Source organism: Paenibacillus sp. ALJ109b, from assembly GCF_010747435.1.
Taxonomy (GTDB): domain Bacteria; phylum Bacillota; class Bacilli; order Paenibacillales; family Paenibacillaceae; genus Paenibacillus; species Paenibacillus taichungensis.
In genome coordinates, this window is sequence record NZ_JAAIFP010000003.1 from 1 (window position 1) to 57671 (window position 57671).

General features: G+C 48.2%; 50 protein-coding genes, 17 tRNA genes and 1 rRNA gene. 48 read left to right on the forward strand and 20 right to left on the reverse strand.

Annotation, left to right across the window (positions count from 1 at the left end):
* Positions 1–89: 89 nt before the first annotated feature.
* The 20 genes from rrf (at position 90) to G3352_RS02765 (ending at position 3296) form a co-directional block, all read left to right on the forward strand.
* A 5S ribosomal RNA gene (rrf, locus tag G3352_RS02670) occupies positions 90–206 on the forward strand.
* Between the two features lie 57 nt (positions 207–263).
* Positions 264–340, forward strand: a tRNA-Ile gene (locus G3352_RS02675).
* A 24-nt stretch (positions 341–364) separates the two neighbouring features.
* A tRNA-Ala gene (locus tag G3352_RS02680) sits at positions 365–440 on the forward strand.
* A gap of 1 nt (position 441) precedes the next feature.
* Positions 442–517, forward strand: a tRNA-Asn gene (locus tag G3352_RS02685).
* 4 nt (positions 518–521) lie between these two features.
* Positions 522–613: transfer RNA gene (locus G3352_RS02690), tRNA-Ser, on the forward strand.
* Positions 614–632: 19 nt separating this feature from the next.
* Positions 633–704: transfer RNA gene (locus G3352_RS02695), tRNA-Glu, on the forward strand.
* 7 nt (positions 705–711) lie between these two features.
* Positions 712–787: transfer RNA gene (locus G3352_RS02700), tRNA-Val, on the forward strand.
* A 19-nt stretch (positions 788–806) separates the two neighbouring features.
* A tRNA-Met gene (locus tag G3352_RS02705) sits at positions 807–880 on the forward strand.
* Between the two features lie 27 nt (positions 881–907).
* A tRNA-Asp gene (locus G3352_RS02710) sits at positions 908–985 on the forward strand.
* Positions 986–1013: 28 nt separating this feature from the next.
* Positions 1014–1089 (forward strand) — tRNA-Thr (locus G3352_RS02715).
* Between the two features lie 97 nt (positions 1090–1186).
* Positions 1187–1262: transfer RNA gene (locus G3352_RS02720), tRNA-His, on the forward strand.
* 11 nt (positions 1263–1273) lie between these two features.
* Positions 1274–1348: transfer RNA gene (locus tag G3352_RS02725), tRNA-Gln, on the forward strand.
* Positions 1349–1364: 16 nt separating this feature from the next.
* Positions 1365–1440 (forward strand) — tRNA-Lys (locus tag G3352_RS02730).
* A 9-nt stretch (positions 1441–1449) separates the two neighbouring features.
* Positions 1450–1536: transfer RNA gene (locus G3352_RS02735), tRNA-Leu, on the forward strand.
* A gap of 8 nt (positions 1537–1544) precedes the next feature.
* Positions 1545–1619: transfer RNA gene (locus G3352_RS02740), tRNA-Gly, on the forward strand.
* Positions 1620–1625: 6 nt separating this feature from the next.
* A tRNA-Arg gene (locus tag G3352_RS02745) sits at positions 1626–1702 on the forward strand.
* 16 nt (positions 1703–1718) lie between these two features.
* A tRNA-Pro gene (locus tag G3352_RS02750) sits at positions 1719–1792 on the forward strand.
* A gap of 9 nt (positions 1793–1801) precedes the next feature.
* Positions 1802–1872, forward strand: a tRNA-Gly gene (locus G3352_RS02755).
* A gap of 92 nt (positions 1873–1964) precedes the next feature.
* Positions 1965–2603: a pentapeptide repeat-containing protein gene (locus G3352_RS02760; RefSeq protein WP_163753571.1), complete on the forward strand. Its 639-nt coding sequence runs from the start codon at positions 1965–1967 to the stop codon at positions 2601–2603.
* 87 nt (positions 2604–2690) lie between these two features.
* Complete coding sequence (locus G3352_RS02765) at positions 2691–3296, forward strand: short chain dehydrogenase (RefSeq protein WP_076290732.1); 606 nt, start codon at positions 2691–2693, stop codon at positions 3294–3296.
* Positions 3297–3554: 258 nt separating this feature from the next.
* Here G3352_RS02765 and G3352_RS02770 read toward each other — a convergent pair whose 3' ends face one another.
* Positions 3555–4415, reverse strand: a complete 861-nt coding sequence (locus tag G3352_RS02770) for a CYTH domain-containing protein (RefSeq protein ID WP_163753572.1) — start codon at positions 4413–4415, stop codon at positions 3555–3557.
* 144 nt (positions 4416–4559) lie between these two features.
* Positions 4560–5468 (reverse strand): LysR family transcriptional regulator, encoded by a 909-nt coding sequence (locus G3352_RS02775; protein ID WP_163753575.1) that lies wholly within the window; start codon positions 5466–5468, stop codon positions 4560–4562.
* A 170-nt stretch (positions 5469–5638) separates the two neighbouring features.
* Between G3352_RS02775 and G3352_RS02780 the strand changes: the two genes are divergently transcribed.
* The 4 genes from G3352_RS02780 to G3352_RS02795 all read left to right on the forward strand — a co-directional run bounded on the left by G3352_RS02780 (position 5639) and on the right by G3352_RS02795 (position 11145).
* On the forward strand, positions 5639–6655 hold the full coding sequence (locus G3352_RS02780; RefSeq protein WP_163753577.1) for an ABC transporter ATP-binding protein: 1017 nt from the start codon (positions 5639–5641) through the stop codon (positions 6653–6655).
* Positions 6656–6732: 77 nt separating this feature from the next.
* Positions 6733–7809 (forward strand): ABC transporter substrate-binding protein, encoded by a 1077-nt coding sequence (locus tag G3352_RS02785; protein ID WP_163753579.1) that lies wholly within the window; start codon positions 6733–6735, stop codon positions 7807–7809.
* Between the two features lie 91 nt (positions 7810–7900).
* Positions 7901–9586 carry an ABC transporter permease gene (locus G3352_RS02790; RefSeq protein ID WP_111620086.1) on the forward strand — a complete coding sequence of 562 codons (1686 nt, stop codon included), beginning with the start codon at positions 7901–7903 and terminating at the stop codon, positions 9584–9586.
* On the forward strand, positions 9583–11145 hold the full coding sequence (locus G3352_RS02795) for an MBL fold metallo-hydrolase (protein ID WP_163753581.1): 1563 nt from the start codon (positions 9583–9585) through the stop codon (positions 11143–11145). The genes G3352_RS02790 and G3352_RS02795 overlap by 4 nt, the downstream gene beginning before the upstream one ends.
* 169 nt (positions 11146–11314) lie before the next feature.
* Here the strand turns inward: G3352_RS02795 and G3352_RS02800 are convergent, their stop codons facing one another.
* From G3352_RS02800 to G3352_RS02810, 3 genes are read right to left on the reverse strand one after another with little or no spacing between them, the layout of a single operon-like run.
* Positions 11315–11869, reverse strand: a complete 555-nt coding sequence (locus tag G3352_RS02800; RefSeq protein WP_163753583.1) for a GerMN domain-containing protein — start codon at positions 11867–11869, stop codon at positions 11315–11317.
* A 41-nt stretch (positions 11870–11910) separates the two neighbouring features.
* Positions 11911–13320 carry an N-acetylmuramoyl-L-alanine amidase family protein gene (locus G3352_RS02805; protein WP_163753584.1) on the reverse strand — a complete coding sequence of 470 codons (1410 nt, stop codon included), beginning with the start codon at positions 13318–13320 and terminating at the stop codon, positions 11911–11913.
* 12 nt (positions 13321–13332) lie between these two features.
* A complete protein-coding gene (locus tag G3352_RS02810; RefSeq protein ID WP_163753586.1) occupies positions 13333–14166 on the reverse strand; it encodes a hypothetical protein in 834 nt (277 codons plus the stop codon).
* A gap of 296 nt (positions 14167–14462) precedes the next feature.
* Here G3352_RS02810 and G3352_RS02815 point away from each other — a divergent pair, with 296 nt between their 5' ends.
* The gene (locus G3352_RS02815) at positions 14463–15692 is read left to right on the forward strand and encodes an anhydro-N-acetylmuramic acid kinase (protein WP_163753589.1); all 1230 of its coding nucleotides are present in this window, start codon (positions 14463–14465) and stop codon (positions 15690–15692) included.
* 124 nt (positions 15693–15816) lie between these two features.
* Positions 15817–16656 carry a MurR/RpiR family transcriptional regulator gene (locus G3352_RS02820; protein WP_064642976.1) on the forward strand — a complete coding sequence of 280 codons (840 nt, stop codon included), beginning with the start codon at positions 15817–15819 and terminating at the stop codon, positions 16654–16656.
* A 144-nt stretch (positions 16657–16800) separates the two neighbouring features.
* Here the strand turns inward: G3352_RS02820 and murQ are convergent, their stop codons facing one another.
* Positions 16801–17706 (reverse strand): N-acetylmuramic acid 6-phosphate etherase, encoded by a 906-nt coding sequence (murQ, locus tag G3352_RS02825; protein WP_163753591.1) that lies wholly within the window; start codon positions 17704–17706, stop codon positions 16801–16803.
* A gap of 22 nt (positions 17707–17728) precedes the next feature.
* Complete coding sequence (locus tag G3352_RS02830; RefSeq protein ID WP_163753592.1) at positions 17729–18691, reverse strand: N-acetylglucosamine kinase; 963 nt, start codon at positions 18689–18691, stop codon at positions 17729–17731.
* A 361-nt stretch (positions 18692–19052) separates the two neighbouring features.
* Here G3352_RS02830 and G3352_RS02835 point away from each other — a divergent pair, with 361 nt between their 5' ends.
* The 7 genes from G3352_RS02835 to nagZ all read left to right on the forward strand — a co-directional run bounded on the left by G3352_RS02835 (position 19053) and on the right by nagZ (position 27339).
* The gene (locus tag G3352_RS02835; protein WP_163753594.1) at positions 19053–20405 is read left to right on the forward strand and encodes an ABC transporter substrate-binding protein; all 1353 of its coding nucleotides are present in this window, start codon (positions 19053–19055) and stop codon (positions 20403–20405) included.
* 55 nt (positions 20406–20460) lie between these two features.
* A complete protein-coding gene (locus G3352_RS02840) occupies positions 20461–21384 on the forward strand; it encodes a carbohydrate ABC transporter permease (protein WP_163753596.1) in 924 nt (307 codons plus the stop codon).
* Between the two features lie 64 nt (positions 21385–21448).
* On the forward strand, positions 21449–22282 hold the full coding sequence (locus G3352_RS02845) for a carbohydrate ABC transporter permease (protein WP_163753599.1): 834 nt from the start codon (positions 21449–21451) through the stop codon (positions 22280–22282).
* Between the two features lie 271 nt (positions 22283–22553).
* The gene (locus tag G3352_RS02850; protein WP_163753601.1) at positions 22554–23663 is read left to right on the forward strand and encodes an ABC transporter ATP-binding protein; all 1110 of its coding nucleotides are present in this window, start codon (positions 22554–22556) and stop codon (positions 23661–23663) included.
* 46 nt (positions 23664–23709) lie between these two features.
* Complete coding sequence (locus tag G3352_RS02855; RefSeq protein ID WP_064642815.1) at positions 23710–24420, forward strand: hypothetical protein; 711 nt, start codon at positions 23710–23712, stop codon at positions 24418–24420.
* Positions 24420–25586, forward strand: coding sequence for an exo-beta-N-acetylmuramidase NamZ family protein (locus G3352_RS02860; RefSeq protein WP_163753603.1), 1167 nt, complete (start codon positions 24420–24422; stop codon positions 25584–25586). The genes G3352_RS02855 and G3352_RS02860 overlap by 1 nt, the downstream gene beginning before the upstream one ends.
* Positions 25587–25653: 67 nt before the next feature.
* On the forward strand, positions 25654–27339 hold the full coding sequence (gene nagZ / locus G3352_RS02865; protein WP_163753605.1) for a beta-N-acetylhexosaminidase: 1686 nt from the start codon (positions 25654–25656) through the stop codon (positions 27337–27339).
* 118 nt (positions 27340–27457) lie between these two features.
* Here the strand turns inward: nagZ and G3352_RS02870 are convergent, their stop codons facing one another.
* The gene (locus G3352_RS02870) at positions 27458–28813 is read right to left on the reverse strand and encodes a serine hydrolase domain-containing protein (protein ID WP_205524676.1); all 1356 of its coding nucleotides are present in this window, start codon (positions 28811–28813) and stop codon (positions 27458–27460) included.
* A 309-nt stretch (positions 28814–29122) separates the two neighbouring features.
* Here G3352_RS02870 and G3352_RS02875 point away from each other — a divergent pair, with 309 nt between their 5' ends.
* The 6 genes from G3352_RS02875 to G3352_RS02900 all read left to right on the forward strand — a co-directional run bounded on the left by G3352_RS02875 (position 29123) and on the right by G3352_RS02900 (position 34530).
* Positions 29123–31096, forward strand: a complete 1974-nt coding sequence (locus G3352_RS02875; protein WP_163753610.1) for a methyl-accepting chemotaxis protein — start codon at positions 29123–29125, stop codon at positions 31094–31096.
* A gap of 284 nt (positions 31097–31380) precedes the next feature.
* Complete coding sequence (locus G3352_RS02880) at positions 31381–32055, forward strand: AzlC family ABC transporter permease (protein ID WP_076290761.1); 675 nt, start codon at positions 31381–31383, stop codon at positions 32053–32055.
* Positions 32046–32375 carry an AzlD domain-containing protein gene (locus tag G3352_RS02885; RefSeq protein WP_064642806.1) on the forward strand — a complete coding sequence of 110 codons (330 nt, stop codon included), beginning with the start codon at positions 32046–32048 and terminating at the stop codon, positions 32373–32375. The genes G3352_RS02880 and G3352_RS02885 overlap by 10 nt, the downstream gene beginning before the upstream one ends.
* Positions 32376–32467: 92 nt before the next feature.
* Positions 32468–33271, forward strand: a complete 804-nt coding sequence (locus tag G3352_RS02890) for an NAD-dependent epimerase/dehydratase family protein (RefSeq protein WP_163753612.1) — start codon at positions 32468–32470, stop codon at positions 33269–33271.
* A 197-nt stretch (positions 33272–33468) separates the two neighbouring features.
* Positions 33469–34125 carry an SGNH/GDSL hydrolase family protein gene (locus G3352_RS02895; protein WP_163753614.1) on the forward strand — a complete coding sequence of 219 codons (657 nt, stop codon included), beginning with the start codon at positions 33469–33471 and terminating at the stop codon, positions 34123–34125.
* Positions 34126–34302: 177 nt separating this feature from the next.
* The gene (locus G3352_RS02900) at positions 34303–34530 is read left to right on the forward strand and encodes a KGG domain-containing protein (protein ID WP_163753616.1); all 228 of its coding nucleotides are present in this window, start codon (positions 34303–34305) and stop codon (positions 34528–34530) included.
* 109 nt (positions 34531–34639) lie between these two features.
* On the opposite strand, the gene G3352_RS02905 is transcribed toward G3352_RS02900, so the two are convergent.
* Positions 34640–35056, reverse strand: a complete 417-nt coding sequence (locus tag G3352_RS02905) for a hypothetical protein (RefSeq protein ID WP_240342903.1) — start codon at positions 35054–35056, stop codon at positions 34640–34642.
* Between the two features lie 238 nt (positions 35057–35294).
* Here G3352_RS02905 and G3352_RS02910 point away from each other — a divergent pair, with 238 nt between their 5' ends.
* The 3 genes from G3352_RS02910 to G3352_RS02920 all read left to right on the forward strand — a co-directional run bounded on the left by G3352_RS02910 (position 35295) and on the right by G3352_RS02920 (position 40456).
* Entirely contained in the window at positions 35295–37223 is a 1929-nt protein-coding gene (locus G3352_RS02910; protein WP_163753618.1) for a heparinase II/III domain-containing protein, read from the forward strand.
* Positions 37224–37337: 114 nt separating this feature from the next.
* Positions 37338–39230 (forward strand): glycosyl hydrolase, encoded by a 1893-nt coding sequence (locus tag G3352_RS02915; protein WP_163753620.1) that lies wholly within the window; start codon positions 37338–37340, stop codon positions 39228–39230.
* A gap of 83 nt (positions 39231–39313) precedes the next feature.
* Complete coding sequence (locus tag G3352_RS02920) at positions 39314–40456, forward strand: glycoside hydrolase family 88 protein (RefSeq protein WP_205524677.1); 1143 nt, start codon at positions 39314–39316, stop codon at positions 40454–40456.
* Between the two features lie 156 nt (positions 40457–40612).
* Here the strand turns inward: G3352_RS02920 and G3352_RS02925 are convergent, their stop codons facing one another.
* Entirely contained in the window at positions 40613–41233 is a 621-nt protein-coding gene (locus tag G3352_RS02925; protein WP_163753622.1) for a class I SAM-dependent methyltransferase, read from the reverse strand.
* Positions 41234–41476: 243 nt separating this feature from the next.
* Here G3352_RS02925 and G3352_RS02930 point away from each other — a divergent pair, with 243 nt between their 5' ends.
* Positions 41477–43816, forward strand: coding sequence for an Ig-like domain-containing protein (locus G3352_RS02930; protein ID WP_240342904.1), 2340 nt, complete (start codon positions 41477–41479; stop codon positions 43814–43816).
* Positions 43817–44019: 203 nt separating this feature from the next.
* On the opposite strand, the gene chrA is transcribed toward G3352_RS02930, so the two are convergent.
* From chrA to G3352_RS02970, 8 genes are all read right to left on the reverse strand, one after another.
* Positions 44020–44565, reverse strand: a complete 546-nt coding sequence (chrA, locus tag G3352_RS02935) for a chromate efflux transporter ChrA (RefSeq protein WP_163753626.1) — start codon at positions 44563–44565, stop codon at positions 44020–44022.
* A 3-nt stretch (positions 44566–44568) separates the two neighbouring features.
* Positions 44569–45156, reverse strand: coding sequence for a chromate efflux transporter ChrB (gene chrB, locus G3352_RS02940; RefSeq protein WP_063566299.1), 588 nt, complete (start codon positions 45154–45156; stop codon positions 44569–44571).
* A 12-nt stretch (positions 45157–45168) separates the two neighbouring features.
* A complete protein-coding gene (gene chrS / locus G3352_RS02945; protein WP_163753628.1) occupies positions 45169–45663 on the reverse strand; it encodes a chromate efflux transcriptional regulator ChrS in 495 nt (164 codons plus the stop codon).
* A 280-nt stretch (positions 45664–45943) separates the two neighbouring features.
* The gene (locus G3352_RS02950) at positions 45944–47056 is read right to left on the reverse strand and encodes a PAS domain-containing sensor histidine kinase (protein WP_163753630.1); all 1113 of its coding nucleotides are present in this window, start codon (positions 47054–47056) and stop codon (positions 45944–45946) included.
* Positions 47049–47699 carry a response regulator gene (locus tag G3352_RS02955; protein WP_163753632.1) on the reverse strand — a complete coding sequence of 217 codons (651 nt, stop codon included), beginning with the start codon at positions 47697–47699 and terminating at the stop codon, positions 47049–47051. Before G3352_RS02955 ends, G3352_RS02950 begins: the two co-directional genes overlap by 8 nt.
* 121 nt (positions 47700–47820) lie before the next feature.
* Positions 47821–48768: an ABC transporter substrate-binding protein gene (locus G3352_RS02960; RefSeq protein WP_163753640.1), complete on the reverse strand. Its 948-nt coding sequence runs from the start codon at positions 48766–48768 to the stop codon at positions 47821–47823.
* Between the two features lie 168 nt (positions 48769–48936).
* The gene (locus tag G3352_RS02965; protein ID WP_163753642.1) at positions 48937–50547 is read right to left on the reverse strand and encodes a helix-turn-helix domain-containing protein; all 1611 of its coding nucleotides are present in this window, start codon (positions 50545–50547) and stop codon (positions 48937–48939) included.
* A gap of 215 nt (positions 50548–50762) precedes the next feature.
* The gene (locus G3352_RS02970) at positions 50763–51194 is read right to left on the reverse strand and encodes a GAF domain-containing protein (protein WP_163753645.1); all 432 of its coding nucleotides are present in this window, start codon (positions 51192–51194) and stop codon (positions 50763–50765) included.
* 383 nt (positions 51195–51577) lie between these two features.
* Between G3352_RS02970 and G3352_RS02975 the strand changes: the two genes are divergently transcribed.
* On the forward strand, positions 51578–52354 hold the full coding sequence (locus tag G3352_RS02975; protein ID WP_240342906.1) for a Crp/Fnr family transcriptional regulator: 777 nt from the start codon (positions 51578–51580) through the stop codon (positions 52352–52354).
* A 283-nt stretch (positions 52355–52637) separates the two neighbouring features.
* Positions 52638–53708, forward strand: coding sequence for a serine hydrolase domain-containing protein (locus G3352_RS02980; protein WP_163753647.1), 1071 nt, complete (start codon positions 52638–52640; stop codon positions 53706–53708).
* A gap of 131 nt (positions 53709–53839) precedes the next feature.
* Here G3352_RS02980 and G3352_RS02985 read toward each other — a convergent pair whose 3' ends face one another.
* On the reverse strand, positions 53840–54370 hold the full coding sequence (locus tag G3352_RS02985; RefSeq protein ID WP_163753649.1) for a GNAT family N-acetyltransferase: 531 nt from the start codon (positions 54368–54370) through the stop codon (positions 53840–53842).
* Between the two features lie 87 nt (positions 54371–54457).
* Positions 54458–54613, reverse strand: a complete 156-nt coding sequence (locus tag G3352_RS30790) for a hypothetical protein (RefSeq protein ID WP_175382069.1) — start codon at positions 54611–54613, stop codon at positions 54458–54460.
* Positions 54614–54892: 279 nt separating this feature from the next.
* Here G3352_RS30790 and G3352_RS30795 point away from each other — a divergent pair, with 279 nt between their 5' ends.
* From G3352_RS30795 to cdaS, 3 genes are all read left to right on the forward strand, one after another.
* Positions 54893–55048: a hypothetical protein gene (locus tag G3352_RS30795; protein ID WP_205524678.1), complete on the forward strand. Its 156-nt coding sequence runs from the start codon at positions 54893–54895 to the stop codon at positions 55046–55048.
* A gap of 226 nt (positions 55049–55274) precedes the next feature.
* On the forward strand, positions 55275–56783 hold the full coding sequence (locus G3352_RS02995; protein WP_240342910.1) for a DUF6359 domain-containing protein: 1509 nt from the start codon (positions 55275–55277) through the stop codon (positions 56781–56783).
* A gap of 148 nt (positions 56784–56931) precedes the next feature.
* A complete protein-coding gene (gene cdaS / locus G3352_RS03000; protein WP_163753655.1) occupies positions 56932–57561 on the forward strand; it encodes a sporulation-specific diadenylate cyclase CdaS in 630 nt (209 codons plus the stop codon).
* The last annotated feature ends 110 nt before the right edge of the window (positions 57562–57671 follow it).

Below are 57671 nucleotides of genomic sequence, written 5' to 3' on the forward strand. Positions count from 1 at the left end.
CTTATCCAATATGCAGGTTATAAATCGCACATTTCGTTTCGGATCTAGTTTTCAGAGAATAAACTCTGAGATGTAAGCTAAGCTATGCGTTTGGTGGCGATGGCGGAGGGGTTCCACACGTACCCATCCCGAACACGACCGTTAAGCCCTCTAGCGCCGATGGTACTTGGACCGCAGGGTCCTGGGAGAGTAGGACGCCGCCAAGCGAATTCCCTTTGGGGTATTTTTTTTGCCCCCCTCGTAAGGAAAAGGGAAATATATTGGGGCCCTTAGCTCAGTTGGTTAGAGCGCACCTCTGATAAGGGTGAGGCCGGTGGTTCGAGTCCACCAGGGCCCACCATATAACCTTAAAACCATAGTGTATGGGGCCATAGCTCAGCTGGGAGAGCGCCTGCCTTGCAAGCAGGAGGTCAGCGGTTCGATCCCGCTTGGCTCCACCATTCCCTGATAGCTCAGTTGGTAGAGCACTCGACTGTTAATCGAGTTGTCACAGGTTCGAGCCCTGTTCGGGGAGCCATTCAGGAGAGGTGTCCGAGTTGGTCGAAGGAGCACGATTGGAAATCGTGTAGGCGCCAAAAGCGTCTCGAGGGTTCGAATCCCTCTCTCTCCGCCAGATAGAATTTTGTTACTGTGGCCCGTTGGTCAAGGGGTTAAGACACCTCCCTTTCACGGAGGTAACAGGGGTTCGAATCCCCTACGGGTCATATATATGGAGGCTTAGCTCAGCTGGGAGAGCATCTGCCTTACAAGCAGAGGGTCGGGGGTTCGATCCCCTCAGCCTCCACCATATAACTTTTAAATAACGACGCGGGGTGGAGCAGTCCGGTAGCTCGTCGGGCTCATAACCCGAAGGCCGCAGGTTCAAATCCTGCCCCCGCAATTATACTTTCTTTAAAGAAAGTGATCTGGAACCGTGGTGTAGTTGGCCTAACATGCCTGCCTGTCACGCAGGAGATCGCGGGTTCGAATCCCGTCGGTTCCGCCATTTTTACTCAAGTAATATTTTACACCGTGCCGGTGTAGCTCAACTGGTAGAGCAACTGACTTGTAATCAGTAGGTTGGGGGTTCAAGTCCTCTCGCCGGCACCATTTATTGCATTTACCTCTGAATTTATAATAGAATGTATATTGTAGTTTCAGATGGGAATACTGAGATACTCTCAGCGAATGTAAGGGATAGCTTATGGCGATCGTGGCGAAGTGGTTAACGCACCGGTTTGTGGATCCGGCATTCGGGGGTTCAATTCCCCTCGATCGCCCCATGTTTTCTTAATGGGGATTAGCCAAGCGGTAAGGCAACGGACTTTGACTCCGTCATGCATAGGTTCAAATCCTATATCCCCAGCCATTTTAGTTTTTAGTTTGAGTCATTAGCTCAGTTGGTAGAGCACCTGACTTTTAATCAGGGTGTCGAAGGTTCGAGCCCTTCATGACTCACCATTATATTTTGCGGTCGTGGCGGAATTGGCAGACGCGCACGGTTCAGGTCCGTGTGGGCTAACCCCCGTGGAGGTTCGAGTCCTCTCGACCGCACCATATATTCTGCGGAAGTGGCTCAGCGGTAGAGCATCGCCTTGCCAAGGCGAGGGTCGCGGGTTCGATTCCCGTCTTCCGCTCCAATATTTGCGCCCTTAGCTCAGCTGGATAGAGCGTTTGACTACGAATCAAAAGGCCGGGAGTTCGAATCTCTCAGGGCGCGCCATTATTTTCATAAGTATCGGGATGTAGCTCAGCTTGGTAGAGCACCTGGTTTGGGACCAGGGGGTCGCATGTTCAAATCGTGTCATCCCGATTTTTATATGCGGGTGTAGTTCAATGGTAGAACTTTAGCCTTCCAAGCTAATAGCGTGGGTTCGATTCCCATCACCCGCTTCATGGTAACAAGAAAGAGAGCTCTTGCTAATTGCAAGGGCTCTTTTTGATATAGTAAGCTAAGCTCATATAAGAAAATAGTGGGAGGACTTATGAAAAATAAAATAGAAACGCCAAAGATTCCCCTGGAACTCAAAGACTTATCGTTAACTTTAGAAGCATGGGAGAGTAAAGAAGAAATCAAACATGGACGATTTACCAATATCTCTATTGAGGATCAGAGCGCCAGCAGGGTTTCATTCGATAAAGTGGTCTTTGAGAACGTGATCTTCAGCCAGTCCTCTCTCCCCGAAGTCGAGCTTACTGATGTGATTTTTGATAAATGTGATTTGTCCAATATGGACTTTAACGGTTCTTTCCTCCACCGGACAGAATTTAGAAACTGTAAATTGCTTGGTACTAATTTTTCAAATAGCAGGCTCCAAAATGTAAGCTTTCAGGGCTGTGTAGCTGACCTTTCTTTATTTCGATTTTCCAAGTTTAAACAGGTGAAGTACACGGAATGTTCTCTGGTGAGTGGCGATTTCTTTCAAGCCACAGCTCAAAAACTGGAGTTTTCTGAATGCAATATAGATCAAGCTCTTTTGTCTGGGGTTAAGCTTAAGGGAGTGGACCTTAGTGACTGTAGCTTTGAAAGGTTACACGTGGATATTGAGGACCTGGACGGATGCATCATCTCTGATGCTCAGGCCGCCTCTTTTGTTGGATTATTAGGCTTAATTGTGAAGTAGGTTTGATTATGCGAGTGATCTTTGTTTAAATGAAGAGATCAATGAATGTACAATATCATGCTTTCACTGATAAAAAGGAGGCAGATTATGAAAAGGGCTCTGGTTATTGGAGGAAATGGAACATTAGGCAAGGCTGTTGTTGCGAAGCTTCAGGAATATTCCGTTGAGGTCATTACAGCCGGCAGGCAATCCGGGGATTACCATGTAGATATGACCTCGACTGAGAGTATTACATCCCTCTTTGAAACGGTAACTAATATTGATTATGTCATTGTTGCAGCAGGGCAGACCCATTATGCGAAGTTGGAGGAGCTGACTCCTGAGAACAACATGATTAGTGTGCAGGGGAAATTACTCGGTCAAGTGAACATCGTCTTGATTGGGCAGCACTACATCAACGATAAGGGAAGCTTTACGCTGGTCAGTGGCATTATACAGGACCATCCCATCCTGAAAGGCGCATCCAGTGCTATGGTCAACGGTGCAATTGATTCGTTTGCCAAAGCAGCAGCGTATGAGTTGCCCCGAGGTATACGTCTGAATTCAGTTAGTCCTAACCTGTTTGTTGAATCCGCAGAGAAATATAAGGGTGTGTTTATTGGCTTTAATCCGGTGCCTGTGGAGCGGGTCGCCAACACATTTATCCAGAGTGCACTTGGGATCGAAACAGCCCAAACCTTTAAAATATACTAACTGTAAGGAATGTTAAATAAAGGAGATCAACAGAATGTTCCTGTTGATCTCCTTTTGTTTTGGATGAAAAGGGATGTAGGCTTGAATGGGCAGATAAACCAAGCATATCATTGTATATTTAAGCGATACGGTATGGGAAGGGGAAAGACCGTGATCCGTTTCGTTTCATTAAGAACATAGACATGCCCATTTTCCCCGTTGCCTTTAAACCGCTAGATACCATACTTAGACTCATACGTTATGGACAGTAACAACCATTTAGTATCTTTCCAAGATGAGCTGAGTTTTCAGGCCATCGGCTGGAATGAGCCAGTTTTTGTTTTCTAGCACTTGCATCAGTTGGGTACGCAGTCCCGAAACAGCTGTAGAATCAGCTGTTTTGAACGAAATCTCAACGATATTCTCTACACCTGTGCCTGCTGCGTTACGAATCGGCCATACTTCAAGGGTGAGTTCCTGTCCATTCCATGTGCCTTCATAACGTTGGAATGTTACTGGGCCGTAGGCACGGGATGCCGTGAGTTGTTGTTTACCCCAGTTGGAGGAGGACCAGTTTTTTAATTTGCCAGGCAGCTTGTCCAATAACATGCTCAAGGCTTCCTGCTGTGATGGAAGTTGTACGCCTGTAGCTTTGGTATCCACCTTTTTAGTGTTAGAGAAGCTCAATGTTTGTTTGCCATATCCCCAGTCAATTTCAGCCTCGTAGTTATCATCTGACGCATCAAATCCCTCTTGGTTAGCCAGAGTCAACGCCGCATTAACATCACCATTGATGACAGGATAGCGCTTTTTATAAGTCAGTTCATAATTATTCTTGTCATCTTTCTTCCGAAAACGGACATCCCATCCTGCTTGATTCAGATTGAGTGCATTGGTGTCGAAGTACTCTGCGCTAATGTTTCTTGCTGTGGAGCTCAAGCCAAGCGTCTGAATGACTTCACTGCGTGGTGTCCCATCTGTGTTCAATACCAGCTCCGGCTTAGCCAGGAACTTCACTTCATAAGCAGGAACGGCGTTGGCTGCTGCAGAAGCCTGCGGTGCTTCCAGAAACGTCAGTCCACTTCCCAATGTCACGATGCTCAGCATGAATGAGGCGGTTACCTTTTTCCATTTTTTCAAAACCAATCACTCCCTAGGCTGGATTAACGTACAGACCCACTTTATCGTCCGAATATATGAAAGCGATTAAATAGAAGGACTCGTTGCGTTAACCCTGCATAGATTTGATGAATGCCAAGCGATAGTTTATATGGGATAGCAGGATCATGAATTAAAAAGAGAGAGGCTGTGGCTCATGTCCCGCAGTACTTCCTTGAAGCGGTTGACCTGGACGGAAGGATGACGATCTTTGTTGTGGACGGTATAAATATGCCGCGGAGCCTGCTCTCCTGGAATGGGGAGGACCTTGATCAGTCCATGCTGCTCTTCCCACTGTACAGCCATTCGTGACATGAACGAGATATGACCGCCGAGTAGAACCAACTGCTTGATCGCTTCCAGAGAGTCCATCTCAACGGTGCTTCGCAAACGAATATCATGTTGCTCCAGCCATTGGTTCGTTAAACGTCGAGTGCTGGATTCATCCCCATGCAGTGCAAAAGGAACCTGTGCTATATGCTCAGGTTTCAGCACATCCCTCTGAGCCAAGGCATGCTGTGGGGAGCAGATTAATACCAGATCGTCTTCACACAGCGTCTCTGCTTGCAGTACCGGACCTACAAACGGCTCTGAAGAGATTACACCTAGATCAATCTGGTGACGGATCAGCATTTCGCGGATAACGGGTGAAGGTTTGACTGATAACATAATTCGAATACCGGGGAATTCCTGAGAAAATGTATTCAAAATAGGCGGCAGCAGATACGTTGCAGGTACATAGCTCGCTCCAATGTGCAGGGTGCCCCGATAGAGGCTGTCATATTCCTGTACTACCCGGAGCGCCTCCTGGGTCAGGGCATTGATTTTGACGGAATAGTGTAAAAGGGCTTGTCCAGCCTCGGTTAGAAATGTCTTTCCACTACGCGATTCGAATAATCGCACCCCCATCTCTTCCTCCAAAGACTTCATATGAAAGGTAACGGTAGGCTGCTTGATGCCGAGAAGCTCGGCCACGCTGGTCATATGATGATGTTTATCAATGAGTTCAACAATTTGCAGTTTAATCAGGTTCAACGAACTCAACACTCCTCTCAGGTAACTTTTAATCACCTTATATAGATTTAATCTATGAAGATCAACAGAATTCATCTAAAAAGTTAATTCCAATTTTACATTTCTAACATACAACTCGCGAAAGCGGACGTTAGACTGAGAACAGTACAAGAAGACAGGCAGGGATGCTTATGAAAATGGAAATTAGGGGAATTCAAAAATCATTCAATCGCACTCCTGCGCTGCTGCCCACGGATTTAACACTTCAGCATGGACAGTTTACGACGCTGCTCGGCCCATCTGGCTGCGGCAAAACGACGTTGCTGCGCATGCTGGCGGGGCTGGAGCAACCGGATGCGGGAGAAATCGTCGCGGATGGCAAGAGTTTCTACTCGGCGACGAAGCGAATAGATGTACCGACACATAAGCGTAATCTGGGCATGGTGTTTCAGGATTTCGCATTATGGCCGCATATGACAGTATACGAAAATGTGGCGTTCGGCCTGAAAGCCGGAAAGCAGAAATCGGATCTGCGCCAGAAGGTGACCCAAGCACTTGGCATGGTTCGCCTGCAAGGCATGGAGGATCGTTATCCTCATCAGCTGTCAGGAGGACAGCAGCAACGGGTTGCTTTTGCCAGAGCGGTAGCAGTAAGACCGGGGATTATCCTATTCGATGAGCCGCTAAGTGCACTGGATGCCGTGCTGAGGGAAGAGATGCGAATTGAGATGATGTCATTGGTACGGGATATGGGACTTACAGCGTTGTATGTCACCCATGATCAGGTTGAGGCGATGTCGATGTCCGATGAGATTGTAGTGATGGAGAAGGGGCGCATATTGCAAAAAGGAACCCCGGAAACGATCTACGCATCGCCAAGCGATCCTTTTGTTGCTTCGTTTATTGGAAAGTCCAACTGGCTTACGCCTAATCAGTCCATGGTGAGACCGGAACATGTCTCCTGGAGCAAAACAGGTCATGACGATCTGTGTTATCAGGCAGTGGTGCTCAGCGTCAGTTATGTAGGAGAGCGTTATGAAATTCGGGTGCAGATGGAGGGACTGGGTGTATGGACAGCCTATCTGGATCGAAGAGTACGCGTAGGGGAAAAGGTTCAGCTCTATGTAGCCCCGGAGCGGATTTGCCGAATGAATGGACAAGACACTCCGATTGTGAAGCCGAGAGAGTTCATCGCAGCAGCCAACTGATCATGATGAGCATACAGCGTGAATTTGCAGAAACGTGAATACGAATATAATCAGAAACCAAGGGAGATGGAATGAAAATGTTGGGTATGAAAACACGGAAAAGAAGCGCAATGCTGTTATTATCAGCGGTAATGAGTATCAGTTTGTTCGGATGCAGTACAGGTAATTCAACTACCGGGAATGCGGGGCAAGCTGCTGGGGAAAGCAGTACGGCTACTGCATCGGCGGAAACAACAAAACCAGCCGGCGGTAAGCTGGTATTGTACAGTGCAGGACCTCAGAAGCTGGCGGATAACATCATCAGCGGATTTACTGCCAAGACGGGCATTGAAGTGGAGATGTTCCAGGGTACGACAGGCAAAATTCTGGCTCGCATGGAAGCTGAAAAATCCAATCCGGTAGCGGACGTGGTTATCCTGGCCTCCCTGCCTTCGGCACAAGCACTGAAAGCAGATGGTCTGACACTCCCATATCCTGATGCGGAGAATGCAGACAAGCTGAACAAGGAGTGGTCGGATGCCGACGGCAACTATTTTAGCTCCAGTGCTTCGGCACTCGGAATTGTCTACAATACGAAGCTGGTGTCCACGCCACCAACCAGTTGGGCTGAGCTGGCAACACCTGCCTGGAAAGATGTTGTGAACATTCCTGATCCTACACTGTCCGGTTCCGCGCTGGACTTCATTACGGGATACCTGAGTGTGAATGGAGATAAAGGCTGGGACTTGCTGGACAGCTACAAAGCCAATGGTGTAGCGATGGCAGGAGCGAATCAGGAAGCACTTGACCCGGTCATTACGGGAGCGAAAAGCATCGTAGCAGCTGGTGTGGACTACATGGCGTATTCCTCCAAAGCCAAAGGTGAACCGCTGGACATCGTATATCCAAAGGAAGGGACTGTAATCAGTCCAAGACCGGCAGCGATTCTGAAATCCAGCCAGAATTTGGAGAATGCCAAGGCATTTATCGACTACCTGTTGTCTGATGAGGCACAAAAGCTCGTTGCAGATGCTTACCTGATTCCGGGTCGTGAAGACATCGAGGCGACTAACCGGGCAAATCTGAAAGATATTCCGCAGCTTAAAGTGGATTGGAACTGGATGAGTGAACACGGAGATGAGACAGCGGCACGTTTCTCCGAGACTTTTAAATAAGAATAGTGTTATGACGAGCAAATCGAGCAACTAGAGCGACTTAGAGTGAAGAGACGATTGTCTTGTGGAAGTCATGTGAGGTGAAATCGTAGTGAAACCTGTTGTAGTAGACAACAACCGTATTTTTCGGAGAGTGGGCGTGATTCTGGCCCTCTTTCTGCTAACGATAAGCATTGGTGTACCGCTCTTGCTGATTTTCTGGCAAAGTGTGTATCCGGATGGGCAATGGGATTGGATGGCTCCGATTCGGACCATTACCGGACAGCATTTATCCGGGGTTCTACTGAATTCCGTCTGGCTGGGGATCTGCGTGGTAGCTGTAACAACGCTGCTGGCATTGCCACTGGCGTGGATGATGGCGAAGACCCGCATGGGTCAGCATCGCTGGGTGGACGTGATCCTGATGATTCCGTTCATGACCCCGCCGTATATCGGCTCCATGGGATGGATTCTGTTTATGCAAAAAGGGGGATACCTGCAGCAATGGGTGCCCTCCGCTGCGAGTTGGAGTGAGTTGTTCTTCAGCTTCTGGGGCATGGTGCTCATTATGAGCCTACATCTGTTCCCTTTCCTATATCTGTTGCTTCGGGATGCCATCATTCGCATTGGAGGCAACTTGGAAGAAGCGGGAGCGGTGCACGGGGGACGTGCTGGATACCGATTCAGACGCATTATTTTGCCACTGCTGTTGTCTTCCTATGGCATGGGAATCATGCTCGTCTTTGTCAAAACGATTGCGGAATTCGGAACACCGGCCACCTTCGGGCGCCGTATCGGTTATTATGTCATGACCTCTGAGATCCACAAGTATATCTCCAGTTGGCCGATTGATTTTGGCAAGGCAACCTCACTTGCATCGGTGCTGCTGTCGGTCTGTCTGGTGATGTGGTACATGCAGTCTGCCATGAGTCGGAAGTTCACGTACCGTCTGGTAGGGGGCAAGGGGCAGCGATCCAAACGATACTCCCTACGCGGCGGAGCGGGTTGGTTGTGCGGGTTGTATCTCGCGTTGCTGCTGATTCTGTCGGTGGGCATTCCGTATTTCTCCATTATTGCTGCTTCGACCATGAAGCTGCGCGGCGCGGGATTGTCCTTCGACAATCTGACGCTGGATCATTACCGAGAATTGCTGTCCTGGGGATCGGTCAGTATGAAAGCAATCGGGAACAGTCTGGGGCTTTCACTGGCAGCTTCGACGGTTGCGGTTATTATCGGTACAGGTTTTGCACTGACGATTGGTAAATCGTCTTCCTTTATGCAGCGTGTCATTGACCTGTTCAGCCTGCTGCCGAATACGGTACCTGGCATTGTCATGGTGGTGGGACTAATCCTGTTCTGGAATTCACCATGGATGCCGTTCACCCTGTACAACTCGTACGGAATGGTTGTTCTTACTTATGTGGTACTCTTTTTGCCGTACACGGTGCAGTATGTCAAATCAAGCTTCACTCAGATCGACGGAACGTTGTTCCAGGCGGGTCAGGTCTTTGGCGGAAGACCGTTGTATATTCTGCGGCGCATTCTTCTACCACTGATCATCCCTGGTATGCTGGCCGGGTGGATGATGACATTCACCATTGCCACGCGGGAGCTGGTAGGGTCGTTGTTAATTTTGCCTCCATCGATGCAGACATCGGCTACGTATATTTTTGCTCAATTTGAACAAGGTCAGGTTTCATTGGGAATGGCAATGGCCGTGGTTACTGTTGGTATGACGGTACTGATGCTGCTTGGCATCGAAGTTCTGAATTCGAAGAGAAAGTGGAATGCATCATGATCAAACTGAAGGTATGGGGCGGCGCCGGGGAACACGGGCGCTCTGCCTATCTCCTGAGAGGGAGCCGGGTTCAACTTTTACTGGATTGTGGCGTGAAAAAAGAAGGAGCCGGCGAGTATCCGTTGATTGAACCGGAAGTCGTTAAAGAGTTAGATGTGGTTTTGTTGTCTCACGCCCATGAGGATCATTCTGTCGCTATTCCATTGCTTTATAGGATGGGGTATCAGGGTGAAGTATGGACGACTCGGGAAACCAGAGAGCAACTGGACACCTACTTCAGAGCTTGGCGAAGAAATATGGAGAGGGCAGGACACACCCTCCCATACGAAGAAGGCGATGAACAACTGATTCGCTACCGATTTTTGGAGGACGAAGCCGAGGGTGGAACCTGGTTTGAAATGGTTTCTGGCGTCTCGGTGGTGTGGGGGCGTAGTGGGCACCTTGCAGGATCGGTATGGTTCGGGCTGGAAATGGAGGATAAGCGGATATTTTATTCCGGTGATTACACCTCCGAATCTATGCTTTTGCAGGAGGATTGTCCAGCGGATGTATTCTGGCAGGCAAGGTTACCACGTAACAGACGGGGGATCGATGCTCCAGTTAGTCAACATTGGAAAACGGATATACGAACCGCCGTGAATGGTGGGCATGTCTTGGCAGGACAGCCATCCGCGTCGAAGACTCTTCCTTTTGCTGCATCCGAAGGGGACTTACGATCCCATGTATCAGCAGGGAGAACTGTGGAGCAAGGGAATGCCTATGCCGTATCCAAGGGAGTAGAAGTGAACAAATCATCTTCATCCGGCCTACTGGATTTGGTGATTATGGATGCAGCCTATGGTATAGATCGCGATACGCAGGCCAACAAGCTGGAACTGCTGGAGCAGGCCATTCATGAGACGATTGCCCGGAGTGGAAAGGTGCTATTGCCTATGCCCTCGGTGGGTCGTGGTCAGGAAATCATGCTGTGGACACAGCAGCAGTTCCCAGACATTCCGATTGTCGTGGAACAAGGGCTGGTGGACGGACTGAAGCAGCTTTTGCGTGCGCCATATTGGCTAAAGGAAGAGGAAGAACACATACCGGGTTCTGTGAAGGAAGCAATTGGGCGTTTTCTGTGGGGTCATGGATGGGAGATGCCTGTGACAAAGGAAGAGCGAGAGCGGCTACTGCATCAACATGCTGCCTCTTTGTGGTTCATTCCGGACGGGATGATGCAGTCCTCTCTTGCTCGCTGGTACTATAGCCAGTTTGCGGACGATGAAAATAATCTGGTACTGCTCACTGGGCATGTCTCTGCTGGCACCTATGCTTACAGGCTGTTGCAGAATCCTGCAAAACACGGAGCGTGCGAGGTACGGAAAATTCGTTATAAGGTGCATCAGGGATGGAAGGATGTCGAGAAAATGCTGCATCAGGTTCCTGCAAGGCATACGGTGCTTGTGCATGCGGACCGGGCAGAGACGGATAAACTGAGAGAAGGTTTACTCAGCGAAAAATCGGTCTCGGGGAAAGGGATTTTGCATTCGCTATCTCCTGGAGATGAGCTGTATCTGTAAGTTGAATTTGATAATGATTGTATCTATGTAGGGCGTCCCTGTGGACGTCTTTTTGAATGTGGATTTTTAATGAAAAAAGCATGATGAGAAGTTATGCTTCTCATCATGCACGGGAGATGATTCAAGAATAGAATCTTTCGGATATCATCTGGTATCTTTTATAATTAGATTAGGGCTCGCGCTGAATAGGATGCTCCAGCTCTGAATGGCCCATCAAGCTATCGAGGGCTTCACCGTCCACCAGAATATCAATACTTTCTACTTCATCGTATTGAAACATCGTCTGGGTCAGTGCATCCAATGCAAGCAGCTCGCCACTGGTTCCCAATTTGGCCTCATCCGGAATATGAACATCCAAAGTGACTTTGCCCTCGCCGTACTTTAGGGAGAGCAATTCGACTTTTTCCCAGAGGGATACGAGCTCCGAATCGGTATTGTTTTGTAAAGCTTCAAATGTTTTTTTGTATTTCTCGGAATCGTCCTTGTATTCAATTTCCTGCTCTTTTTTCTCAAGTTCCAGTACCTGGGCGTCTGCGAAATACACATCAACCGCTTGTGTGTTCATTGTGCCCAGATCCACCTTTGTTTCGGATTGGTTTGGTGACGGTCCCCCCTGAACAGCAGGTTCGGCCGATCCGGATTCACTGACTGGCTTCTGAGCACAACCAATGCCAACCATCATTAAGAAGGATAAGACGAGTGCACATCCCAATTTCGTTTTCAATGGATCACATCCTCCAGCATATTTACATTATGTTTTATCATTTAATTTATACCCAGATATTCCTTAATCCCATCTGCTATCGCTTGAGCCGCTTTCATCTGAACAACATCGGACGACATCAGTTCTTCATCCATAACATTACTCAGGAATCCCACTTCCAAAAGTACTGCAGGCATGGTCGTATCTCTAATCACTTCCAAGTTGCCATTTTTCACACCACGGTCTTTGAGCCCCATGGCTTTAACCAAACGTTGATGAATGATAGTGGCTAATTCCTTGCTGCTGCTGCGTTGATAGTAGAACGTCTCTGTACCTGTCGCCTGGGGTGAGGACTCCACATTATTGCCATGGATAGATACAAATACATCCGCATTTAATTGATTGGCGAGCCGAACACGCTCCGGGCGAGTGGGATAAGTATCACCGTCACGAGTCATCACTAATTCGATATCCGGCTCATTGAGAAGCAGTGCTTGTACTTTGAGAGCCAATGCCAGATTATATTCTTTCTCGGGTTTGTTGGTGATGCTAGTTGTGCCTGGATCTTTACCCCCATGGCCTGGGTCGATGACAACGACCTTGCGTCCTGAATCGCCTATAGGAGTTACAGGAACGGGTGTGACGTTATCTCCTGAAACATTAAGATCAATAATCAGTTTATCGGCAATGATGTTCTGGCTGTACTGTACATCCTTCACATGGTTCAATTCAACGACAATTCGGACTTGGCCAGGGTCTTGTTTAAAAAGAGAATATCTAACTTCCGTTACATTGGGGTGTGCGTCCACATCCAATTTGCCATTCATGTTTTGATTCAAAGGTTGCGATAGATCACCAAACACTGCTCCGGGCAGATCCACAACCAGACGATCGGGATTCTTCAAAGTCGTCATCACTGGTTTGGATTCACCATCCATAGACACGACGAGCTGATTGTTGGCAAATTGGATATCGGTAACATGTGTTAGCGATGTTGGGTTACCGTTGCCTGGCTCAACATTGGGCTCTTTACTGGTGTCGGTGTTGACTAAGTATACAATCTTCTCCTTGTTGTTCCATTTCACGTTGAGCCCCATTTGTTCACTGACAAATCGAATGGGTACCACCGTGGTGTTATTTAAAATAAGTGGGGCTGTGTTCAAGGTAACTTGCTTGTCAGCGACCATAGCTTGCTTTTGATCAACGGTTAAAGAAATCGTCTTGTCATTTTGCTGGATCTTTACATTACGTGTATTTTGATTCCAATCCACTTTGAATTTCAAATTTTCGGCAACAACACGAATCGGAATCATAACATTATTATTCACGATGGTCACCTGAACGTCACTTGGGAGGATTAATTCCTCGCCGTCCAAGAAGATTTTCGACGTGCTTGCAGCGGCATTTCCCTGATGTGGGAGTACAACCAGAAAGAACAGACTTAAAAACAGGAGTAAAATCGTTTTCTTCATTATGCACCTCTACTATTTATCGTTACTGTATGGATACTTATCCAGCTTGAACCATTCGGCAAACTCATTACGGCTAATTTTCTTAACAGGCTTCACCTTGTTACTCTCTATGCTGTACCTATAAAGTATCATTTGATCAGACGGGTACTCACTGATGTAATCCAGTATTTTTCCGTTTTTTTGCCACAGAATCAGATTGGTACTAATATAATTGGTTGCCCTTGGCAGGTATATAAAGCTCTCTTTCTGAACATTGTAGATGGCTAGTGAGCTCTTGGAGGGATCTCCGTAAGAGAAGGCTATCTGATCTTCGTTGGGTGCCCAGTTATAGGTGGCAATGGTTTCTATGTTTTTCTTGCCTGCTTTATTCAATCGGTCATTTAATTCCGTCACGTCACCCGTTTGAAGGTTAAGCAGTATCAGAGTGTTTCCTGAGCTGCGTTCTGCGTGTATAGCAAGCCATGTATTGGAGTTAGAGGCAACAACACTTGTGATATCGAGCCAACTGTCCTCCAAATTACTCGTTTCAATCGTATGTTTCTGGCTCCCCTTGGTGACGACAATGGATTGAATTACGTTTTGTTCAAATGTGGGCTTACCTTCCAACTTCAATGTAGTAGCGGTTAAAGTAATATTTCCTCCTTTCCAGATAATTTTGTTGGTACTGTTACTCTTTTTAAACGGTTTGATGCTTGAATAGATGGAAGGAGTTACAGAAGTCGTATTAACGGAAAGTTGTGAAATTCGTTCTGGTGCAGCTGGTTTGGCACCAACAATGGATGACGATGTAGCCGTCAATCCCCCCAGTAATAACACAGTTGAAAACCAAATAGCAGCGTTGTTCATCTTGGTATCTCCTTCCGCTAGTGACAGTTTATAACCCTCAACATATCGATTCCAAAATATACCTTCATTATATAAACGGTAAAATTGTAAAAATGTTTCTTTTTTGATCGTTATTTATCTATTTTTATTTATAGAAGCATCTTGTGAGCATTCCAGTTCAGACAAAGACTAGCTATGGTTGGGAGAGTGTAATTAAATTTCATAAAATATTTGACTTGTGAAATTTTATATCATATACTGGGTGAAATTATGGCAGGATGACGTGTTCATCGGGGCTGGCGGGAGGTTGTGAAGGGATGGATACAGGCAGCTATCCGATGTGGGAGCAATATCGCTTGAAACGGGAGCATTACATCATTGGACTGATGTCAGGCACGTCCCTCGACGGGACGGATGCGGCATTGGTGCGTATTCTGACAGATGACAGCGGGGCATTGCAAAAGATCGATCTGGTTGACTTCGTCTGCGTACCGTACTCCAATGAATTGAGAGAAGTGCTGATTCGACTATGTTCACCAGAGACGGCACGCGTGGATGAGCTGACGGCTGCACATTTTGGCGTATCGGAGTGGTATGCTCACAGTGTCAGAGAGCTTATTCGATCCTCAGGATTCTCAGCCGGTCAGGTGGATGCGATCAGCATGCACGGACAGACTGTATGGCACGCACCAGTAGCCTCGGCTTTTCCAGGACCAGCAGGCGAGAGTCTTCCAGTAGTGTCCACGTTACAGATTGGCGAAAGCACCGTTGTACGTGAACGAACGGGCCTGCCAGTGATCGGCAATTTGCGGGCACGGGATATGGCGGCTGGCGGGGAGGGAGCGCCACTTACCCCTTATGCCGATGCGTTGATGTTCAGCAGTCCGGAGGAAGGACGTCTGGTGCAAAATATCGGCGGTATTGGCAACGTTACGGTGCTGCCATCAGCGTCTTCTAATGAAGGCATTTCGGCTTTTGATACGGGACCTGGCAATATGGTGATGGACGCGATCGTACGCCAGGCGACAGGTGGGCGGCAGCACTATGATCCAAATGGAAGCATCGCCGCACAGGGAAAGTTCGATCAGGATCTGGTAGATCTGTGTTTGGACGATACCTATTTCAAAAGGCTCCCTCCCAAGAGTACCGGACGTGAAGTGTACGGTGCGGCATATGCAGCACACCTGATGGAGAGGGCTGCTGCGCGTTCCTTATCCCTGGAAGATACGCTGGCTACAGCCACTTGTCTGACCGCGGAGACGATCGTGCGAGCAGTGAAGGATTTTATCCTGCCCAAGGTGCACATATCGGCTATGCTCGCCTGCGGTGGTGGCACTTCCAATGCCACGTTAATGGAGATGATCCGTCAGAGACTCCCGGAAGGTATCCGTTTGGAGCGAACAGCGGACTATGGTATACCAGATGATGCCCGCGAAGCGATTGGATTTGCCCTCCTTGGCCATGAGGCACTTATGGGTAGAACGAACACGCTCCCGGCAGTAACCGGCGCAAAACACGCCGTCATATCGGGCAACCTGACACTGTAGTGCAGCAAGGCTTTTGAAGGAGTTGCCATATGCAAGGACGTTTAATCAATTAGACTCTATTGGAATTATAGGATAAAATGCTTGTAGATGAAGGCAGTACGGAAAGGAGGAGCGGATGGAAGGCATGAAGGGTGGACTTGTACGTTTACGCGCATTAATGGATGACTTGACTCCGTCGGAACGGAAGATCGGAGCTTACATTCTGGATCATCCCCAAGAGACGGTTCAGTCTTCTGTGGCACAGCTGTCTGAACGGAGCGGAGGCAGCCCGGCTGCCATTATCCGTCTCTGCAAATCATTGGGTGTAACGGGTTTTCAGGAGCTGAAGCTGAAGATTGCCGGAGATTTGCAGACAGGTGAACAATACCAATATACGGAGATTCGTCCCCAGGACTCCATGGAGAGCATTATTCAGCATGTGTCCGCAAATAATATTCAATCGGTGAAGGATACCGTTCATATTTTGGACCCGCGTCTGGTGGAGCAGGCAGTGGATGTGCTTCATCGGGCGAACCGAATCTTTTTCTACGGGGTGGGGGCCTCCAACCTGATTGCGCTGGATGCACACTACAAGTTCATGCGAATCAATCGCACAAGCTTTTCGTTCGCCGATCCGCATATGCAGATTTCGTCCGCAACGACGCTTCGCGAAGATGATGCGGTGGTATGTATCTCGTATTCAGGGGAGACTTCGAACGTGATCTCCTGTCTGAAGCATGCTCGTGAAGGCGGCGCTGCAACGATTAGCATTACCAAGTGGGGGAGCAATACACTCAGTAGTCTGGCGGATGTACCCCTGATGATTACTTCCACCGAAAGCGATATCCGGAGCGGAGCAACTTCGTCACGCATCGCACAGCTGAACGTGATCGACATTTTGTATCTGGCGATTGCCAGCCGCGACTACAACCAATCGGTGGAATATTTGGAGAAGAGCCGGCAGGCTATTCTGGAGCATAAGTGAAGTAGAGCCATATGAATCCCTTTCTGTTTATACAGGAGGGGATTTTTTTGACGGATTATAGCGGCTTTTAAAAAAAATTATAAAAAGAGCCCAGACTAATGTCGGGCTCTTCTCTTTCAACCTCTAGAAATACCCTTGTACGGCTCAGGAAGGACCCACAATGGCGCTGCGGACAAATCCGTCAGCCAGATCAAGTCTTCGCTGAGCTTCCACGGCGTCCACGCCTGCCATTAGCATGACGATTGCTGTTTTTACATGACCGTCTGCACCGGCAAAAGCATGTTCAATATCCGCTTCGTTCGCTCCGGTTGCCAGATGGATCATGCGTTTGGCCCGATGGACAAGCTTTTCGTTCGAAGGGTTCAGATCGACCATGAAATTACGGTAAACCTTCCCCAGACGAATCATGGCGGTAGTGGTGAGCATGTTCAGAATCATTTTCTGGGCGCTGCCGGCCTTCATACGTGTTGAACCCATAACAACCTCTGGTCCGACAACAGCCTCGATGCTCACATCAGCCAAAAGGGTCATCGGCGTACCTGCGTTGTTACTCAGGCTGATCACCGTAGCTCCAATCTCCTTGGCGTGTCTCATCGCACCCAGTACATACGGCGTCCGGCCACTGGCTGCAATGCCAACCACGACATCGTTTTCGTCTATTCCATGTTCATCAAGGTCTGCGGCTCCCAATTCCTCGCTATCCTCAGCACCTTCAACCGGGTCCTTCACTGCCCGGAATCCTCCTGCAATAATACCCTGCACCATGGAAGGAGGGGTTCCGTAAGTAGGAGGGCATTCCGAAGCGTCAAGTATTCCCAATCGTCCACTGGTACCTGCGCCTACATAAAATAGCCTGCCGCCAGACTGAAAGGCCTCCAAGATCAGGTCCGCCGCTTGGGCAATGACTGGAATCAAGGGCTGAATGAGCTCCGCAATCCGTTGATCCTCTTTATTAATTAGCTCCATAATTTCTGCTGAAGGCAGTTCATCTATATGATCCGTTAGTGGATTGGGTTGTTCCGTTAGTAGTGAGTTCAGCATGTGATTCATCCGTATGGCCTCCTTCTCTCTTTTAAAATGATTCATTCAGGGAACAGCGTCTTCTTGCCAGTTGTGCTGCACCAATCACTGGAGCAGGGGCATCTTCATGATATACAAAGTCCAACTCTCCATAATATCCCGACAACTTCTGGATAAATGTATTTCGGAAAAGCGCAGCGTATCGAAACAACGATCCGGACAGGACAACCTGAGTGGATGCAAATTCGGGATGACGGGCAATCAGCGCCTTGGCGGTATCCGCCAGTTGTGCGGCCTCATCGATGATCAGTGCCCGCGCGGCCTCATCCCCGGATTCAGCTGCTTCTATAGCAAGGCGGGCGATGGATGCTGTCTCGGTTTTACCCCAGTCTTTCTGGTACACCCGTGTCTTTAGCTCCGAGATATCCCGAAGTTTCAGTTTCTTTAGAAGAAGCGGGGTTAAACGGGTGGGAGGAAGAACACCGTCATAGCTCTGCATCACCACTTGGAGTGCACGCTGCCCAATACGATAGCCGCTCCCCTCATCTCCGAGCAGATGACCCCAGCCTCCTGCACGGTATCGCTCTCCTTCCAGCGTAAATCCGTACACAATGGACCCTGTTCCAGAGATACACAATACACCGTGAGTATGTCCAAGAGTGGCCATCAGAGCAATCTCTCCTTCGGATACAACCCAGACTGGACAACCTTCTGATCCCTGTTGATTACGGCTCTTCATATAGTTAGTTACTGCTTCGGCTATAAGTTGCCGTTCTTGGATCGTATCTACACCTGACATACCAAGGCATATACCCTCACAATTTGTCGATAAATCACTTATTAGATTAAATAGCTGTTCCAGCACTCGTTGCAGTTCAGAAATGGCCTGTTCAGTTGATACGGTGTGAGGATTCGTGGGACCGCCGTTGAGTCGGGCGAGAATTTCGCCAGATTCAGAAATGATTGCTGCATCAGTATTGGTACCGCCTCCATCTACGCCTACATATACTCGCAAAGTGGCTCACCTCGATTGCTTGAGTTTTCTTTTTACATAGTATAGAGGCATAAAATGAAAAAGTAAAATTAAATTTTATAATAAAAAATAATGTTGAATTTTTATTTCATAGCTCATATAATGAACTCAATCTACAATTTTGGAAGGAATTAATACTGTTAATGTTAACTAAGTTGACGTTAATATTGCATTTAAGAGATTAATCCTGCGTACGTTCAGGTCTAATCCATAAGGGAGGTGCATTTTCCTTACTGCCACGCTCAATAATCTGTTAAGTCGTTTAAGGATGGATCATTTCAAAAGGGGTAGCATGGTTAGGCAATGCAATTATCGGGAGACGACACGCGAAGGAGATGAAGGGATGAAAAAGAAGGGTCTGGTATGGGCAATGTTGTTGATGATGGTCTGGGTTACTGCCTGCGGGAATAGCGGGGGCGCTGCTTCAGATGATCCCAATGCGGAAGATACGGTGACCGTATGGACTTATCCAGTACATGGGACATATGAAGATGAACTGAAGGATCTGATCGTTGATTTCAATAAAGAATACCCGAACATTACCGTGAAGACGGAAATGCTCTCCTGGGCGGAAGGGCCCAAAAAATTCGATGTCGCTCTGAACGCGGGCAACCCGCCGGATCTTTACTTTCATAGTGTAGACGGCACATATGTGAATACGGGATTGGCACTTGAGCTGGACAGCTACCTGACACCTGAGATCAAGGATGACTATCTGCCAGGTACGCTTGAATTAGGTCAGATCCAAGGGAAACAGTACGGACTGCCGTTGTATCAATTCCAATGGGCATGGGGTGGTAACAAACGCATTCTGGAGGAAGCAGGCATTGACTGGAAATCCATTCAGCAAAATGGCTGGACCTGGTCCGAATTCAACGCTGCCGCAGCCAAGCTGACCAAAACGCTGGATGGTGGGGCGAAACAATATGCACTGGTTACCGATGGAACCTCGCTTGATTTCATTGAAATGCTGTCCCGAAACAACGGAATGATTGACGTTCTCGATAAAGCTGGCACGTTCCAATGGAATGATGGGCGCATTCTGGATACTCTCTCTTTTATCAAAAATCTGATGGATCAAGGGTATATGCCGAAGGAAACGGCTGCTCTTGCTCCAGCAAAACGGACGGATATGTTCTACGCGGGTGAAACGGCGATCATCTCCAAAGCGATTCCTTATTATGATGTGATGATTCAGAACCGCAACAAGGATATTGACGACGGCAAGGTACAAGGGGAGAAAATTGATTTTGTCCTGCTGCCTGTACCGCATAATGACGATCAACCTGCGGCAACAACGATGGGCGGCGAAGGGTATGTAGCCTTCAAACAGAAGAAGGACAAAGGTGAGCAGCATGCCAAAAATACGTTCCTGGTCATGGAGGCGCTCAGTGGTGCCAAAGCAGGCAACTCGGCCAATGAACTGGCGCTCCCATTCGTAAGACAATCCCAGGTAGATCTGTTTAAAGGAAAAGAACTTGGTCAACCGGATAATCTGGCTGCTGCGAAAGTAATGGCAGAGAATATCGCTATGCCGGTTGTACTGGAACTGGATATCGACAAAGCATCACAGCAAAAACAATTCAAGGAACAAGTTGTGAAGCCTAACATTCAGGCGCTGTTCTCGGGAGAGAAGACACCGGAGCAGATCGCAGAAGACTTCAAGAACAAAGGCCAGCAGATGTTTGGACAATAACTCGGACCATACAACATAACGCAAAACCACACTGATTAGGAGAGGAGGATTCGCCATGCAGACCGCCCTTGCGCCAAAACCGTCTGTGCCCCGGACTTCCCGGGTTGCCCGGTTTTGGCGAGACTACGGGTGGGCGTATTTGTTTATTTTGGCGCCTGTCCTGCTGTTTCTCATTTTCACACTGTATCCCGTTCTGACGGCTCTTGTGATGAGCTTCCAGAAATACAATATTATGAACTCGACGTGGGTTGGATTGGATAACTACGAGCGACTGGTGAAGGATGAGACGTTCTGGAAATCGATTAAAAATACACTCATCTTTACTGTGGGTACGGTACCGGTCAATATTCTCATTACATTTGTACTGTCCTACTTCATCTTCCAGATGAAAAGCAAATGGCAGACGTTCTTCAAAGCAACATTGTACCTGCCCGCGGTAGCATCCGGGGTAACCATCTCCATCGTATGGCTGGCGATCTTTGACCCGACGGATTCGGGACTACTGAACCGCTTCCTCAGCCTGTTCGGCCTTGATCCGGTAATCTGGCTGGGTCAGTCGGGAACGGCACTCTTTTCACTCATTCTGATGAATTGGCTCGGATCGCATGGCGCGGGCATTATTCTGTATCTGGCAGCCATGGGCGGTATTCCGAAATCGCTGTACGAAGCGGCAGATATTGATCATGCCAGCGGCTGGACCCAGTTCAGCAAGATTACATGGCCGCTCCTCAAACCAACGACGTTGTATTTGCTCGTTACAGGTGTGATCACGTCTTTTCAGGTGTTCATCTCGGTATATCTGATGACACAGGGTGGACCGAACTTTGCGACAACAACGATTGCTTATCTGATCTATGAGACGGCATTCAAGTTCTATGAGTTCGGATTGGCTTCTGCACAGTCGTTCGTACTGGCGATTATCATCATTGTCATCTCCGTCATACAGTTCAAATATTTCTCCAGCGATATTGAGTATTAGAGGAAGTTCAAAACACGTACTATTAGAGCAAGTTGCATTAAGCATCCGGGGGTGAATGAAATCCATGAAATCAACTCAGAAAAAAACACTGCTTGTCGTTGCATCCATTCTGCTGGTGGTCTGGGCACTGGTGACGGTCATTCCGATGTACTGGATGCTGGTCGGTTCGGTGCAGGATAGTGCGATGTCGGCTTCCTTCAAACCGCAGATGATCCCGGAGCAGCTGTCATTATCACCATATGAGCGCTTTTTTGCCAAAACTGATGCCTGGCGCTGGCTGTACAACTCGCTGCTCATCTCGGTCATTCTAACCGTGACGAATGTGTTCTTCGCCTCCCTGGCGGGATATGCGTTCGCCAAACTGAAGTTCCCAGGAAGTCAGGCGGTATTCTGGACCTTGCTGGGGACGATGATGATTCCGGCACAGGTGACGCTGATTCCCTTGTACATTCTGATGGTCAACGTGTTTGACCTGGGAGATACGTATACGGCCATTATTCTGCCTGCTGCGGTCAGTGTGGGCAACATTTTCTTGATGAAACAGTTCATGTCAACGCTGCCCACATCGCTGATTCATGCGGCACGTATTGATGCATGCAGCGAGTTCGGCATCTTCTGGAAAGTGATCCTGCCGATGGCAAAGCCAGGGATCGCGGTGCTGGCGATTTTCACGTTTGTAGCTTCGTGGAATGAATTCTTCTGGCCATTCCTGATCACTAACTCCAACGAGATGCGCACCGTTCAGGTGGGGCTGGCTTCGTTCGTATTTGCCGAATCAACGGACTTCGGCGCAATGATGGCAGGGGCAACGATTGGTGCAATGCCGATGATCATTCTATTTTTCTCGCTGCAACGTTACTTCTTACAGGGCATTACGATTGGTGCAGTTAAAGGTTAATTCCTATATATGTTCAACTAAACATTTACACCATAACGGAGAGGACAGAAATAACCTGAAGAAGCGAAGGCGTTCGCCTAAAAGCTTTCTAAAAGAAAGCTACATCGGAAGCATACGCTATCACCGGATTTCCCCTTTTTATAAAGGAATCAAAGAAATCTGGGGATAACAGCGATCGGAAGGTTGTTCTGTCATCGGAGTGCCAGTGTAAATATTCGTTAGTTGAACTTATATAGTTCAGACAAGCGACAACGTAAAGGGGGATCTACCTATGGCACGCGTGGAGTTTCGCCAAGTGCGCAAAGAATTCAAAGACGATCATAAAGGAACGTTCACGGCTGTGGCCGGCTCGGACTTTGTTATAGAAGATAAGGAATTCGTGGTTTTTGTGGGTCCTTCAGGCTGTGGTAAGACGACGTCACTGCGGATGATTGCCGGACTGGAAAAACAGACGAGCGGCGATATTGTCATCGGGGAACGGGTCGTCAATGATCTGCATCCGAAGGATCGCGATATCGCGATGGTATTTCAGGATTATGCGCTTTATCCGCATATGACGATACGTGAGAATCTGTCCTTTGGTCTGAAAAATCTCAAGAAGCCAAAATCCTATATTGATGAACAGGTACAGAATGCTGCCTCCATTCTGGGGCTGGAGGCGATGCTGGAGCGCAAACCGCGCGAGCTGTCCGGTGGTCAGCGCCAGCGTGTGGCAGTAGGGCGTGCGATCGTCCGTGATCCGCAGGTGTTTCTGTTCGATGAGCCGCTCTCCAATCTGGATGCGAAGCTGCGGGTACAGATGCGGGTGGAATTGGGCGAGCTGCATAAGCGGCTCGGTGCCACAATTGTATACGTCACGCATGACCAGGTGGAGGCCATGACACTTGGGGAGCGAATCGTGGTCATGAATCATGGAGATATTCAGCAGGTGGCTTCACCGAAAGAGTTGTATGCGAGTCCGCGGAATATGTTTGTTGCCGGATTTATTGGTTCCCCGGCTATGAACTTCATTGATGCGCGGATTGAAGGCACGCAGGTTGTCATCGAGGGAGCGTCATTCACTTTGCCAGCAGATGTACTCGCTCGTCTTCAGAGTCATCAAGGCAAGCCGGTGATTATGGGTCTGCGTCCAGAGCATATTTTTGGTGACGATGTTGCTCCGAATATCCCGATAGACCACATGCTGCAGGCGCGAGTTCAGGTAGTAGAACATCTGGGCTCCGAGAATTTGGTGTATTTCCATTCGGGTGCCCGTACCGTTACGGCCAAGGTTCACCCGGAAACACATGCTTATGTAGGAATGGACAAAAATTTTGTACTGGACCTGCGTAAGGCGCACTTTTTTGACCCAGAGACGGAACTGGCGATTGGACGGGAGTAAGAAACGAGCTGGATGAGGAAGGAACGGCAAGAAAGGGAGTGTGGAGATGCGTAAGCTGAGTGAAGTGTTGGTCAAGTCGGGTGCGGAAATCTATCGGGATATTATTCCGGTGGCCCTATACAGTGTTGTCAGCTCCATCGTGCTGGTACCCATTCTGATGTTTGCTCCGCTGCCAATCGCGGTGCTGCTTTTGGCCGTGATTTATATGCCAATCCTGTTCGGTGTCAGTTATGCCGTACATCACAGGCTGGAACGCAAGGAACGCCGCAATGGGCTTAAGGATATCTGGAACGGAACGATGAAGGGATTCATCCCTGGAGGGGCAGTAGGTGTGCTTTTTGCCGTGCTTGGCTTCATTCTGTGGTCTACCTGGTGGTATTACGGCGGACAGGGTGGGATTACAGGTACAGCGGTGAGCATGTTCCAAACGTTCTTCGTCCTAATGGCGCTGATGTCGCAGTTCTATACGTGGCAGCTTGTTTTGCAAAAGAACATGGGCATTATTCAGGCGATGGGGGAAAGTGTGAAGCTATTCTTCCGTCATCCGGGATACACGATGGGAGCCTGTTTTCAGGCGCTGTGTCTGACGGCTCTGCTAATGCTGACAGTTGTTGGCTTTGGGGCGCTGTTCGCGGGCATGTTTGCCATCTATCAGCATAAGGTCGCCCTTAATGTGCTGGAGCCGGAAGAGGAACCTGTCACATCTGGCGGCAATGACCACCAACATACGGGGTGGATCAGCCAGGGGAATGTGTGATGGACGTAAAAACTGGAGTTGATCTTCTTTCCGGAGGATTTTCCCACCCATGGTTATCGGATGCGCGTATTGGATTGATGACAAACCCTACGGGTATTACGGCCGACTTTGTCTCTACGGTGGATGTTTGTGCCAGCTTGGCAGATGCCAAGCTTACAGCGCTTTATGCGTGTGAGCACGGGCTGGATGGTGAACTTCAAGCTGGTGTCCGATTCGGGAATACAGTGCATCCACGTCTGGGCATCCCTGTGCTCAGTCTTTATGGGGAACACAAGAAGCCTACTCCTGCGATGCTGGCTGAGGTGGATACGGTGCTGTTTGATATCCAGGATGTGGGCGTCCGTTATTACACGTATGCATCAACCTTGTTCCACATGATGGAGGCCTGTGCCGAAGCAGGCAAACGTCTGCTGGTGCTGGACCGTCCAAATCCGCTGGGCGGGGATACGGTAGAAGGCGGCCTGCTAAGCGCGGGGTATGAATCACTCGTTGGCGCTTGGCATGTACCTGTCCGCACCGGACTGACGGTCGGTGAATTGGCCCTGTTGGTTAACAGTGAGATGGAGGTGCCCTGCGAACTGGATGTAATTGCAATGGAAGGATGGCGGCGCTCCATGGAGTTTACGGATTGTGGGCTTCCCTGGATGCTGCCCTCTCCTAATATGCCCACAATGGACAGTGTGCGGGTTTATGCGGGTACTTGCCTGTTCGAAGGCACCAATGTATCGGAAGGCAGGGGCACAACCCGCCCATTTGAGTGGATTGGAGCACCCTGGATTGAGGGTGAACGACTGGCGGAACGCATTCGGGAACACAAACTGGAGGGTGTACATGTGCATCCGGTGTACATGTCGCCAACCTTCTCCAAACATGCAGGTGAGCTGTGTGGAGGTGTGAGGATTTTCGTAACAGACAGCAGGGCATTCCGGGCGGTAGATACAGGTCTGGTGCTTTTGCATGAACTGGCATCGCTCTATCCGGAGCAATTTCGCTGGTTGGAGCCGCCACAGCCGGGTTCCCGTTATTTTATTGATCTGTTGACCGGAGGCAGGAAAGTCAGGGATGTCATTCATGACCGTGAAGAATTAGTACGCTTGATGGAAGATTGGAACACAGAGGCAGAGGAATGGAAGGAACGGCGGAAGCCGTTTTTGCTATACCCATAAAGAGTGAAATTCATCAATAGGATGTCGCGTAATGTACGGATTATTTGTCATGGGGAGGAGGCATGGAATGAGTAAGCCAAAAGAGATATACGCGTTGAAGCTGAAACAGATGACCCTGCGTGAGAAAATTGGACAAATGCTGCTTTGCGGCTTTCATGGCACCGAGGCTGCCGGGGAAGTGGACGCTTTTCTGCGAAAGTATCCCATTGGCGGCGTAATCTATTTTGCGCGCAACGTCGAGTCGCCGGAGCAGGTAGAGCGGTTATCGTCGGGCCTGCAACGGATTGCTGTCGATAGCGGTAATGTACCGCTTTGGATATCCATTGATCAGGAGGGCGGCATGGTGGCCCGGATTACCGAAGGGATTGCCCTGATGCCGGGACAGATGGCGATTGCGGCAGCGGGTTCCATCGAGGATGCATACCAGGCAGCCTATATCAGTGGGGTGGAGCTGAGATCGATGGGAATTAACATGAACTTTGCTCCGGTCCTGGATGTAAATAATAACGCCGCCAATCCGGTAATCGGTGTGCGTTCATTTGGGGAATCACCGCAGTCCGTGGCAACGTATGGGGCCAGGAGCATTGCGGGAGTCCAAGATGCTGGCATTTCAGCGACAGCCAAACATTTCCCGGGACACGGGGATACGGATACCGATTCGCATCTGGATCTCCCGGTCATCACCCATGGTCGGGGACGGGTAGAGCGTGTGGAGCTGATTCCGTTTCGAGCTGCCATAGCGGCAGGTGTTGATGCAATGATGTCGGCACATATTTATTTTCCGGCTCTGGAACCGGAGCGTCTGCCTGTGACACTATCGCGAACCGTGTTAAGTGGATTGCTTCGTCAGGAGCTAGAGTATGACGGCATGATTGTAACGGATTGTATGGAGATGGACGCGATTGCCGCCAATTATGGCACTGTCGATGCAGCTGTGATGGCGGTAGAGGCCGGCGCAGATCTGGTGTTGATTAGCCACACAGCTCATCTTCAGGCAGGGGCATTTGAAGCGCTGCTGGCAGCCGTGCAGAGCGGGCGAATCAGCGAGGCCCGCATTGACGAATCTGTAACCCGGTTGCTGAAGTACAAGGCAAAACGAGGCCTGTTGGAGAAGGGAATGAGCACAGGTGAAGATGAAGTGCACGGTGCGGTGTCGACTTCATTCTCCGCTGAGGTATCAACTGATCCAGCTTCATTGAAGCGCCAAGAGCGTAACCAACCGTTACACCAAGCGGTGGCCCGCCGAATCAGTGAGAACAGCATCACGCTGGTGCGTGATCAACTGAATATGCTGCCTTTGAAGCCGGAACGTACATTGGTCATAACGGTTGCTACATCTGTGACAACGATTGCCGACGAACAGCTGACTCAGGCGGTTACTCTAGGGTCGGCTTTGTCGCACTGCGGTCTGGATGTGGTCGAAGTAACAGTCTCGCCAGAGGAGGTTGCCATTCGTTCTGCCCGTCTGCTTCAATCTGCCGAAGAGGATGACGTTCGCCAGATTGTGGTGGGGACTTATAATGCAAGCAGTGCCTCTGGTGATCCGCAGTGCAGGTTGATCGGCTGGCTGCAGCAATTGGGCAAGCCGCTCGCTGTTGTGGCGCTCCGCAGTCCCTATGATCTGCTTGCGATCCCGGAGGTACAGGTGTATGTGGCAGCGTACGAGAGCAGGCCGCTTGCCATGGATAGCGCCGCTCGGGCGCTGATGGGGCATATTCCTTTTGCCGGGAAACTTCCTGTATCCATAAACTAGACAGGCGTTAAATGACGAACGAGCAAAGTATGATCCGGATTATGAAGACCGATATAGCAGAAGGGACGATCCTATAATGGACCGTCCCTTCTGCTATATCTAATGAATAATTACAAAATTATTGCAGATTCAGTGCCTGAGCTGTCTTAGCCTCGACTTCATCCATGAGCGAAGTCATATCCATACCCGCATGATTACCAAGCAGAATAATGGTAACATCGTCTGTCAAATTGCGTGAGAACGCTGTGGCAAAACCACCGCCGCTACCGTTATGGAAGACGGTACGATTCTGATCGTTTTCCTTGAGAATCCAGGCGTAGCCATAATTTTTATCCGAATACGGTTCATACATCTGTTCAATCGTATCCTGGCTCAGAATTTTGTCCGTGTACAGTGCCCGATCCCACTTCAGCAAATCGTCCACAGTGGAGTAGATCGTCCCTGAACCTGATTGTGAAACATAATAAGGGGCAGTCACCCACTGTTTATTCTCCGCAACGAATCCGCTATTTGTATGGACCTTGCGGGAAGCTTCTCCAGAGTTCTTCATGCCGAGCGGCTTCAGAATGGTCTGTTGTACATAATCGGCATAACTCATGCCAGACACCTGTTCAATAACATAGGCCAGCAGAACATAACCACTGTTACTGTACAAATAGGCACTACCCGGTTCAAATTTCAATGTTTTGTGCCGGATTTCCTCTACCGTTTCTTCCAATGAAGTGCCTTCACCCCTGCCAAAGGCGGATGGAAGACCTGAAGTCTGGGATAACAGCATATGGAGCGTGATCTGATCTCCCTTCGGTATACCGGAGATGTACTTGGATATAGGATCTTGCACATCGAGCTTTCCTTTTTCCACCAAGCTGAGAATGGAGGCAGCGGTGAAAGATTTGCTCAGAGAGGCAATTCTGGTCTTCTGATCCGGACGATTCAGCGTTTGTTCATCCGCTAGTCCGTAGCCTTGGCGAAGCAGGACCTCTCCATTGCGGGCAATCAGAGCCAAGCCGGGAAAATTAATTTCGCGCAAATAGCTGTCTACACTGGCGACTTGACTATTTAATAGGCTTACTTTGTCCGTCTCGATATTAACACTCATCTGCCCTGAGGCTGTACGTTGTACTTTAATATCCGCTTTGAGTGCATTGGCAAGCGCACGGACAGGTAACATCAGTGTGCCGTTAATGGTGCGGGATTGCACACCGGAGGACAGACGAACCTGATTAACCTGGATGAAGTCACTGCCAGCCTGATGAACCAGCTTGTCTCGACCAACGGTAATCGTAGCTGTTTTGGTACGAGCTTCCCACTTCAAGGTGCCATTTACAGAGGTAACAACATCTCGCAATGGAACATACGTTGTACCTTTGTATACAAGGGGGGCATTTTTCCACGATTGCTCTTGACCATTTACTTCAATGTGAACTGTTTGCGCCCCTTGTGCTGCAGATGCCGTGAAACTGGCTTGTCCCATAATGGGGCCTGCACAAAGAATGAGGGCTAACAGAATACGGAACATAGATGAATATAATCTGGTAACAGGTTGTTGCACATGTGACTTGCGTAAGATTCGAATCCTCTCCTTCCAGTCGTTTCATGGATAACCAGCTTATGAGATATTGTAAACGATCTCGAAGAGGGGGTCAAAACGGGGCATGAGCATCATTTTCTATTATCCTAACAAAAATAATGTAATTTCGATTCATTTTAGTATCCATACATAATATTTTTACTACGTTTGTCCGATAAAAGAGGGGTGAAGATGATGATGGGGGATATTTAAATGAAGAAAAGGATTCGCAATTGGTTTACATTAACGGTTAAGAAACGTCTGATCGCTTCGTTGCTCTTGTTCTTGATTGTACCGAGCATTAGCGTGGGATGGTTGTCTTATTTAAAAGCAGCAGACCAGGTCAGGGAAGAAATCATTCTTTCTGCACAGGCCAAAACGGAAATGCTCAGTCTGCAGATTACTCAAATGCTGGATATGGAGAAGGATAACGCAGCACAGTTTGCAGCGGGTATTACTTCAACAGATATTATCAATAAATCACCAGCTGTTCAGAGACAAATGGATCGTATGTCCAAAGCTCACAAAGAATTGGGTGTAATAACAGCAGGTGCTGAAGATGGCAGCTGGATGAAATCTCCTGATCCCGGACAGCAGATCTATGATCCACGGGAACGCAGCTGGTATACGATGGGTATGTCACAGGATGAACCAATTATCTCAGACACGTTCCAGTCGGTAACCACGGGTGAATGGGTTGTCACCGCAGCTGCCAAGCTGGCCGATGGTAAAGGGGTAATTGGAGCCAATGTAAGTCTCAATCATTTGAAAGAATCCGTTGATAAGATACATATTGGTGAAAAGGGAAAACTGTATATGCTGGATAACGGCGGGAAGTTCCTGTTCCATTACAATATCGAATCCGGTGTGCAGTCCAATGAGAGCTACATTAATGAGATGTATAAAAAAGATCAAGGAACTGTAAAGTACACGTATGATGGACAAGAATTGGAAGCCGTATTCTATACGAATCCCGAAACAGGCTGGAAAATTGTCGGTGAGATGGTTCCTTCTGAAGCAGCAGATGCGGTAAGACCGATCTTGATTCGTGCCTACACTCTGGTAGGGACCTCGTTGATCATTGGTATTATTCTGCTTGTGTTCATTATTCGCAGTATTCACCGTCCATTGTTGCAACTAACGCAAGCGGCTTCCAAAGTAAGCGCGGGTGATCTGACAGTTCGTGTAGGTTTACAGCGTCGTGACGAGTTTGGACAACTCGGGGCAAGCTTCGATACCATGACCTCATCGCTACGTAACGTTCTGGGCGAAGTACATGATACATCGAGCCAGCTAGCAGCATCCTCTGAGGAGCTGATGGCGAGTTCTGAACAGACATCCAGAGCAACGGAACAGGTTGCCGAATTGATGCAGGATGCAGCGGCAGGAACGAACAAACAAAACGCCAGTCTTGCTGCAACGGGCCAACTCGTCGGTGAAATGTCTATAGGTGTCAAAGAAATCTCATCGAGTGCTGAAGACACGGCTCGCATAGCTGTAGAAGCATCTTCCAAGTCCGAAGCGGGTATGGTTACGGTGGAAGAGGCGGTTGCTCATATTCAGAAGGTGAATAATGAGAGTGAGGCCATGGCTGTGGTCATTCAGGATCTTCGAGCGAAAAATGAAGAGATTGTTGAGATTGTGGCCGAGATTACCAACATCGCCAAACAGACCAATATCCTTGCCTTGAACGCATCCATTGAAGCTTCAAGAGCAGGTGAACAAGGTCGAGGCTTTGCTGTCGTGGCCAATGAAGTAAAAACGCTAGCCAACAATTCGGGCAGTGCTGCCGAACGTATTAATGAACTTATGTGTGAGATGCAAGAGAAAACAAATGCGGTACAGTCTACCTTTGCCCGTACAGGAGAAGGCATGATTAAAGGTACGCAAATGATTACGGAGGCGGGAGAGGCCTTCCAAAATATCCGTAGCGCCGTGCAGTTGGTTGCTGCACAAGCTGGAGAAGTGTCGGCAGCTTCCCGTCAGATTGATGGAGGCATGAGTCATGTGTCCAAGGAAGTGAATGATACCATTGAATTATCCAATCAGATTGCTTCAGGGACCGAGGATGGTTCAGCTGCTGCTCAGGAGCAGCTCGCTACAATGGAAGAGGTTGCAGCTTCTTCTGCGGCATTGTCCCGTATGGCTGAAGATCTGCAAAGCATGATTGAGAAATTCAAGTTATAGTTCAATAGCATTTCTCGAAGGAGACTGTGGGGTTGTGACCCTGCAGTCTTTTTCTCGTGGGTGTTATTCGCTAATCAACGGTTTATGAAGATTCGAAACTCATCTGTTCTGTAAAAGTGAATCTGTCTCTCCCTGAATGTCTTATCCTGTGGTATATTTCTAAATTAAAAGTAATCCGCAAGATGTGGATGACATGGAGAGGGGATGAACCGGATTTGGATAAATCCATACCACTGACATCCGGGCCCGCAAATACCGAAGAGGTGCTGGATGATGCTTCATTTATGCAAGGGGTTAAGGACTGTATTCCAACACTGCTTGGATATTTAAGTATTGGGTTTGCAGCGGGTGTCATTGAAATGACGGCAGGCTTAAGTTTGGCGGAAACGGCTCTGCTCAGTCTGATTGTATACGCTGGATCGGCTCAGTTTATTGCCGCAGGTATGCTTGCCTCGAGTGGTTCAGCGACTGCTATCATTTTCACCATATTCTTCGTGAATCTTCGCCATCTGCTGCTGAGTGCGGCCGTATCACCGTACTTTCGTCATCTGACGCCGCTTAAAAATATGTGGATCGGCTCGCTGCTTACCGACGAGTCCTTTGGCGTGGCGATGACGCGAGCGATTGGCCGGAAAACGTTGAGTGAACGCTGGATGCACGGTCTGAACATTACAGCATATCTGAATTGGTTTGTGGCGAATATGGCGGGGGCATACTTTGGACGCTGGATAACCAATCCCGAGCGGCTTGGACTTGATTTTGCCCTGCCTGCAATGTTTATTGGTCTGGTAGTGCTTCAACTGATGCAGCGCAAAAATAAAAAATTACACATCAATGTGGCGATCATCGCCGTGATCTGTGTAATCTTCGCCAGCATGGCTTCGCTTGGCAGCATGAGTGTCATTGTGGCTGCGGTCATTGCGGCAACGATGGGAGTAGTGATGGAACGATGGAAGTAAGATGGGATGTATTCTGGATTATTATGGGCTCGGCGTTGTTAACGTTCATCCCGCGTGTATTGCCGCTCATGCTGTTCAGTAAAATACAGATTCCGATATGGCTGTTACGCTGGCTTGAGTATGTACCCGTGGCGGTCATGGCGGCACTGATCGGTCAGGAACTGTTTATGGCGGACAACCAGTTGGTGCCGATTACACATAATCCAGCCCTGTGGGCAGCACTGCCTACGATTGCTGTAGCAATCTGGACACGAAGTCTGCTCGGAACCGTACTTGTCGGTATTGTTGCAATGATGATTTTGCGGTACTTGATGGGATAGTATACGGGGCCTTTATTGGATCAGGTAAATCCTTCGCTCTAACGGTTAATAATGACCTATAGGATCGTAATAGAGCGAAGGGAGCTAAATCCATGAGCAACTCAAAGCATAGAATTTTGATTACTGGAGCAGCGGGAGTCATTGGTCGCAGTCTGCTGGAGGGACTGAGGGAAAAGGGCAAGTATGACATTGTGGCTGCCGATCTTCATGATGATCCTCAAGCAGGCATTGTAGCGATGGATGTGACCGACGGAGAACGACTGAAAGAGCTGATGCAGGGTGTTCAGACGGTGCTGCATATTGCATGGGCCAAGGATGAAGAAGACTTTCTGGGTAAAGTCCTTCCGATCAACGTAACAGGGGCTTACCATGTGTATGAAGCTGCACGGTTGAACGGTGTACAGCGGGTTATTTTTGCGAGTTCAAATCATGCGACAGGGTTTTATCCAACAGGAGAAAATATCGAAGTGGATGATCCATATCGGCCAGACAGTCTCTATGGGCTCAGCAAATGTTATATAGAGCTGCTTGGGCGATATTACGTGGATAAATATGACTTGTCGTCATTCAATATTCGAATAGGTAACTTCTCGGGCGATGCACATCCACACTCTGAGCGTTCCGCACACATTTGGATCTCTCCCAGAGATATGGTCCAGCTTGCTCAGTGCTGCATTGAGGCGGATTCGAGCATGAAGTATGTTAATCTATATGGAACATCAGCGAATACGGATAATTATTATGATATTGGATATCTGGCACAGAAGATTGGGTACCGCCCGGAGGACGATGCAGCAGAGCTATGGGAAGAAGCGAAACGTAAGGGAGCGCCGGATAAGCAGGATGAGACGGAATATCAGGGCGGAGGATATGTCGCGAAGGACCCGAAATCCTGAAATCCTGGAATCTTAAAGACCTGAAACGTCTCATAGACGTAGAGAACTGCGGGTGACATTGTGGGCAGTACAGCGCGGAGAGTTAACTGATAACTATCGTTCTGAAAACGCTATTTTCTATTGCGTCCGAAAGGGATAAAATGGAGACTGAAGGGTTGAGGTTTTCATTTTACATACAGGAAGGAACGGTTTTGATTATGAGTAAACATTCATCCGTTATACTTTTTCAGGGAGACTCCATTACAGACGGGGGAAGATCGCGCAATGACGATCCGAATCATTTTCTCGGGCATGGCTATGCGTATCTGATCTCAAGCAAACTAGGTGTGGAACTGGCAGCCAAGCAGCCAACATTCTATAACAGAGGAATTAGCGGGGACCGCGCTTCCGATCTATATGCACGCTGGAACGAGGATACTTTTAGTTTGAAGCCGGATCTGATTAGTATTCTAATTGGTGTTAATGATGCATGGCGTACCATGAATGGCGAACCTAGTGGAGTGACGGATCGTCTTGGACGTGCATATCGTCATTTGCTGGAGGAAACACGGGAAGTAATGCCGAATACCGATCTGATTTTAATGGAGCCGTTCATTCTTAAAACCGGAGCTACAGTGGAGCTTTGGGACACTTGGCAGGAGCGTATCGGGCAGTATCAAAATCTGGTCCGTGAACTCGCAAGTGAGTTCGGGGCGGTCTGGGTACCTTTGCAGCAAACGTTCAACGATGCTCTCGAACAAGCTGACGCAGCCTACTGGTTATGGGATGGTGTGCATCCAACTGCAGCGGGTCATGAGTTGATTGCACGTCAGTGGCTGTCCGTTGTACAGGGCAGTCCACTTAAAATTCAATAATAATGGAGCAGAGGGTCTTGTACAGATCCTCTGCTCTTTTTTACATAACAAAATAAAAAGAAATAATATATAAGTGAAAATGACATATTTAGAATTTATATGTTTTAATCCCAAATGAGAGGGTAATTAAGAAGCGTAGCACACTATACTCAATACCCGATAAGGAGTGAATTCAAAATGGCACAAAATAACCAAAACGGAAAAATGAGCCGTGAAGAAGCAGGACGTAAGGGTGGAGAAGCAACCTCGAAATCCCATGACCGCGAATTCTATCAAGAGATTGGCCGGGAGGGCGGAAGCACCCGTGGCAACAATGATGGAAACGATGATCAAGATAGAAAAATGAGCCGTGAAGAAGCAGGACGCAAGGGCGGACAAGCTCGGTCCCGTAATCGGAAAAACTAATCGATTGATATAGAAGCATAATATAGTTTAAGCAAACAAGGCCAGATCTCACCTGTGGAAAAGGGTGACTCTGGCCTTGTTGTTTTGTTAAAGCTGTGCACTAAACAGGTTAGGCAATATGTGGTTCAATCGCTTGACGATAACTGAACAGGGATTCATCAATGATGGTACGCAAGAAAACGGGATCCATATCAAATAGCAGGGACTCTGCATAACGCCAGGCATTTTCCTCGATACGCAGCCGAGTTTCAGCTAGCTCAGGAGCCGTAAGTGGACTATCGAGGAGGTTGGACAGATCCATCAATTCCACATCCTCGGCGTGACCCAGTTCATGAGCTAGAATGACATAAATATAGGCCTGTAGCGGAGCCAGCGAGCCAAATAACATTCGACATTGCTCCATAATCTCTTTCTTGTATAAATACACGGTATGACTCCCCATGTGATATTTGCCGCCGACGAGGCGATTGTCCGGAAAATGGGATTCAATTTCGACAAGCGCGCGGCTGTTCGAGCGATGCAGCAACTCGATTACAGCCTGATTAAATAATTCATTATTCAGTATGGTTCACCTGTCCTCATAATGGAATGAAATACATATGCCATGAGTTGAGTACCGACAACCCTTTTACGAGAAAAACCTCTGAAAAGTTTCATTTATTTTCATGATTTATTTTTTTATACAACATTAATCCGAACTCCCTTCATTTTTACTAGACTATGGGCTAAAATGAAATCGGTTACAAAATTAGGGAGGAATTCTCATGACGATTCACCCTGGATTAAAGTGGACGGCTGATCATATTATTGCGGCCATGAGGCATGGAACAAGTAGTGGTATGGAGTACATCTGTCGTTGGAAAGACAGACTGGCTGACATGTTGAATGATCCCGACTATGCTTCCTTCTGGTCAGATCTAAGAGTATATGAGCAGAAAGCGAATACGGAGAACCTGCCTGAACTATCCTTTTCCCTATATCGTCAATTCAGGGAGACAGGTGAACGCCAAGCATATGAACTGGCATATTTCGAGCGGCGCGGGAGGCTCGCTGCACTGGGATTACTTGCCGCGGCATCGCCATCAGCCGAGCGTCTAAAATTGCTGGAGGACCTGATCTGGAGTGTCTGTAACGAACAAACCTGGTGTCTGTCCGCTCATGTACCTGAAGGGAAAGAAGCGGGCGCAAGACAACACATCGATCTGTTCGCTGCAGAAACAGCGCAAACGCTCTCGGAGATGATCGTCATGTTAAATGACGTTCTAGACCCGCGTGTGTTGCGAATGATGCGGGCTGAGATAGAGTGCAGGATCTTCACCCCGTTGTATCGAGAGCAGCAGACATACGGTTGGGAGAACGCGGACCACAACTGGTCAGCGGTTTGCAGCGGCGGCTGTGGGATTGCGGCTCTCCTTCTGTTGGAAGATGAGCAACTTAGGGCAAAGGCAGTGCAGCAGACGGTTCATTCCATGAATGCTTTTTTGAGAGGTTATGGGATGGATGGGGGATGTGCTGAAGGTGTAGGTTACTGGGTTTACGGGTTCGGTTTTTATACGTATTTTGCAGAGATGCTGAGAATATTCAGTGCCGGAAAACTGGATATGCTGTCCGATCCCAAAACGAGAGCGATCGCTGCTTTCCCCGAAAATATTCACTTGTCAGGCGGGGCGTTTGTCAATTTTTCGGACAGTCGCGAGCGGGAGACCATTCCGCCTGGCCTGCTTTCTCTTTTATCCGAGCGACAGCAGGTTCAAGTAAACTTGGAGGTTCGTATTCCGCTTCTGACAGAGGACCCCTGCCGCCGATGGGCTCATGCTTTGCGTAATATACTTTGGAGTAATCCGGCTGTATATAAAAAGGAAAGTGAAGCAGAGTTGCCGGCAGCCCCAGTTTATCTGGAGAACCTGTCGTGGGGGATAGCCAGAGGAGTACTGGTAACGGGAGAACAAAAGGAAATGACTGCAGCCTTTGCGGTAAAGGGCGGTCATAACGCAGAGCCCCATAATCATAATGATCTGGGACACTTTATCCTTCATGGCGGAGGTGAAAACATTCTCTGTGACCCAGGATCAGGCGAGTATAGTCAGGCCTATTTCGAACCTGGGCGGGAAAGCATTTTTCAAATTGGCTCTCAGGGGCATAGTGTTCCGGTCATCGAAGGAGCGGGTCAGCAATCCGGACGGCAAGCGGAGGCGAAAGTACTGCACATCAAGCGATCATCTCCGCAGGGGATAGAGGCTGCATTCGATTTGACGTCGGCTTACCCAGAAGCTCCGACACTGGAGAGGTTTACCAGGCGTTTGAGTTGGAACTGTCTGCCGGCAGCCTCCGAAGCGGAGCTTTTCCTTGAAGACTATTATCAGTGGCAGCAACCTTCTGATACGTGTAGAGAAGAGCACCTGATTGAAAACCCGCCAGTCGTTGAGTATTTTATTAGTCGAATTAATCCTGTTATACGAGAAGCATTGGTCCAGTGGGAAGGGAACAAAGCTGTAGTGACGATGCATTATGATGCTGACCTCTGGGATGCACAAGTGGAAGAGCTAGAGACAGTAGATCACGATCACCTGTCCCTGAAATTTTATCGGGCGGCATTATCCTTGCGGCAAACGGCAAATAAAGAGGGGGATTCCCGGAACCACTCGGTAAAAGAGACATGGTGCAGATTGAAATTCTTCATACATCCAAAGTAAGAACAGAAATCAGAAGTGAAGGCGAATACGGATTAATGTACCGGGGACCTGAAAACGACTCGAACCACTTCAATCTCACATGGAAGTTGGGATCGGAAATGAGGGGGATTTGTTTTGTTAGCGTATACATCGGATTCAGCATATCCATGGAAAAGTGAACTGGAAAGGTTCCGAACAGACGCAGAGCAGGCCAATCTTGCAGAACCTAGCGGATGGGATCGATCGCGTAAAATAGCACTTATCGAAGACATTGTACGTGCCTACTCAGTATATCAGCAGGAGAACGGTGCCGTTGTGGACCCCTTCTCTGGCCGCGAACGCTATTATTCCACCCCCGCGTATGCGTTTGCAGCTGCGGTCCTGGTAAAAGAGGGAAGAACTGATCTGCTCTCTTCAGCTTCGGCAGCGCTGACCCACAGTATCTCACTGGTTGTTCGTGGCGAGGTTCCGGACAATCATGCCGACTTCTTTCCCATACTTATGCTTAGAGCCTACGTGCTGCTCCAGCCGCTGATGCCTGAACAAGCGACTCAATGGGCAGCGGGGCTGAAACAGATTCAACCGGAAGAAACGTATGTATTTACAATGTCCAAAATGAATAATCCGAACCGGATGATTAACTGGAATGCCATCATGATCTCGGGTGAATATCTTCGCTACCGCGAGCAGCTGGCGAGTGAAGGGATCGAATGGATGGATCAGTACCTGAAGAGATACCATCTGCCGCGTTTCACAGGGCTGGGCCTGTATCAGGATGGTCCACTGGATCGGCCAAATAGTCCACTCGCGTATGATATCGCTACCCGCTACCACCTGGGTCTTATGCTGGATGCCGGATATGACGAGAGCTGTGCGTCTTCACTGGATGAGTCCATCCGGCGCGGGGCGTTCACTTCGCTTCTGACGTTATCACCGCTGGGCGAGATTCCTCCGCGAGGACGCAGCTCACAGCATCAATGGAATGAAGCTGCGGCTGCGTACGTGTTCTCCAGTCATGCCTCAGCTGCGAAGCAGATCGGTGATCCCATTATGGCAGGTGTATTTGCGCGTGCAGCCAATCTGTGTTTTGCAGCCGTGGATCGGTGGAAAATGGAGGACGGCCGCTTGAATATCGTTCGGAATCGCTATGCTCCGGAAGTTCGCCACGGATACGAGATATATACCAACCATACGTGTTATAACCTGTGGACGGTTGCGGCACTAGCCAATGCATACCTGTGCGATCCCGGGGATGAAGTGGCTGAATTGCCCATTCCGTCCGAGATTGGTAGTCGAGTCCTTCAAATGGATGGCTGGTTCGAGACGATCACGGCTTCAGTACCGGGCCAGCAAATCGTATTACATACGGCTCTGAATGACCCATATACGGTGCCCGGATTGGTGCGGATTCATCAGCAGGGGCTTCCGGGACTCATTGGTCCCGCTGCTGCTGGACATGCCGAGTCTGGATTCACCGAATTTTCGGAGGGGGAAACGAAGGCGATCAGTTATTGTCCAGCCTGGCGAACACCGGATGGACAGTGGTATAGCCTGTCCGCAGGTATTCCGTCCGGTTTCGATTATGATCGGGATGCAGGGATCAACCCTTCCGATGGCGGGGGAGCTGTCGTTTTCAACGTAATACAGGATCAGGCGCAGGAAACCAACACATTCACAGTAGACTGGGTCGGCCCACTGGTCGGATTACAGGCACTTCGGACGGTCTATACGCAGCAACCGGGTTTATTAACGGTCACATATGAGTTCGAGGGAGAGATTGAAGCGGCCGGAGCGGTCATACCGCTGATGTTCAGCGACGGTGAGGAGCAGGCTGTCATCACAGTCTCCGGTGATCATGTTCGCAGTGAGTTCTGTGGTGCCTACGTGGAATCAACCGTGCTTGATGAAGGAGCAGAAATTCACCTTCAAGACCATATGGTGGCTTCTCGCAATGGTGTGTTAAAGGAAGCTCGAATGATAGTGAGCGGCAGTCAGAAGATTACGTTTACGGTTCGTCTGGGCAAATGAGGCGAGGCCGCTAAATAATATATGAAGAGACGTAACGTGAGCGCAAGGAAATGGATACGAAAAGGATCTGAAAAGAGGAGGCAATGCTCGTGAATACATCAACATCAATGAAATGGCTGGAAGAAGCCTGGCGGCAAGGAGCGGCCAAAACGATTCGCAACGCGCAGCGCATTAAGGATACATTTCCGCACACTGCCCCGCAGGGCATATATGACCGGAATGATCCCGAATGGTGGACTGCCGGCTTCTGGCCGGGGCTGTTATGGCTCGTCTATGGCGAGTCGCCGGAAAACGAAGCTTTCGCTCCGTTATCCCGCATTGCCGAAAGTTGTGAGCGGCAATTAGAAGGTTGTCTGCGTGATCCCGAATCGGTGGATCACGATCTTGGGTTCATCTGGCTGCTTAGTGGCGTAGCCAACTACCGCCAGACCGGCAGCGCAGATGGCCGGCGGCGGGGAATGCTCGCCGCCAATCTGCTCGCTGCCCGCTTTAACGTGCGCGGTGAATTCATCCGCGCCTGGAACTTCAGCTCGTCAACCATGGATACGCGGGGCGTAGCCATCATTGACAGCATGATGAACCTGCCGCTGCTCTTCTGGGCATCCGAGCAGAGCGGCGACCCGCGCTTCCGCTGCCTGGCGGAAGCGCATGCGGACACCGTGGCGCGCGAATTCGTCCGCGCTGACGGGTCCATCTGCCACGTGGTGGAGTTCGATCCACTCACGGGGCAGAAGCTGCAGGAGCATGGCGGGCAGGGCCATGCGCCAGGTTCGGCCTGGGCGCGGGGTACCGCCTGGGCGTTGCACGGGTTTGCGCTGTCTTTCCGGTATACGGGCGAAGCCCGCTATCTGGAGACAGCGGAGCGAGCGGCCGATTTCTTCCTCGCCATGCTTGGCGAAGAGATCGTGCCGGTGTGGGATTTCCGCGCACCTGCCGAGCATCAGGTGGCGTGGGACTCGTCCGCTTCAGCGATTGCCGCAAGCGGACTGTTGGAGCTGGCGAAGCTGTCGCCGCGCGGCGAGGAATATGCAGCCGCGGCAGAGCGTATCCTCCGTGGGCTGCATGAGAACTACAGCTCCGGTGAGACGGCAGCGGAAGAAGGTCTGATCATGCAGGGCACGGTGCATTATCCAGAGGGTCGTGGCTTAAATGTGCCGATTATATACGGCGATTATTTCTATATGGAGGCGCTGGCGAAGCTGCGTGGGCGTCCGGGTTTATTTTAGAGAAACGAGAATCAGGGAATCAGGAATGTCACATTTCAAGCGGCGAGTATGCGTGAGGGGGTATGAGTATGCATCCCACCATACAGCCGTTCGAGTGTGCCTGCCTCCTAGTGGGAAAGGGTATTCCTGTTTTGGAGGCGGAGCACACCCTCGGTATCAGTCTGTTTTATTTTCGATGCCGGGTGTGCGTCTTATGATGACAAAGTCGGCCGAGGATTGGTCGGGATATCGCTGAGGAATAATTTCATGTACTTTGAATTCGGGATAGTCGAACAGATAATCAAAAATATTTCGGTCCTGAATGGTGCTAACCCCTGGATTACCGTTTTCTTTCAAACGAGTGTACAACACAACCCACTCTGACGTAGAGTGCAGAATGTCGTAGAGTGTATTGCGAAAATCAGTTTCATCCGTAATATGATAGAGTACATCCAGACAGACGGTGAGATCAGCTTGCAGGAAGCCGCGATTAATCCATAGACCGGGAGTATATAACATGAAACTCTTGGAGGTATCGTTAGCAAACTTGGAGGCGCATAGACGCACCGACGAACCGGCTACATCGACACCTAGATACGTATTATAATTCATATATTGAAGTTGATTGCCATCCCCGCATCCAAATTCAATGACGCTGGAAATACCCTCACGCTGTATCAGTCCATTTACGACCTCTGCCTTGAATTCAGCCAGTACGCCATACGAACCCCTTCCGGATGTCTCGCCTGAGCTATACGTTTGTTCCCAGTATCCTTTGTAGTCAAAAGGCTGACTCATGTTTCTCCCCCGATCATATAAATGAATTCAAAATAGTGACTATACATAGGTTATGCGTAATATTTGCAGGTATGAATCATTTGAAATTCGATAGATCGGATGAATCAATTCCCACGAATTCCCCTGAAAATTCCCTGAAAGTCTAAACATCTGGAAAGAACTTGCCGACATTAAACTAAGGAACAAAATGATAAGAATCGGGGGGAAATGATGTTAAAGCCAAGATTGACCAAGTACATGGTGATGATGCTGGTATTGGTGCTGAGTATTTCCAACGTAGGCTTGGCCGCTGCGGCAGATAAAGAACTGTCCAAAATTGTAGTTTCCAAAAATGAGCTGTCGCTCGAAGTGGGTGATTCCAGTTCGGTTACGGTGACAGGAGTATATACCGATAATACATCGGCTAACGTAACAATCAGTTCTTCATGGAGTAGCAGTGATACTTCGATAGCGACTGTATATAATGGTGCCATTACTGCCAAAAAGGAAGGTACGGCAACCATTACAACTTCGTATCTGTCTCAGAGTCAAACGGTTCAGGTGAATGTGACCAAAAAGGTCAAAGCTCTTTCCAAAAACGTGCAGTCCCTGGACTTGCGTACAGGGGATAGCAAAGACATTATTTTGACGGCAACTTACAGTGATAATACGACGAATGCAGATGCATCCAAAGTAGCTGAGTGGTCATCCGATGACGAGAAAGTGGCTACGGTTGTGAATGGTAAAGTTACTGGACAAAGCGCCGGTACAGCTGTCATCACAGGTAAAGTCGGCAGTCAAAGTGTGACTGTGGATGTTAACGTTGAGGTTGTTAAACGTGTGGATGTGGACAAGAAGCAGGTCAATCTGCTGTTGAACAAAAGCGAAACTGTAAAATTGACAGCCACCTATCCAGATGGCACAACCAAAGATGTAACGGATCTGGCAGAGTGGACGTCAAGTAATGAAAAAGTAGCAGATGTATTAAAAGGTGAAATTACAGGATACTCCGCAGGTTCTGCTAAGATTACAGCCAAATACGGAACGAAATCCGTATCCGTAGATGTGGATGTCGATCTGACAAGTAAACTGAGTGTGGAGAAACAGAGCATTTTCTTCCGTTTGAGCGAGTCCAATAAAACAGCAAATGTAGTATTGACTGCCTCTTACCCGAACAGTGCTGATGTGAATGTAACGGATCAAGCAACATGGACATCCAGCAACGAGAAGGTAGCGACGGTATTCAAGGGACAAGTTACAGCGATTGGTGCGGGTTCTACGACAATCCAAGCAACGTATAGCGGCAAAACGGTGGAAATCACGGTTGACGTTGATACGGCAAGATATCTGGATATTGCGGGTGTCGAAGATAAACTGGCTATGAGCGTTACAGGTGATAACAAAACCAAGAAACTGGTAGCCAATGCAGAATATATTGATGCAAGTACGGAAGACGTAACTTCCAAAGCAACTTGGACATCCAGCAATGCGGATGTTGTATATGCATCTGGCGGCGAGTTGATCGCCTATAAATCGGGAAATGCAACCATCACTGCGGCATACGGCGGCAAAACCGTTAAATTCACAGTGAATGTAGATGTTCCGGACAAGTATGAAATGGACAAGAAAAAAGGTTCTGTAGCCGTTGGTGGTACATTATCTGTGAAAGTATTGGCCGTATACGGTGATACATCCAAAGACGTGTCTGAAGATGCGGATTGGAGCAGCAGCAGTGAGAAACTCGCTGAAGTGGACAGCAAAGGTGTCGTGACGGGTATTGCAACAGGTAAAGTAACCATCACAGCCAAAATTGAAGGTAAAACGTTAACTCTGCCTGTTGAAGTAGGCATGGCTAGTGGGCTGGAGGCAGATGTGAACTTTGTGGTGTTGTCCTCCAAGGAAACACAGCAAATCGTACTCACAGCAACGGATGAAGATGGCTTGACCAAGGATGTTTCATCTGATGCAACATGGAAATCAAGCAATTCCCGCGTAGCCGATGTGAAAAAAGGGGTTATCACTGCCAACAGCAGCGGTAAAGCCAATATCACGGCTGAATATGGTTCCAACAAAGTGACCATTCAGGTTGAAGTGGACGTTATTTCACGCATTGAAGCATCCGAACCGGCTCTTTCCCTGAAAACCGGTGATTCCGCTGATCTTAAGGTTACTGCATATCTGAGCGATGGCAGTGAGCGTGATGTCACGGACAAAGCAGAATGGAAAACCAACAGCTACAAAGTAGCTCAGGTAACCAAAGGTAAAGTAAAAGCGACAGGTTCAGGTAAAGCAAAAATTACAGCGAAGTACGGCAGCAAGACGGTAACGATTGCAGTCGATGTAGATACACTGAAATATTTGCAAACCGATAAAGTAACCCTGACCATGAAGCCTGGTGACAAAGTAACCTTGGTTGCTACAGCAACGTATCTCGATGGCAGCGAAGCGAACGTATCCAAGCCGGCACTTTGGAAATCTTCCCGTATTGCGACAGCATCGGTGAAAGATGGCATCATTCAGGCTAATGGTAAGGGTAAAGCAACCATTACCGTGACTTATGCAGGTGTGAAAACCAAAGTAACTGTAGTCGTTGAAGCGAAATAATATCTTCAAGTACGAAGATAAATCAAGCAATTCTATGTGCGGTGATGACAGCTTAAATGCTGGCATCACCGTTTTTTTAATGGGAAAAATACAAGAGAAATAACAATACAAAAAAAGAAACGCCCCGGCACTTGTGCATATATCCATATTGGATATACAAACACATTGTTCCAAGACGTTCCTCGAATTTAATAATCAATGAATTACATCGTATGAGACAGAACCAGCGCTCCATATGCGAAAGCAATAACGATGAGGATGGCTGGATGTAGCTTGGTCTTGGTCATGACCCAAAGCGAGATCCCTGCAATGATCAGTGTCTGCCAAATGCCGATGGAATTGGTGGATACCTGACCGAATTCCCATGTAAGTAAGATCATAAGTACAGCAATAACTGGTTGTACGAGCAACGTCATCCCTTTCACCTTTGTTGAAGTACGATGCTTGTTCAGTAAACGAAGCAGCAGAATTAACGCGACAGCCGAAGGTACAACCGTGGCAAAACTGGCGATGAATGCGCCAAACCAGCCAGCTACCTGATAACCGACAAATGCGGCAATTTTGGTCGCGATTGGACCGGGAAGTGCATTGCCGATGGCGAGTACATCACCGAATTGCTCGGTGGTCATCCACTTGTAGTGGTTGACGACTTCCTCCTGCATTAAAGGAATGGAGGCGGGGCCGCCCCCGTATCCCAAGATATTGGCTACAAAAAATCCCCAAAACAATTCCCACCATGTCTGAAGCATCGCTTAGGACACCCCCTTGTCGGAATCGCGTTTGGATTTGAAACGCTGGACCACATCCAGATGGAAGACGCCATATCCGAGGAAGACGGCAATCACAATACCGGGGTGAATATCCAGCAGCTGCAGCAGTACAAATGCAAGGACACCGAACAGGGCGGCAAAGGTTGTACCGAGTCCCTTCCATGCTTTCTTGGCGAATTCGTATGCCATCATGCCGAGCATAACAAAAATGACCGGGCGAACAGCTGCCACCATGCCTGCTACGATTTTCGATTCGCGCAGTGCGTACATGGAACCAAGCAGCGCAATGATGGCGATGCTCGTCGGCAAAATATGGGCCAGGACGGACACAATAGCACCCAGCACGCCCTTCGTTTTATACCCGAGATACGCGGCCATCTTGGTAGCAATGGGACCAGGCAGAGCGTTGGCAATGGCCAAAATCTCGCCAAACTCATCATCGCTCACCCACTTATAGCGGGTAACGGCTTCATAACGGATCAGCGGAATAACCGAGGGGCCGCCGCCATATCCCAAAATTCCGGTTCGTACCATCCCAATGACGAGACCGTTGTAATCTTTCCAACTCATGCTGATTTCCTCCTAGAGTCTCATGCCCATTCGGCTTTTATATCGTTTTAGCAACAGCTGTGATTCTACCTTGACGATGCCTGGCATCTTGTAGAGCTTCTCCAGCAGGAACTGCTCCATCTCTTCCATATCTGCAAAAATACCATGCATGTGCAGGGTGCTCGGGCCTGTCATATGATAGAGGCTGGTTACTGCGGGTTCTTCGTCCAGTTTCGCGGCCACTTCATCCAGGAATAGCGGTTCTACATCGACATTGAAAAAGGCAGAGACCTGGAGTCCAACTTTGCCCGGATTGATAACCACGGTGAAGCGTTCAATGATTCCCTTTTCGGATAAAGCATTAATGCGTGCCTGAACGGCCACACGGGACAAACCGATCTGTGCCCCCAGATCGGTGTAGGATATCCGGCTATTTTGGTGAAGGGCGGCAATGATTTTACGATCTATTGCATCCAGATTGTGCATTTGCGGGATTTCTATCCCTTTGGAGGAGCGTTTCTCTGACATGATTGACCATCCTTTTTTTTAACTATATAGAATAAAAAATTATGATAGGATCTACGTACAATTTGTATGCAGCATTCATATTTTAATGACGAATCGTAATTGGAGTCAATATATTTATTGTAAATGTTGAATTTATCCGATTCAGAGCTTTCATTTTGTCATTTTTACCAATCAGAGTTGATGAATGGGAGCAGGATACTACAGGTATGGATCGAAAAAGAGACTGTTCACGGAGCACATCCGTAAACAGTCTTCTATATAAAGTACAGGTTGAAGCGACTTAATGAACAGTTTTGGGTAGACAAAAGGTAACTACAGTTCCTTCGCCAGGCTCCGAAGATACTACAAGTGTACCTCCGGCTCCGCGGGCTCGCTCCTCCATGCTAAATAGACCAACGCCGTTACCAGCCGTCGTATTATTGAACCCTGCGCCTCGGTCCTCTATTCTCACAACGGTTGCCTCTTCCGAATCTTCCACCGTCACATGAGCTTCTGACACATCGGCGTACTTGGCTACATTGGTTAACGCCTCCTGGATAATGCGATACATGGCGATCTCCCGGTTCATCTCCAGCCGTTTTCGCAGATTACATTCCAGCTCCACTTCAATCCCGTAGTGCCGGGTATAGTTCTCGATATACGTGCGAATGGCCGGAACGACACCAAGGTCATCCAGTACGGAGGGTCTCAACTCCCATGCCATGCCGCGTACATCCTCCATAATGCCCGTAACTTGTTTTCGCAGTGCTTCCATACCAGATTGAGGTTGGTCCGCCAGCAGACGATCCATCTGAATGACGAGGGAGAAGAGACTCTGTCCAATGCCGTCATGCAACTCGCGGGAGATGCGACGCCGCTCCTCTTCCTGAATGTTCATGACCTGGGTCATCATCGTCTGTAACTCGGCTTCGACCCGCTTCAACTTGGTTACCTCACTACGAACGGCCAAATACTGATAGGGCTCACCATCGTTATCGAGAAAAGGCACAATGGTTGTATTCACCCAATAATGGCTGCCATCTCTGGCACGGTTACGAATCTCTCCGTTCCACACTCGTCCGGAAGAGATGGTTTCCCACAGGTTCTTCATAAAGTTCTTGCCGTGATAACCCGAATTAATGATCCGATGATCCTGACCGATCAAATCTTCCCGATTATATTGTGAAATTTCGCAGAACTTATCGTTTACATACTGGATCTTTCCTTTGCGGTCCGTGAGGGCTACAATGGACGACTCATCCAGGGCAAACTTCAGATCACTGAGCTGGTGCAGAGAACCTTTCAGTCTGCTGCGGAATTCAGTATCTGTAATGTGACTGTCGATTTCCTCTAATAACTGACGCACAGGTTGGTCGGCAAATCCGCTAAGTCTGTTTTTACGTGTGCTACTCAAAGTTCAGCAACCCCTTTTTCATCGCAAACTTCACCAGTTCCGGTCTGGTTCGAAGGCCGAGCTTCTCCATCAGATTGCTTTTGTGGGATTCGACCGTTTTGACACTAATCACCAGATGTTCAGCGATTTCCTTGTTGGCGTAACCCTTGGCAATCCAGGACAAAATCTCTTTCTCCCGCTCGGATAACGTGTCATACGGTCCGGTGTTCTCCTGCTTCGCTTTGTCCAGGTATTCACTCATCAGCCGCTTGGTCGCACTTGGGTACAGATAGGCGCTACCCTCTGCTACGGAACGAATAGCGGCAAGCAATTCTTCATGCGGCGCACTTTTGAGAATATATCCGGATGCTCCCGCGTGGATGGCGCGGAACAGATATTCTTCATCGTCATGCATGGTCAGGATCAAAATGGAGACATCCGGCATCAATTTCTTCAATTCAGCGGTAGCGGTCAGACCGTCTTTGCCTGGCGGCATGCTGAAATCCATTAAGACCACATCCGGCTTCAGTTCTTGTGCCTTGGCAATGGCTTCATCACCATCGGCCGCGTCTCCAACAATATGTATATCATTCTTTCCGTCGAGCAGGGCGATCAGCCCGGAACGTACAACTACATGATCATCGACAACTAATAATTGAATCACATCATTTTCCTCCTGTCCGGTTCCACAGTTCTTTCTTTATCATACCAAAAAAGAAAGCCATTCAGAGGGGAATCTCTGAATAGCTTCTTTTCTCTGTATATCGGACATGAGGAACTAAACTTTAGTTCTCTGTTTTACCGAAACGCTCCTTAATCATGTCTGCAATTTCCTGAACCTGTGCTTCCACGGCAAGTGGATCATAGGGCCAGAAGCGTTCTCCGTCAAGCTTGAATACGCGATTGTTCTTCACTGCGTCCAGGGATGACCAAACGGCTGAGCCCTCATCCAGTGAACCTCCGTTAGACAAATCCAGGAAGATATAGTCACCTGCGTAATCTGCCAACTTTTCCTCGGATATCGCTACGGTATCTTTATCCTGATCAATGAGCTCTTTCTGTACAATGTCTGGTGCTTTCAGTCCGAGCTGTTGATAGATGGCTTGTCCACCGCGATTGACACCATCCCCATTGATGTACCATTCTTTGCCGAACAGACTGAAGTTGGAGAAGGTTGTGCCTTCTTTGACCAGTCCTTGAATGGACTCTTTGGCGGACTTCACTTTTATTTCGAATTGGGATAACCAATCTTTGGCTTCCTTCTGTTTGTTAATAATTTCACCAAAAGCGGTGATCTCCTCATGGACATTGTCGTATGTTCCGTAAGGGATGATGAGTGCCGGTGCGATTTTACGATATTGCTCATTCAGCTTCTCATCTCCACCTACAGTAACGATCAGGTCAGGCTGAAGTGCCAAAATTTTCTCTACTGATCCACCGTCAATCCGGCCAATGTCTGCCACGCCTTCAACGAAATCAAGAACATACGGGCTTTCCAGCTCATAATCTGGCGCGCCTACAGGCTTGATGCCAAGTGCCAGAAAATCAGCAAGGTAACCTTGCGTAACGATACGCTGAGGATTCACGGGGATTTCAACGTCTCCGTTAACCGTCGATATAACCTGTGTTTCTGCTTCGCTTGTCGCTGGTTGTTCTTCTGTGACGGCAGGTGCGGAAGCTTTATTTTCTGTTGTTTCTTCCGCTTGGCCTGAGCAACCAATAATTCCTATCACAAGTAAAAGGATTATGAGTCCGGCCCACCATTTTGATTTAACCCCTATCATTCTGCTTCTCCCCAATCAATAATGATTATCTTTCTCAATAAAACCTCCTATGTATCGTAGCTTTTGTGCACAAGTATCGTCTATCTCAAAATGTGACCCATTGAGCATGGACAAATGTTACCTGGCCTTAACGCTATTCTCCCGAATCAGGATGTCTACCATAAGTTCAAGTTGCTTCTCAAGAGACAAGGCATCATTACACCAGAATTGTTCCAGTTGCAGAGGGTATATGCGACGATTTCCGTTATTCATAACCTTGCGCCAGCCCGGGCGCTCGCTAAGTTTATCTGCTGAATCATGATACAGGCCACCTTCATGTGCCGGAAGAACAAGAAACATATGATCTGCTGCATATTCTGTTAATTGGTCTTCTTCAATGTATTGATGATTGTCAGGTTCCAAAACATCACGGAGGATGTTGGGGTGAGGAGTAAGATGAAGTCCATAATACACGTTATAGGCTGCTCTGGCGGTTGCATTCCAGATACAAATGGTGCCGTCTTCCCACAGCTCATACAGACCAACGGTTTCTCCGGGTTTTAAAAAATCTTTTAGTCGATCAGATTCCGTTCTGGCCCGTGTTGTGTAATGTTCGATCCAATCTTCAGCTGCCTGTTCTCGTCCTACAATTCGGCCAATCAGACGGACCGTCTCCAGTCGATCCAGTTGGTTCCATGGGAGAACAATAACCTGGGATATACGTTCAAGTTGTTCAAGCTTGTGCGGCAAGTAGTACAGATAATCTGGTGCGATGATCAAATCAATCGGTTCAGCGCGCAGTAATTCTTCCACGCCATGTTCATCCAGATCAATTACGTCATGCAGCTCATCCTGGATCAATGGAGAAAGGGCCCAGGGAAGAAAGGAGGCCGCAACGGGTTGAACGCCGAGGGCAAGCAGATCCCCTGTATACTGAACCGTTGCAATCCGTCTCGCACGTGGCTGCAATCGATACTCACTTGGGCTGATCCCGGTGAACTGTTTAAACTTGCGGCTTAAATATAAACCGTCAGCGTAGCCTACCAGCAAGGCAATTTCATTCAATGTGGCCTGTGTGGATAGGAGGTATTGCTTTGCCTTATCCAGCCGAACTCGGGTCAGATGAGCCTGGAAGCTGCGCCCCACCTGTTTTTGAAAAAATCTAGAGAAATAGCTTGCGTTAAATCCGGTCATGCGGGCAATGTCTTCCCGGGTGAGATGATCGCCATAGTGATGATTAATATAGTAAAGAGCATCCCGAATTACACTGTCCACCATTTCTGTGGCAGGTTTCACCACCAGCCTGAACAACTCAAGCAGCTCACTCAGTAGAAAATGGGATCGGGCTTCTTCGGTCTGGATGCTGCCTGAACGTTTGTCGGTAAGTTCCTGGATAATGGCAAGAATCCGTAGCCCTTGTGAACTGGCTCCAGTCTTTGATCCATGTGCAGGCAAGTTCTCTGATGTAAGTTCATAGACACGCTTCTCATGGGACTCTTTCGTTAATCTGTATTCCAGAAAGCCGATATGATATACCGTGAAGGCAGAAGCCGGAGTATGTATAAGCTCCAGGGAGCATGGGGGATACAGGAAAAGGGTCTGGCCTTTATGTAAAACGCCATGTACCTGCCCATATTGGAAGTTCACCGTGGCTGTACAAGTCACTAGGGAAGGAGATTCTATGGAAATAGATCCGGTTTGCTGTGCAGCTTCCCAAGGAATCACACTGGCATTTGTCAGTACAAGCATATCTGTAGCCTCCTAGCCGTATGTTCTATCTTGAACATATCGATGTATGGACTCGATTATACCAATCTGTGAGAGTGACGTCGACGTACACAGAGGAGTGATGGCAAGGTGACTAATTAACGCTTGTCCAACTAAGAATAAACCATAATCAAAAAAGTCTTGTTACTCCCGTAAGGAAATAACAAGACTTCTTAGCATATTCCAGACAGATGTCTTTATCCGTACACTTTTGGCTGCAGCTGTATAGCGACCTGTTCGGTCTGACGGACCATCTCCGGTGAGAACGTACACGGTAATCTGCTGCCAAGGAGCAACACGGCGCCAGGAACATTTCCTTGCTGGAACACAGGCACTGCTATGGCACATACCAACCGCTCCGCAAGCATTAACGGGCAACGGCCGGGTGTATGCTCCCCGGTGGATTGTGCATCAGATAGAGCGGTGCGTCCAGTTCGAAGCGCTGTGCCAACCAGATCTTGTCCGGGACGCATCTCCATGCGTTTCACCCGTTCGTTGCTGGCGCCGGATGTATACTTCCAGCGCAGCATCGTACCGGACAGACAGGCCAGTCCGCAAAAATCGCTGGAGGTACTCAGGCGCAGGCCGTCGATCATCTCCTGAATGCCAGATGGCAGTTCATCATGCATGAGAGGACACTTCCTTTTTTGGAATCATACCGTACGTTACGGTGTAATCAATATCAATATCGTTAACCTGTGGTCAGGGAAATCTTAAAATAAGGGTATTTCGCTGCTGCTTCTATTGTAGCCCCTTTTATCCGTATTGTAATTCAGGGAAAACCCCTATTTCCGTTCTGCAATTTGCTGATCCTGTGTATGGACAGGTATTCTGGCCAGGAACAGCAAGGCTTTTTTCGATTGTAGAGTCGTAAAGGCACCTCATAAGTGTGATTTATCTCACAGCAAATTCAGGGAGTTTCTTCGTGAGGTTCAGGTAATCCCCCGATAACCCCCACGCTATATTCGCGGTATGATGGATACATAAGGAAACACCGAGGGGGACGATGGTAATGGGTACGGTATTTACAGAAAGAACAACCCAGGCGACACAACAAGAACAGACGGAGGCGAGCAAGATGACACGGGAGACAGGTGGAATCCTTTCGTTCGTGACAGCTGAACAATGGGGCTTGATCGAAGCGAAGATGCAGCCGAAACGGGTAAAGTCGGGGTACAGTCTCTTTCTGGAAGGCGATGAAGCCGGATACCTGTACTACATTCGCTCGGGAAGAGTGAAGCTCACCAAGTCGACTGAGGATGGGAAAGAAATCATTTTATCGATTCAGCAAACCGGCGATCTGATTGGAGAGTTTGGTGGCATCGGCGGATTATCCCATAGCTACAGTGCAGAGATGGCAGAAAAAGGGGAGCTGGGGATCATCTCGCTCAGCGAGTTGGAAAGTGTGCTCAGCAAACACGGTGACCTTGCCTTGAAATTCCTGCAATGGATGGCGCTCGCCCAGCGTATCACCCAGTCGCGTTTCCGTGACCTCTTGCTCTATGGCAAGGCAGGTGCACTCGCATCGACGCTCATTCGCGCCAGCAACTCGTATGGCAGAATTACGCCGGATGGCATCGTACTCGACATGAAGCTGAATCATACCGAGTTGTCGGAAATGATTGGTGCCACGCGGGAGAGTGTAACGCGTATGTTGGGAGCCTGGAAAGAACAGGGGACGCTGGACACCGTGGATGGAAAGCTGATGATTCGTGACCTGGCAGCCTTGCGCTGCATGTGCGGATGTCCTACATTTCCAAGCTGCCCGGTAGAGTTGTGCCGATTGTAATGAAATCAAGTTGAATAGGGTTGTTTCCTTCCATGGCGATTGGGGTCGTTACGGAGAAATCAAAAAAGCTGATGTCCGATTTACTCGGGATCAGCTTTTTTTGGCGTGATATGAGCGGATTGAAGCAGTGGTATTGAATAAAAAGTTTAGAGGGTTCAGTTAACGGGGCAGGAAATCAAGAATTGGAAACGAATACATAGTTTGGTTTGCCCAAAATAGGTTGATCAACGTAATTTCAACATTCGAGTAATAAATGAATCATAAAAAAGGAGTAAATTCTACCATGATGGATTTACAAAGTTTTGTTTCAGATTACACAAAAGATAAGAAACATTTACAGCTTGTTATCGGGATTGTTAGGGAGGGAGATGTTGAATACTATTCATTTGATAATAATAAAAAGAAAAGTTTGATCCCTCCTGAGCATAAGTTGTTTGAGATCGGCTCCATAACCAAAGTTTTTACATCCATAATTTTATTAGAAATGGAAAGAGAAAAACTTCTATCCTCGGATGACAGTGTTGGTAAGTTCGTGCAAAACGTTGAAAACGTTTATTTGAATAAGATTACCTTGAGAAGCCTTGCTACTCATACCTCTGGGTTACCTATATTGGCAACCAACCACAATTTGGCTAAAAAAAGATCGAATCCTTATTCAATGTATACCGAGCAAGATTTAACTGCTTTTTTATCTAATGCTGATTACACGGATAGTATAGGTTCGTTTGGATATTCCAATATCGGTGTAGGTTTACTGGGATACATACTATGTAAGGTGTCAGGAAGTACGTATGACGAACTGTTAAAAAAATATATAACGAGTCCATTAAAGATGAATGAGACAGCCGTTATGCTTGATTCAGAAAAGAATAGCAGGTTTTTGAATGGACATGCTTCATCTGGGAAAAGAGTCCCTCATTGGGATCTTTCTATACATGTAGGAGCTGGGGGAATTAAGTCATCTGTTAGCGATTTGAGTTTATTTGTCCAAGCTAATCTAAATGATGATAATCCGATAGCCTCTACACTACAAAAAAGTCATCTCCCTATATCGATCGGAAATTCAAACCGTTATTTTGGGTGGGGTGAGGATAATCTTCTAGATAAAGGTATCCTCTGGCATAACGGGGGTTCAGCTGGTTTTAATAGTTATCTAGCTTTCAATAAGGAACTCCGTGTAGGAGTTGTATTGCTATCCAATTATTCTTTTTTCTCGAATTCTCTTATAGATCATTATGTTTCTCAACTCATAAAATGGATTACAAAAAAAGAGCCTTCTCAAGGAAAGATGATAGACTCTACAGGTATAAAAATATTGGAAGAAATCATGCAGAGTGAAACGTCATTAAAGTAACGGGAAACGATACGTATTAGCCACCTAAATCCTTAGGTGGTTATCTTATGGTTAATGACTCTAATCCAAGATAACTAATTTATGATATAAAGGAGGACATGCTAACGCCCTCCTGCATCATATCAGGGTATTCACTCACCTATATATTCCTTTGCAAGAATCGAATATAGACACGAATCATGATATTCCCCTTTGTAAAACCAATGCTCTCGCATCAGACCTTCACGCTGCATGCCAATCTTCTGCATAACGTTCTCTGAAGCCTTGTTGTTAGGGCGGCATTTTGCATAAATCCGGTGTACGCCAAGTGTATTGAAGCCAAAACCAAGCATGGCTCGGGCTGCTTCGACAGCATACCCTTTCCCCTGATAAACGGGATTGAGCACATAACCGATCTCAGCGTTCGTCTTTTCGATGTGAAGGCCAACACCGCCGATCAGGATGCCCTCCTTTTTCAAGCATATCGCCAGTTCGAAGCCCTCTCGTGGTTGTGTTTGCTGTGAATTCAGCACAAATTCCACATAATCTCGCGTATCTTCTTCCGTATTAGGTCCCCATGCCGTATGCTGAGTAACTTCTGTCATGGATGTGTAGCTATGTATACTTTCCCAGTCTGTCTCCAGAATATCCCGGATGATGAGCCGTTCGGTCTCCAATTGCATAGCTATTCCCCTCCTATATAAAACAAAAATAGCCCAATAACCGATTCGTGTAAAGAATGGGTTACGAGCTATGTAAGTATAAGCATGCTATTGTGGTTGTTTACATTGAACTGCGGGATAAGTATAAGCCAGCTTGCGAATAATTTCCTTTTGCCATTTGGTGTCACCCAGGTTGGTTGCCAGGTTCAGAAGATCCAAGTAATCGTCAAGCTGCAGATCAGCCTTTTGCAGAGTTGTATTCATTCGATGTTCGTTCCCCTTTATCTATAAAATCGTTAAGTCATGTACAGTAGGCAGAAGACTTGAGACAGGCTCAAGAATGATAATCATTATCACAGTTATATTATCATTATGCAATGAACGATGGCAAAATGCAATGCCAAGGCTCGAATGTACTCAACTTTTTTTTGAAAAAAGGCTCATCCACAGTAGATAGGGAACGTACACACCCAGGTATGCAGACGGATAAAGGAACCATCCATTCAAAAGGAAATGGTGAATTTCTGTAGTGAACGTCGTCATATGGGCATTCGTAGCGTACACATCACCAGCAATGACAGTCGCTGCACTATAGAAGCAGAGCAGGGCAAGTACATGGAAAATGCGGGTCACCATCCGGGAGCGAAGCGCAACAAATACCATAATCAGTGGAACAATCAGCAGGAGCAGAAGAAATAGAAACTTCATCATACAGGTCTCCTTTGGGATTTTGTTAACCAGTATGGGCAATTGGTGGAATTTCCAAAAGTTTTTGCAAACATTTTACAAAAAGAAAGAGGAATTCATCATATGAACGATTAAATTAAAGGTGGATAACCCATTATCAGGTAATTATGAGGAGGAGAAGGCAAGTATGAAGAAAGCGATATGGCAGCATTGGATCGGGGGATTCCTGATCTTCATCATGATGGCAACGGCATTGCTGGGGCCGGGTTCACAAAGTCTGGTACAAGCTGCAGCGCCCCTTACGGTATCTCAGGCCATCGCCGCCCAGAGTGGTGGAAGCACTGCAACGGTGGAAGGATATATTGTTGGACATGCCACCGGTTCTCTTACAGCCAAATTTACATCTCCTTATGCCAATGATTTCAACTTCCTGATTGCCGATTCAGCGACAGAGAAGACCAATGCGAAACTGCTGGATGTGCAGATTCCAGCGTCGTACCGCTCGCAATATGGACTGGCTACCAACCCGAATCTTGTGGGGCAGAAGGTTATCATAACCGGAACACTTGGCGCATACAACAGTTATGCCGGAGTTAAGAATCCTACCTCAATCGCACTCTCCTCTGGAACAACCAATCCTGATCCTGACCCAGGCACAACGCTGCCAGATGGTACAGGGAAGAAAGTATTGTTCGACAACTCGCATGCTCAGACAGCCGGGGCTGCGGACTGGGTTATTGATGGGGCATTTTCGGACTTTGCGAATGGTTTGCGAAACGCAGGCTTTACCGTGGATCAGCTGAATCGCAGCATCCCGTATACCTTCGGTGAGCAAGCCATCACCTTTAATAAATTGAAAGATTATGATGTCTTCGTTATCGGCGAAGCGAACGTGCCTTTCAAAGCGACAGAGCAGGCTGCGCTGCTGCAATATGTACAGAATGGTGGCAGTGTCTTCTTCATTGCCGACCACTATAACGCAGATCGGAACAAAAACCGCTGGGATTCCTCCGAAGTATTCAACGGCTATCGCCGTGGTGCATTCTTGAATCCAGCCAAAGGCATGTCGTCAGCAGAAGCCGAATCTCCAGCCATGCAAGGCGTGACCAGTTCCGACTGGTTGGCATCCAATTTCGGTATTCGTTTCCGCTACAATGCATTGGGAGATGTTAATGCCACGGATATCGTCGCACCTTCACAGTCGTTCGGCATTACAACTGGTGTGAGCGCAGTAGCTATGCATGCAGGTTCTACACTTGCTATTATTGACCCGAACAAAGCTAAAGGTCTGGTGTATGTGCCTAGTGGGGTATCCAAATGGGGCAACGCGGTAGATCAGGGTGTATATAATGGCGGTGGACGAGCTGAAGGAGCCTACGCAGCGATCGCCAAGGTCGGGGCAGGTAAAGCGGCATTTATCGGTGACTCCTCACCTGTTGAGGATGCTACGCCAAAATATCTACGTGAAGAAACAGGCGCTGCCAAAACAACGTATGATGGCTTCAAAGAAGTGAATGACGGTGTATTCCTTGTAAATACCGTGAAATGGCTTGCAGTAAAAGAAAGCTATACAAGTCTGTCTCAGGTGTCTGGACTGACATTGGATACGCCGACTAGTCTGCTCGCGATTGAAGCTCCGGCCTCTTCTACCGAGCCGCAAACCGAGCCATGGGCTGTACCGGCTTCAGGCTACAAATGGTACGATCCTACAACGTTTAAGGTAGGTTCGTACGGCAAAGCTCAGTAAGATAAGTAGTAAGGAAAATATACGGATAATCGGCCTGTCCGCCACGATTGCGGACAGGCTTTATTTTGCATAAATGCCCGGAGCAGAGGGAAACGTATGGGTAATTATGAATGATGAGTGAGATGCCAAGGTGAGGAGGAAGACAATGATGATGAATCGGCAAGCAGACTGCGACAGCTCGACCATGAGGCAGAAACTCAAAGGGGACCTCCATCGTGTGGCAGAACGAATGAACCAGACGTTATCCACCTTTGATCATGACAGTGTGTGTCTGCTGGGCCAATTTGCGGAGATTCGGGCCGAGATCAAGCAGATTGAGGTGCTGGCTTCTTCCTTTTATCTGGATTGTTATCTGTCTCCCTTCACGGAGAAATTTGCCGAACTGACTGCCAGTGTACAGCATTTGTCGGATCGCAGATATGGTGCGCTCATTGTAATTGAACGGGAAGTGCCGCTTGAAGCGATTATCCACTCAGGGGTTGCAGTTGATGCCAGAGTCACTCATGCGTTGCTGGAATCGCTGTTTATACCGGGTGCACCTCTGCATGATGGGGCGGTGCTGATTCGGGGCAATCAGATTGTATCCGCGGGCAATGTATTGCCTTTGTCACAGGCCATTGCACATGAACGGAAGATTGGTACACGGCATAGGGCTGCTCTTGGATTGAGTGAGCTGACGGATGCGGTTGTGCTGGTTGTCTCGGAAGAGACCGGTCAAGCTTCGTTCGCCGTGGGTGGGGATCTGCATCCTATCAACGTGGTTGAAACCTTGCCATGATCACTCCGCGCTAGATTTTTTTACCGATTTCATGCTGGAGTAAATGAACCTTTTTCCCTGTGAAGAGAGAAAGGTCTTTTTGTTACATCGTGATGTGGTTTTGCACAAAC

Bases quoted from the DNA above. Each gene is read 5' to 3' on its own strand.
- G3352_RS02760 (WP_163753571.1), top strand. From the start codon at position 1,965: ATGAAAAATAAAATAGAAACGCCAAAGATTCCCCTGGAACTCAAAGAC.
- G3352_RS02765 (WP_076290732.1), top strand. From the start codon at position 2,691: ATGAAAAGGGCTCTGGTTATTGGAGGAAATGGAACATTAGGCAAGGCT.
- G3352_RS02780 (WP_163753577.1), top strand. From the start codon at position 5,639: ATGAAAATGGAAATTAGGGGAATTCAAAAATCATTCAATCGCACTCCT.
- G3352_RS02785 (WP_163753579.1), top strand. From the start codon at position 6,733: ATGTTGGGTATGAAAACACGGAAAAGAAGCGCAATGCTGTTATTATCA.
- G3352_RS02795 (WP_163753581.1), top strand. From the start codon at position 9,583: ATGATCAAACTGAAGGTATGGGGCGGCGCCGGGGAACACGGGCGCTCT.
- G3352_RS02805 (WP_163753584.1), bottom strand. From the start codon at position 13,320: ATGAAGAAAACGATTTTACTCCTGTTTTTAAGTCTGTTCTTTCTGGTT.
- G3352_RS02810 (WP_163753586.1), bottom strand. From the start codon at position 14,166: ATGAACAACGCTGCTATTTGGTTTTCAACTGTGTTATTACTGGGGGGA.
- G3352_RS02815 (WP_163753589.1), top strand. From the start codon at position 14,463: ATGGATACAGGCAGCTATCCGATGTGGGAGCAATATCGCTTGAAACGG.
- G3352_RS02820 (WP_064642976.1), top strand. From the start codon at position 15,817: ATGAAGGGTGGACTTGTACGTTTACGCGCATTAATGGATGACTTGACT.
- murQ (WP_163753591.1), bottom strand. From the start codon at position 17,706: ATGAATCACATGCTGAACTCACTACTAACGGAACAACCCAATCCACTA.
- G3352_RS02835 (WP_163753594.1), top strand. From the start codon at position 19,053: ATGAAAAAGAAGGGTCTGGTATGGGCAATGTTGTTGATGATGGTCTGG.
- G3352_RS02840 (WP_163753596.1), top strand. From the start codon at position 20,461: ATGCAGACCGCCCTTGCGCCAAAACCGTCTGTGCCCCGGACTTCCCGG.
- G3352_RS02845 (WP_163753599.1), top strand. From the start codon at position 21,449: ATGAAATCAACTCAGAAAAAAACACTGCTTGTCGTTGCATCCATTCTG.
- G3352_RS02850 (WP_163753601.1), top strand. From the start codon at position 22,554: ATGGCACGCGTGGAGTTTCGCCAAGTGCGCAAAGAATTCAAAGACGAT.
- G3352_RS02855 (WP_064642815.1), top strand. From the start codon at position 23,710: ATGCGTAAGCTGAGTGAAGTGTTGGTCAAGTCGGGTGCGGAAATCTAT.
- G3352_RS02860 (WP_163753603.1), top strand. From the start codon at position 24,420: ATGGACGTAAAAACTGGAGTTGATCTTCTTTCCGGAGGATTTTCCCAC.
- nagZ (WP_163753605.1), top strand. From the start codon at position 25,654: ATGAGTAAGCCAAAAGAGATATACGCGTTGAAGCTGAAACAGATGACC.
- G3352_RS02870 (WP_205524676.1), bottom strand. From the start codon at position 28,813: ATGGGACAAGCCAGTTTCACGGCATCTGCAGCACAAGGGGCGCAAACA.
- G3352_RS02875 (WP_163753610.1), top strand. From the start codon at position 29,123: ATGAAGAAAAGGATTCGCAATTGGTTTACATTAACGGTTAAGAAACGT.
- G3352_RS02880 (WP_076290761.1), top strand. From the start codon at position 31,381: ATGCAAGGGGTTAAGGACTGTATTCCAACACTGCTTGGATATTTAAGT.
- G3352_RS02885 (WP_064642806.1), top strand. From the start codon at position 32,046: ATGGAAGTAAGATGGGATGTATTCTGGATTATTATGGGCTCGGCGTTG.
- G3352_RS02890 (WP_163753612.1), top strand. From the start codon at position 32,468: ATGAGCAACTCAAAGCATAGAATTTTGATTACTGGAGCAGCGGGAGTC.
- G3352_RS02895 (WP_163753614.1), top strand. From the start codon at position 33,469: ATGAGTAAACATTCATCCGTTATACTTTTTCAGGGAGACTCCATTACA.
- G3352_RS02900 (WP_163753616.1), top strand. From the start codon at position 34,303: ATGGCACAAAATAACCAAAACGGAAAAATGAGCCGTGAAGAAGCAGGA.
- G3352_RS02910 (WP_163753618.1), top strand. From the start codon at position 35,295: ATGACGATTCACCCTGGATTAAAGTGGACGGCTGATCATATTATTGCG.
- G3352_RS02920 (WP_205524677.1), top strand. From the start codon at position 39,314: ATGCTCGTGAATACATCAACATCAATGAAATGGCTGGAAGAAGCCTGG.
- G3352_RS02925 (WP_163753622.1), bottom strand. From the start codon at position 41,233: ATGAGTCAGCCTTTTGACTACAAAGGATACTGGGAACAAACGTATAGC.
- G3352_RS02930 (WP_240342904.1), top strand. From the start codon at position 41,477: ATGATGCTGGTATTGGTGCTGAGTATTTCCAACGTAGGCTTGGCCGCT.
- chrA (WP_163753626.1), bottom strand. From the start codon at position 44,565: ATGCTTCAGACATGGTGGGAATTGTTTTGGGGATTTTTTGTAGCCAAT.
- chrB (WP_063566299.1), bottom strand. From the start codon at position 45,156: ATGAGTTGGAAAGATTACAACGGTCTCGTCATTGGGATGGTACGAACC.
- chrS (WP_163753628.1), bottom strand. From the start codon at position 45,663: ATGTCAGAGAAACGCTCCTCCAAAGGGATAGAAATCCCGCAAATGCAC.
- G3352_RS02965 (WP_163753642.1), bottom strand. From the start codon at position 50,547: ATGCTTGTACTGACAAATGCCAGTGTGATTCCTTGGGAAGCTGCACAG.
- G3352_RS02970 (WP_163753645.1), bottom strand. From the start codon at position 51,194: ATGCATGATGAACTGCCATCTGGCATTCAGGAGATGATCGACGGCCTG.
- G3352_RS02975 (WP_240342906.1), top strand. From the start codon at position 51,578: ATGGGTACGGTATTTACAGAAAGAACAACCCAGGCGACACAACAAGAA.
- G3352_RS02980 (WP_163753647.1), top strand. From the start codon at position 52,638: ATGATGGATTTACAAAGTTTTGTTTCAGATTACACAAAAGATAAGAAA.
- G3352_RS02985 (WP_163753649.1), bottom strand. From the start codon at position 54,370: ATGCAATTGGAGACCGAACGGCTCATCATCCGGGATATTCTGGAGACA.
- G3352_RS30790 (WP_175382069.1), bottom strand. From the start codon at position 54,613: ATGAATACAACTCTGCAAAAGGCTGATCTGCAGCTTGACGATTACTTG.
- G3352_RS30795 (WP_205524678.1), top strand. From the start codon at position 54,893: ATGGGCATTCGTAGCGTACACATCACCAGCAATGACAGTCGCTGCACT.
- G3352_RS02995 (WP_240342910.1), top strand. From the start codon at position 55,275: ATGATGGCAACGGCATTGCTGGGGCCGGGTTCACAAAGTCTGGTACAA.
- cdaS (WP_163753655.1), top strand. From the start codon at position 56,932: ATGATGAATCGGCAAGCAGACTGCGACAGCTCGACCATGAGGCAGAAA.